This is a genomic window from Pseudomonas sp. Pseusp3, from assembly GCF_047304225.1.
GTDB lineage: Bacteria > Pseudomonadota > Gammaproteobacteria > Pseudomonadales > Pseudomonadaceae > Aquipseudomonas > Aquipseudomonas fluorescens_CD.
In genome coordinates, this window is record NZ_JBGLYV010000036.1 from 1 (window position 1) to 57,671 (window position 57,671).

Sequence of the window (57,671 nt, forward strand, 5' to 3'; positions counted from 1 at the left end):
AAAGTGGGTACGAGAGCAATGCTACTCTCGATAAGTCGATATAAAAGTTCATAAACGCAATGGTAATAATCAACGGAATTGATTGTTTGCTGCGGAGGCTCTAGGCCGGGCGTTTCCGGCGAGTTGATTTGCACCGATGTGGGTATTTTCGACTCACCTGTGACATGCAAAAGTGCGGGGTCGGTAACGCTGGTTGACCAGCTGGTCATTGTTTGACTTTGAGAAAACTGTCTGTCGATTAAACCTGGCGGGTTTTTATCAGTCGTAGACTTCATGGCGAGCCGCTTGCGGTTCCCCGTTTCACATGTGCGTCGCAGTCGGGGCGCCCGGTCGTATCAGGAGCCTTGTGCAATGACGCGCACTCAAAAGACGTTTGTCTGGACCCTTTCCACTTTCCTTACCTTGTTGGTGGTGCTGGTGCTGATCATCGTGTTCTTCGACTGGAACCGGATCAAAGCGCCACTCAACGCCAAAGTTTCCGAAGAACTGCACCGCGCTTTTGCCATCAACGGCAATCTGTCGGTGGCCTGGCAGACCGAACCCGATGAAAACGGCTGGCGCGCCTGGGTTCCGTGGCCCCACGTGGTGGCCGAGGACCTCAGCCTGGGCAATCCGGATTGGTCAAAGCAACCGCAGATGGTCACCCTCAAGCGGGTAGAACTGCGTATTTCTCCCCTGGCATTGCTGGCGCAGCGGGTGGTGATCCCGCGTATCGATCTCACCGAGCCGAATGCCCACCTGCAACGCCTGGCTGACGGGCGCGCCAACTGGACCTTCAAATTCGACCCGAAAGACCCGAACGCCGAGCCCTTCAGCTGGGGGGTGGATATCGGCGCGATCGGCTTCGACAAGGGCCACGTCATCCTCGACGACCAGAGCCTGATGACTCAACTCGACGTGCTGATCGATCCATTGGGCAAACCGGTTCCGTTCAGCGATATCGTCGGCGACAAAGCGGCGAAAGCCGCGCAGGAAAAGGGCTCGTCACCCCAGGATTATGCGTTCGCCCTCAAGGTCAACGGCCAGTACCACGGCCAGAAACTCGCGGGCCAGGGCAAGATTGGCGGGCTGTTGGCGTTGCAGGACGCAGCACGGCCGTTTCCGCTTCAGGCACAGTTGAAGATCGGCGATTCCAGCGTTGAACTGGCCGGTACCCTGACCGATCCGATGAATCTCGGCGCCCTGGACCTGCGCCTGAAACTGGCCGGCACCAGCCTGGGCAACCTCTATCCGCTGACCGGCGTAACCCTGCCGGACACGCCACCCTATGCCACCGACGGCCACCTGATTGCCAGGTTGCACGAGGCCGGTGGCGCGGTGTTCCGCTATGAAGAATTCAACGGCAAGGTCGGTGAGAGCGACATCCACGGCAACCTGACTTACGTGGCCAGCCAGCCACGACCAAAACTCAGCGGCTCGTTGTTGTCCAATCAATTGTTGTTCGCCGATCTGGCGCCGCTGATTGGTGCCGACTCCAACGCCAAACAGAAGGCCCGTGGCGGTGACAGCAAACAACCGGCGGACAAGGTTCTGCCGGTCGAAGAGTTCAAGACCGATCGCTGGCGCGATATGGACGCCGATGTCGAGTTCACCGGCAAGCGCATCGTGCACAGCGAAAAACTGCCATTCAACGACCTGTACACCCATCTGGTGCTCACCGATGGCGTGCTCAGTCTCGAGCCGCTGCGTTTCGGCGTAGCTGGCGGCAAGCTGGATGCGCAGATTCGCCTGAACGGCCATGCCGAGCCGTTGGAGGGCCAGGCAAAACTCACCGCGCGGGGCTTCAAGCTCAAGCAGTTGTTCCCCGGCTTTGAACCAATGAAAACCAGTTTTGGCGAACTCAACGGCGACGCTGATATCAGTGGTCGCGGCAATTCGGTGGCCAAGCTGTTGGGCAGCGCCAATGGCAATCTGAAAATGCTGATCAATGATGGCGCAATCAGTCGCGAACTGATGGAGCTGGCGGGCCTGAACGTCGGCAACTATGTGGTTGGCAAGATCTTTGGCGACAAGGAAGTGAAGATCAACTGCGCGGCCGCTGACTTCGGTATCCAGTCCGGCCTGGCGAGTACCCGCTTGTTTGTGTTCGACACCGAGAACGCGATCATCTACATCGACGGCACCGCCAACATGGCGACTGAACAACTGGACCTGACCATCACCCCGGAATCCAAGGGCTGGCGCCTGCTTTCACTGCGCTCGCCACTGTATGTGCGCGGCAAGTTCATCAAGCCCGATGCCGGGGTCAAGGCCGTGCCGTTGATGCTGCGCGGAGCCGGGATGGTCGCGCTGGGCGTGATCGCCGCGCCGGCGGCAGGGTTGCTGGCGCTGGTGGCACCGAGTGGGGGCGAGCCGAATCAATGCGCGCCGTTGCTGGAGCAGATGAAGGCGGGCAAGGTGCCCAAGACCGTCAAAAACTGATTCGTGCAAACAGTGTTCAAGCGCCGCAAGCCTTCGATTCGGGGGCGCTTGAACGTCGTGCACTGTCCAGGCTTTCAATCCAGGTCGGCGGGTACAGGAATTTGCAGTAGCCTTGTTTCAATGTTGCGCCCCAATTTCTTGAGGACATCGGCTCTTACCAGGTTGTAGTGGCGCTCATCCAGTAAGCTGCACAACAGCCAGCTGTTGGTCTGACGGTCGTTGTCAGCGCTCAAGACAGGCTGCTCGAGAATATCGATGGAAATCTCGTGAAGCGTTTCGAACGCCACTTGCAGGGTTACCACGGTTTTGTCGTTGCGAATAATCGTCAGCAGAACAGCCGTTGAAACCGGTGTGTCCGTGGTGGTGCTCACAATAGCGTTTTTTTGCAGCTTTTCGACGATTGCCCTGATTGCCGGTGAATCACCCGGGAGGTTGACCAATTGGGCCAAGGCAATGGCGAGCGCTTGTCGTTCGTCTTGTGGAAGGGCACTCCCGGCACTTTGTTCCACAACACTCGACAGGTTTATGTTTTCAAATTCGAGTTGCTGAGTCGCTCGGTTATTAACAATCCAGCCAAATTTTATAACTGTATCTGTATAGGTGGACCACGAAGTTGCGCGGGGGCTGTTTTTTTGTTCCGCCACCAATTCACCGAACAGACTGGATGTTAAAATATCGTTTTTGAAACTGTCAGTGTGCGGGCCGCAAAAAATTATAATGTTGCCATTGACAAGCCAGGTATCAGAGACTGTTTTTTTCATGTTTTTTCCATCGCGACGTGTACGCGGGAAGTTGTTTAAATCGGCAAGTATTTGCCGATTTAAACGTATCAGCGACTGTTAGAAGTCAGGCAGGTCAGCAATGAATTTCTTGCCATTTTCGCTGAATTTTTCGTACAGGCTTTCACGCAAGCCGGAAAAGACCTTAGTGTCCAGGTAAGTGCGTACGGCGCCCGATTTTATCGTGGTGGACTGCTTGGTCGATTTCCAGAACAGAATGCCATGGGTGCTTTCCCTGGCATCCATGGCGATGCAGTTGAGGAGCATGTTCGCTTGCCCGCTGTTATCAACCCAGACCGGCGCGATGTCGAATTTTGTCTGAGCGCCGAGCTTTTTGTAGCTATCAAAAATCTTAATGGCACCGGGATTGTTCTGCACCGCCTCAACTGCCTTTTTGGCAACCCCGGCGAGAATTTGAGCAGCACTGGCGCCAATCAATCCTGCTGCTACTTCCAAGGCAACCTGATCCATCGTCAGGGCGGCTCTCTTGATAGTGACCTCCTGGATGTTCCTGTTTTGAGTCACCCAACCCAGCTTGCTCAGGCCGTCAACATAGTAACGATACCACTCGAAAAGTTGCGCGTCTTCGGGGAAATTTTTGGTGGCGGCATTTTGCATGACTAATTTGCACAAGTTGACATCGTCGATGATTACCTGCGAAACGCCGGGCAGGAATGCATCGATAGTATTAGGCATGACGCTGGCAGTTGGTTTGTCGATATCGTGCTCAGGCTTTTCAGGGGACTCAGGCAGTTCAAGTAGCGAGCGCTGTGTGGTGACTGGAAAGGTTGGCAGGGAATCAATAAATTCAAGTCGTTGTTCAAGTAGCATGAAAGTAATCCTTTACTTGTTTTTTAAACAGCCGGTTGGCTGTGGTTGTTAGAGTAAGTTAGTTTTTTTTAAAGTCTAGTTGGGGTTTGTAACTTCAGGTTTTATTGTGCTTTAAATGTTTTAATGCGGTGGTGTCGGGTTAAATGGTCTTGTGACTTGCGAAAGTATGTAGTGTTTTCGTTTCCTGATCAGCGCACCGCATGCCCGGACAACAATGCCTCCTCACGCAACCACGCAAAAAACGCCCGAACCGGTGGATGACGTTCGCGTCCCGGGACGCACAGTGCGCTATAGCCAGCACCATCGACCTGGATTTCTCCCCGGTACGGCAGCAACAGACCACCGGCCACGCTTTCCGACACCAGGATATTGCTTGCCAACACCAGACCTTGCCCGGCAATCGCCGCTTGCAGGGCGTAATGCTCTTCGTCGTATTCGCGCACGGCGGGCCGGCCGCTCGACCAGGTTTCGCCGGAGCGAGCGCACCAGGCCTCCCAGCCGTGGGCATACAGCTTCGAGTTGTGCCAGCGCACGCTGATCAGCGTCGGGGCACGACTCGACGCCAGGGCCACTTGTTCGGGGGAACCGTAGACACCGAAGGACTCATCGAACAGGCACTGGCCGTACAGGTTGGGGTAGTCGTCGAGGCTGTAGCGCAGCACCAGATCGACACTGGCGTCCTGATGCAGATCGATGACCTCGCAGTGGGTATCGAGACGTACGTTGATGTTCGGATGCCGGGCGTAGAAGCGTCCCAGCCGTGGCACCAGCCACAGCGCGGCGAAGGCAGCGGTGGTGGAGACCGTCAGGTTGGCGCTGCTGCGTTGCGGGCGCAGGGTGTCGACACTTTGCGCCACTTCGAGGAAAGCCCCGTGCAGGCTCTGGAACAACCGTTCACCGCACTCGGTCAGGCGCACCTGGCGTGGCAGGCGCTCGAACAGCGGTACGCCGAGCCAGCTCTCCAGGGAGCGGATCTGATGGGACACCGCCGTCGGGGTGACCGACAGTTCTTCGGCGGCAGCCTTGAAGCTCAACAGGCGTGAGGCGGATTCGAAGGCACGCAGGGCGGTCAAAGGTAGCGAGGCGAACACTGAAAGCTCCACGGATGAAATGGATTCATCCTGAATGATTTTTGCTCATTTGAAGAGGCGCAGCTGACAGCTTCAAGCTGCAAGCCACAAGCCGTTTGAGTTTAGTCCTTGAGGAGGTTCAGATGAGTAAAATTCTTGCCGTTCATGCCAGTCCACGTGGTGAACGCTCTCACTCGCGCCGTTTGGCCGAAGTGTTTCTGACGGCCTGGCAGGCCCGTCATCCACAGTCACAGTTGACCCGGCGCGAAGTCGGTCGGGCGCTGATACCGCCGGTCAACGAAGCATTCGTGGCCGCCGCGTTTTACCCCGAGCCTGATGCCCGGCCATTATCGATGCAGGCCGACCTGGCGTTCAGCGACGAGCTGGTCGGCGAACTGCTGGGCCACGATGTGTTGCTGATTTCCACGCCCATGCACAACTTCAGCGTGCCCAGTGGCCTCAAGGCCTGGATTGATCAGATCGTGCGCGTCGGGGTGACCTTCGATCACACCCTGGACAATGGCGTGGCCCAGTACCAACCGTCGGTGCAGGGCAAAAAAGCCCTGATCGTCACCAGCCGTGGCGGCTTTGGTTTTGGTCCGGGAGGCGAGCTGGAAGCCATGAACCATGCCGACACGCTATTGCGCACGGTGCTCGGATTCATCGGCATCACGGACGTCACCGTGGTGGCCGTCGAGGGTGAAGAGTCCGCCGAACGCACCTTTGAGATCTCCGCCGCCGAGGCTGAGCGGCGCTTGTTGGCGCTGGCCGGGGAGTTCTAGATGGCCTGGCTGTTTCTGCTGATCGCCGCCGGGTTCGAAGTCACCTTCGCCATGGGCATGAAGTACGCCGAGGGCTTCACTCGGCTCTGGCCTTCGCTGATCACTGTGGTGGCCGCTGTGGGCGGGATCTACTTCCTGACCCTGGCCATGCGCGAATTGCCGGTGAGCATTGCATACCCGATCTGGACCGCCATCGGTTCGCTGGGCACGGTGTTTCTCGGTTTCGCGCTGCTGGGTGAAAGCCTGACCGCAATCAAACTGGTCTCGGTCGGGCTGATCGTGGCGGGCGTGGCGGGGTTGAAGTAGGGTGGATGACATAGACTTGTCGTCGAGTTGTCATCTTCGCTGGTGATGCTTGGCGGATGTCTTGCTTCCGCCTTGCGTCACCCTCCGACCACAAGGATGTCCACCCATGTCGCAAGGTTCTGCCCCGCGCTATCCGCTGGTGTTGGTACCCGGAATGCTCGGGTTTATCCGCCTGGTGCTTTATCCATACTGGTACGGGATCGTCGAGGCATTGCGCCGTGGTGGTGCGGTGGTGTTCGCCGTGCAGGTCTCGCCGCTTAATTCGAACGAAGTGCGCGGCGAGCAACTGCTGGTACGCATCGAGGAAATCCTGCGGGAAACCGGGGCCGGCAAGGTCAACCTGATCGGCCATAGCCAGGGTTCGCTGACCGCCCGTTATGCGGCGGCAAAGCGTCCGGACCTGATCGCTTCGGTGACCTCGGTTGCGGGGCCGAATCACGGTTCGGAACTCGCCGATTACCTGCACGAGCATTATCCCCATGACAGCATGCGTGGCCGGTTGCTGTGCTTTTTGCTGCGGATTATCAGTGCGCTGATGGGGTGGCTGGATACCGGTTACCGCGGGCCGAAGCTACCGGTGGATATCCATGCGTCCCACCACTCCCTCACCACCGCTGGCGTCGCGCTGTTCAATCAGCGTTATCCACAGGGGCTGCCCGACATCTGGGGCGGTCACGGGCCGGAAGAGGTCAACGGCGTGCGTTATTACTCTTGGTCCGGCACATTGCAACCGGGCATTACCGATCGCGGGCGCAACCTGCTGGATGGCACCAACCGCAGTTGCCGGTTATTCGCCAAAACCTTCGTCTGCGAAGCCGGGCATTGCGACGGCATGGTCGGGCGCTACAGCTCGCACCTGGGGACGGTGATTGGCGATGAGTATCCGCTGGATCACTTCGATATCGTCAACCAGTCACTGGGGCTGGTGGGCAAGGGGGCCGAGCCGATCAGGTTGTTTGTCGAGCATGCGGCGCGGCTGGCGGCGGAAGGCGTCTAGACCGCGTTATCGTTCTTCGTCGGAACGCCGCCCGGACCAAGCCCGCTCCCACAGGGGAATGCATTCCAAATGTGGGAGCGGCGGTGCGACGATTCGACTTGCTCGCGAAGGCGGCGGCTCAGGCAACACTGACCTTGCGACCCAACACCGTCGTCCAACGCTCGGAAACAATCACCCCGCCCAAGGTCAACACTCCGCCCACCAGGTGATACATCGCCAGTTGTTCATGCAGTACCACTGCCGCAATCAATGCGGTAATCAACGGCAGCAAGTTGAAAAACTGCGTGGTCCGGCTCGGACCCAAACGCACCACGGCCTGCATCCACGCCAGCGGCGCGACCATCGAAGCCAGCAGGCAGGCGTACAACACCAGCGGAATATTCTGCAGGGTCGCGCCGACTTTCGGTGAGGCGAGGAACAGCGGAAACAGCACCACCACGGCCACCAGTACCTGCAAATACAGGAGCACCAGCGGCGGCAGTTTCAGCTGCCATTTTTTCAACAGGGTGCTGTAGACCGCGTAGGCCAGGGTGGCGATCAGCATCATCGCGTCGCCCAGGTTGACCCCGTGCTCCAGCAATATGCCAAGGCTGCCGGATGACACCACCACCAGGACACCGGTGAATGACAGCACCGCACCAGCCAGGGCCCCCATGGTCAGGCGCTGGCCGAGGCTGATGATTGCCATGGCGAGCGACATCAGCGGCATCAGCGACAGGATGATGCCCATGTTGGTGGCCGTAGTCAGGCTCGCGGCGAAGTACGCCAGGCTTTGATAGACCGCCATGCCGAGAACACCGAGGACAAGGATCTTGCCCAGGTTCGGTCGGATCAGCGGCCAATGGGCGAGCACCGGTTTGAGCATGAAGGGCGTGAACAGCAACCCGGCCAGCAGCCAGCGGTAGAAACCGATCTCGGCGGGGAAGATCGCCCCGGCCGACATTTTGGTGATCACGGTGTTGCCGGCCCAGATAAAAATGGCCAGCAGGGGATAAGCGTATTGCATCGGGAAAAACCAGAACGTTAATGAGGGGCAATTATCCGCTTGTCTGGATGCAAGCCTATACTTCGAACCAGACAACCCGCCCCTGATGACGGACAGCATGAGCAGTAAACACATCGACCTGCTGGACTTCAGCGAACTGCCGTCGGCGGTGTACTTCCGCTACGCCGATTTCGACGCCCACGAATACGCAGCACCCCATCGACATCCCTGGGGGACGCTGGAATATGCAGCCCATGGCGTGCTGCACATGGACGTCGAGGGCAGCCGCTTCATGTCGCCACCGCAATACGCGGTGTGGGTACCGCCGCAGATCGAGCACAGTTTCTATAGTCACCAACCGGTCAACTACCGCGCCGTGTGCCTGGCGCCCAAGGTGTGCACCGATCTGCCGTCGCGAGCCTGCACCCTGGCCATCAGCGACATCCTCAAGGCGATCCTCAAGGACTTCGCGGCTCGGGACGTGAAAATTCCCGAGCAGGCTGCCGATCAGCGTCTGGCCCAGGTATTGGTGGACCAGCTACGACAGGCGCCGGTGCACGAGTGCTATTTGCCGTACGCCAGCAGCCCCGGACTGTTGGGGATCCTGGAAGCGTTGCAGGCCGAGCCGGGGGATAACCGGCCGCTGTCGGAATGGGCCGCGCGCATCCATGTCAGCGAGCGCACGCTGGCACGGCAGTTCATGCGGGAACTGGGCATGAGTTTCGGCGAGTGGCGCCAGCGCCTGCGCTTTCTGGCGGCAATCGAAGCGCTGGAAAGCCCGCGAAGCATTCAAGAAATCGCCTTCGACATGGGCTACAGCACTGGCTCTGCGTTTATCGCAATGTTCCAGCGCCAGGCCGGGTGCACGCCGGAGCAGTATCGACGCAGCCATCTGGAGAACAGGAAGGTGTAACAGGGGTTGTCTACACTCCAGTACGAGGCCACGCCCCTCGGTGTGGCAACAAGGAGAAAACTCCATGAAGATGTTGCGTGTCCCTTTGTTGATGATCGGTTTGCTGCTCTGTTCCCAAGGCTTCGCCGCCACAGCCCAACAGGAAAAGATGACCACCTGCAACGCCGACGCCACGGCCAAAAGCCTCAAGGGCGACGAGCGCAAAGCCTTCATGAGCACCTGCCTGAAGGCCGCTCCGGCGGCAAACGATGCCGGTAAAGCCTTGACGCCGCAGCAAGAGAAAATGAAAACCTGCAATGCCGACGCCGCCACCAAGGCCCTCAAGGGGGATGAGCGCAAGGCGTTCATGAGTGATTGCCTGAAGAAAAAATAATTCACAGGGATCAACTCAGTCGAGTGTGGGAGCGGCGTTGTATGGGCTGACTGGGGAGTTTCACAATTTGCCCAGCCCCCGACCAAGGTCGCCCCACACAATCCCTAGTGCTCGCACCGGATCGCTGGCAGACTGCCAATCCTTTTTATGCCGTTCGTTTTTGAGGCTGTATGCCAACGTTTTCTCAGCGTCAAGTTTTGCTGGTCATCAGCTGGGTCATCATTTTTGGCGGGTTGCTGCTGGTCCTGCCGCTGCGGTTGCTGCCCAGCCTGCTCGCCGGGTTGCTGGTGTTCGAACTGGTCAACATGCTCACCCCGCAACTGCAACGACTGATTGAAGGCCGACGTGCACGTTGGCTGGCAGTGGCGTTGCTGGGGACTCTGATTGTCAGCGTACTGTCGCTGATCTTTGCCGGCGCCATCAGTTTTCTGCTGCACGAAGCGGAAAACCCAGGTGCTTCCCTCGACAAGTTCATGGGGGTGGTCGACCGTGCACGCGGGCAACTGCCGCCGTTCATCGACGCCTATCTGCCGGCCAGTGCCGCCGAGTTTCGCGTGGCAATCGGCGAATGGGTCAGCAAGCACCTCAGCGATTTGCAACTGGTGGGCAAGGACGCGGCGCACATGTTCGTGACCTTGCTGATCGGCATGGTGCTGGGGGCGATCATTGCCTTGCAGCGTGTGCCGGACCTGACCAAGCGCAAGCCGCTGGCTGCGGCGCTGTTCGATCGCCTGCACCTGCTGGTCCAGGCGTTTCGCAACATCGTGTTCGCCCAGATCAAGATTTCCCTGCTCAACACCTTCTTCACCGGGATTTTCCTGGCGGTGATCCTGCCGCTGTTCGGCATCAAGCTGCCGCTGACCAAAACCCTGATCGTGCTGACGTTCCTGCTCGGCCTGCTGCCGGTGATCGGCAACCTGATGTCGAACACCCTGATCACCATCGTCGGTCTATCGCTGTCGATCTGGGTCGCCGTGGCGGCGCTGGGTTACCTGATTTTTATCCACAAGCTCGAATACTTCCTCAACGCGCGCATCGTCGGCGGGCAGATCAGTGCCAAGTCGTGGGAGTTGCTGCTGGCGATGCTGGTGTTCGAGGCCGCGTTCGGCCTGCCGGGGGTGGTGGCGGGGCCGATTTACTACGCGTATCTGAAGAGTGAGTTGAAGCAGGTGGGGATGGTTTGATCCGCTGGATCTTTATTGCCTGATCTGGCGCCTTCGCGAGCAAGCCCGCTCCCACATTTGAGCGTATTCCATCTAGAGGAACTCGGTTGAATGTGGGAGCGGGCTTGCTCGCGAAGGGCGCACCGCAGATTTCGGATCAGTCCATCGAGCCGTAGCGTTTTGCAGCCTCGATCGCCAGACCGCTGCCGATACTGCCAAAGATGTTCCCTTCCACATGCCGCGCCTTCGGCAGCATCGCCGAGACGCTGTTGCGCAGCGCCGGGATACCACTCGAACCGCCGGTGAAGAATACCGTATCGACCTGGTCGACCCGCACGTCGGCGTTTGCCAGCAGTTGGGTGACGCTGTTACGCACCCGCTCCAGCAGGCTGTCGATGGCCGACTCGAACAGTGCACGGCTCAAGTCCACACTCAGGCCCGCTTCAATGCGGTCCAGCGGCACGTGGCGGCTGTCGGCGTGGGTCAGCTGGATCTTGGTTTCTTCCACTTCCATCGCCAGCCAGTGCCCGGCGCGCTGCTCGATCAGTTTGAACAGGCGATCGATGCCGCCCGTGTCCTCGATGTCGTAGCGCATGCTGCCCAAGGCCAGCTGGGATTTCTGTGAGTACACCGAGTTGATCGTGTGCCAGGTCGCCAGGTTCATGTGGTGGCTGGTGGGCATGTAGGCGCCGCTCTTCATCCGGCTGCCATAGCCGAACAGGGGCATCAGGCCGGCCAGCGAAAGTTGCTTGTCGAAATCGGTTCCGCCGATGTGCACGCCGCCGGTGGCGAGGATGTCATCCTGGCGGTTATCCACAGCGCGACGCTCCGGCGACAGACGCACCAGGGAGAAGTCGGACGTACCACCGCCGATGTCGACGATCAGCACCAGCTCTTCTTTCTCGATGGTCGACTCGTAGTCGAATGCCGCAGCAATCGGTTCGAACTGGAACGAGACTTCCTTGAAGCCGATCTTGCGCGCCACATCGACCAGGGTGTCTTCGGCTTCCTTGTCGGCCATCGGGTCGTCATCGACAAAAAACACCGGCCGACCCAGCACCACTTCTTCGAACTCCCGACCGGCGGCTGCTTCGGCACGGTTCTTGAGCTGGCCGATGAACAGCCCGAGCAGGTCCTTGAACGGCATCGCCGTGCCCAGGACGCTGGTGTCGTGCTTGATCAGCTTGGAACCCAGCAGGCTCTTGAGCGAGCGCATCAGGCGGCCTTCGTAGCCTTCCAGGTACTCGTGCAGCGCCAGCCGGCCGTACACCGGGCGGCGTTCTTCGATATTGAAGAAGACCACTGACGGCAGGGTGATCTTGTCGTCCTCCAGCGCGATCAGCGTTTCCATGCCGGGGCGCAGCCAGCCGACGGTGGAGTTGGACGTGCCAAAGTCGATACCCACGGCACGGGCTGGAGATGCGTTGTTCATGTCTTTCAGGTTCCGGTTAAAAAACGGCCGCGCAGTGTATGTCAGAGCGCGCCAGATTCGAAGGCCGGTTATCTGCTAATTCTTCGCAAACAATGCCTTGAAAGATGGGGCATTCCCCCCAAACTACCCTGCATCAACCGGACAGCCGCGGGAGTGCTCGCAACAAGCCCCGCCTGCTGCCGATAAACTTCTGCTGCGCCGCCCGGTCACAAACTTGAGATCGGTCAGACCAATGGCTGCAAACAAGCGCATGCTGTGGCCTGTGGCCTGTGGCGCGATTTGATAACGGATGGTGATTCCCGCGATGGACTTCAAAGACTATTACAAGATTCTCGGTGTGGAGCCGACCGCAGACGATAAGGCGATCAAGGCCGCCTATCGCAAGCTGGCGCGCAAATACCACCCTGACGTCAGCAAGGAAAAGGATGCCGAGTCCAAGTTCAAGGACGCTTCGGAAGCCTATGAAGCGCTGAAAAGCGCCGACAAACGCGCCGAATACGATGATTTGCGCCGCTATGGCCAGCATGGCCAGCCGTTCCAGGGACCACCGGGATGGCAGAGCCGTGGTGGTTTCGGTGGCGGCGGCCAGGACACGGGCGATTTCTCGGACTTTTTCAGTTCGATATTCGGCAACCGTGGGCCAGGCTTTGGTGGTGGACAGTCACGTCGCAGCACCGGACGTCGAGGGCAGGACGTGGAAATGGAACTTGGGGTTTTTCTCGAAGAAACACTGTCGACCGAGTCGAAGAAGGTCACCTTTCAGGTGCCGCAGTACAACGCGGCCGGCCAGCATGTAAGCAACACCAGCAAAAGCCTGAACGTGAAGATCCCCGCCGGCGTGAGCGACGGCGAGCGCATTCGCCTCAAGGGGCAGGGCGCGCCGGGTGTGGGTGGCGGGACCAATGGCGACCTGTACCTGACGATCCGTTTTGCTCCGCACCCGAAATTCGACGTCGAAGGCGAGAACCTGATCATCACCTTGCCACTGGCACCGTGGGAGCTGGCGCTGGGCACCGAAGTCGCCGTGCCGACCCTGACCGGCAAGATCAACCTCAAGGTGCCGGCCGGCAGCCAGAACGGCCAGCGCATGCGCGCCAAGGGCCATGGCCTGATGAACAAGGCCGGTGAGCGCGGGTTCCTGTTCGTGCAACTGAAAGCGGTGATGCCGAAGAAATCCGACGATGACATCAAGGCCCTGTGGCAGGAGCTGGCGAAAAAAGCCGCGTTCGACCCGCGAGAGCATTTTTGATCCCTTGGAACCAAGGAGACACTGACAATGAGCAGTCCCCTGAACGTTCAACTGGACATGGCAGAATTCTGTGAGGCGACCGAGCTGTCGGCCGTCTACGTGATCGAAATCGTCGAACACGGCATCCTCGAACCTCAGGGTGCTCAGCCCAAGGACTGGCGTTTCAATGACTACGAGCTGACCCTGGCCAAGCGCGCCGCCAAGCTGCGGCGCGACCTTGACCTGGAATGGGAAGGCGTCGCCCTGGCGCTGGATCTGCTCGAAGAGGTCCAGCAACTGCGGGCCGAGAACCGCATGCTCAAGCAACGATTGGGGCGGTTGTTGGTCGAGTAGGTGTTCTGTTGTATTTGCCTGGTCTGTCAGACCGCTTTCGCGAGCAAGCCCGCTCCCACCGGATGTTCACCGTCCATGTGGGAGCGGGCTTGCTCCGGGCGGCGTTCCGACGAAGAACGATAACGCGGTCGCCAGGTATTAAACGTTCCTGGGCAATACCACGGTAAACAGTGTTCCGGCCGCCTCGCTGGAACTCACCTCGATGGTGCCCTGATGGGCATTAACCACTTCCTTGACGATAAACAGGCCGAGCCCAAGGCTGGTAGAAGGCTGGCCCAGTTCTTCGTCGGCGCTGCGCACCATCGGATCGAAGATCGTGCCGATGGCATCTTCGGGAATGGGGGGGCCGTAGTTGTGAACGGTCAGGCGAACTGTTTCCGGCTCGCCTGTCAGGGTCACGGTCACGTCGTGTTTGTTCGAGCCATGTTGCAGCGCGTTGCCGATCAGGTTTTGCAGTAGTTGCTGGAGTCGCCCGGCATCCCAGATGCCGCGGGTATCACCCACGGTTTTCAGGGACGGATCGCATGCGGGATTGCCGGCGCAGGCCTCGGCGATGGCTGCGTGTACTGCATCGGCCAGGTCCATGGGCGCCGGATCGATCGGCAGGCTCTTGCCCAGGCGACTGCGCACCAGTTCCAGCAAATCGCTGACCATCACCGCCATGTGCCGGGTGCCGCGCTGGATGTGGGTCGCACAGGTCAGGGCATCGCCCTCGAGAGTGGTTTTGCGCAGGAGCATTTCGATGGACATGCTCACCGCTTGCAGAGGCGCGCGCAGATCATGACCGAGGATCGCCAGAAAGATGTCCCGCGAACGGTTGACCTGTTCGGCATAGGCCGCGGTGGATTCGGCCAGGGCTTCGTCGATGGCTTCGTTGAACCGGATCATGTCCTGGAAACTGGCCATGTCGGGAGACTCAAGACTGTTGATCCACAGGCGGATCACGCAAGCGCGCAGGTGACGGAATTCGCTGGTCATCTGCACCAGGTCGAAGCCCACGGTGTGCCGCAGTTCGCCGTGGCTGGCGCCGGCCTGGTCCAGGCTTGGGGTTTTTTCCGGGCCTTCGCCGCAGGCCTTGGCCGCCTGTTCAGTGGGGGACTGGGGCTTGCTCATGTCCCGCGCCGCTGCCAGCAGGATCGATTTCGCGTGGTCGCGCAGGGCGACGCAGTCCATGAATTCGGCGGCCGGGGTGATGGTTTTGGCGAACTGCTCCCACTCATCGACGATGCAATCAACGCGCTGCACGATGAATTCGGAAAGGCGCATGTCAGGTCCCCTGAGCATTGGCTGGAAAACAGCCAGAAGCATATTAGCGCCTTTCACGAAAAAAAGAGCGCGCGCCCGGTGCCATGAACGGGAGCCTCCAGGGTGGTACTTATATATTGAAACAGCCCTGATTTTCGAACTGTGCGGTGCTTCAAAGGGGATCGGCTCAACAGTTATTTGGTCTTTTATTCAAGGTCACATTGAATAAGCTGTTGGCTCTTATCCGGTCATCAAGGAAATTTAAAATGGCTGAATTGCATGGAAGCAATACGCTGGAAACTTTTGGAAGTCTACGCACGGAAAACAGGGGCGTTCATTACAGTCGTGTATTGGATGTTGTACCGAGCGCTGTTAAAGATGCATCGATATCGAGGTTGAGAACCATAGAAGGTTTGCAGCCGCAGATACCCGAGTGGTACAGCGCCGCGCGACACATTGACCGCCAGTACCTGAAGCAGTTGATTAACGAGCGATGGCGCTTGCAAGGCGTTCTGGACAAGACCCTGGGTAACTTGCAGCACGACATCAATACATTTGCCGAACCCTTGATCAAAACCGCACTGCGGACGAACTTCAATACCGATGTGAACATCAATGAGTTCACTGTGCAGCTTGATGTGCCGATCACTATTATTCTTGGAATTGATACAGGTGGCAGTCGCGTGCGGCGCTCCACACTGCTCGAAGCTGCATTGCATAATTTCGAGGAATCGGAAACCACCGAAGGCGCATGGCGAAACACGGCTGGTATCTATCGCAAGGACCAATACGGCGGCCTTGCGCTCGACCCGACGATCACGTTGCCAAGGTTCACGTCGCTATGCCGGAGCCTGGACATCGGCGGGCAGTATCAGCAACACCTCAAGTCCATTCTCTTGCCCGAAAGCGCCGCGGCGCGGCAGACCTTGCAGCAAGGTGCAGTCGCCAGTGAGAAAGCGGCCTTTGAAGTGGCGGCACTGATCGCAAGATTGAAGGGCGATATCAGCGATCACGCGTATGGCAAGCTCCGTCAGGTGGCTGAAGGTCGTCCGGGAGTCACCCTGTATCAACGCCCGTTACTGCCTCACCGCTTGTCGCTGATGGGGTTCAGGATGACCGGCATCGTGCTGTTCAGTGCGGTCAGCGAGCCGTCGCAGATCAAACGGACCATCGATGCGTTGACCCCCGCCGAGCTGAAATTCTGGCTGGAATGGTCGCACCGAGTCCCTGTGTTACCCAACCAGGCGTACGAGCAATACAAGCTGTTGCAAGCATTCTTTGCCAATGGTCCCCAGGGCGTGACCGAAGAGTTGGCTCGCAATGAAGATATCTACCATCAGAGCCGATTGTCCGGCCCGTTGATTGCCTATATTCCGGATGATCCAGACCATCCCTTGAAGGAGTATTCGTCGCTGACCGAATTTATGAAGACGCTGATCGGTCAACTGCTGAGTACGGATTACCAGGCCTTTTTCAGCCGGTTCGTGGCACAAAAGGACAAGGGACGTTTTTTCGCCCGCGCCAATGAACGCTTCAAGACTTTCACCTGGCATCAACGCGAACCGCTGGATATGGGGCCATGGTGGCGTGAAACCGCAGTCGAGAACCCGAATGCCGAACCTGTCACCAATGCGATCGATGGTGATCTGTGGGTAACGCTGTTTATCGAACGTCGCAACAAGGCCATCGCCGACGCCAGGGTCATTGCGGTGCCCACCGGTGATGAAGATGCGACAGCCCGCTTCAAGCGCTTGACCAGTTACCTGGAACTTGGCTGGAACATCTTCAATTTCACCGCAATGCTGGTGCCGGGTCTGGGCGAGGCCATGCTCGGCGTCATGGTCGCGCAAATGCTTGCCGAGGTAACGGAGGGCATCGAGGACTGGAGCAAGGGAGATAAGGAGGAGGCCGGCAGATACTTCAATGACGTGTTGATCAATTTTGCGCAGTTGGCAGCCATGGGCGCGGGGCATGTACTGCCCGGTGGTGCTCCGACTGCAATCAAGCCTTCGTCATTTGTCGAGGGTCTCAAACCCGTGGAGATCGGCGACAAGGGGCGTTTATGGAGCCCTGACCTCGGTCCCTATGAACGATCGATCGCATTGCCCGATGGGGCGAGGGCCAGTGACACAGGGCTGTACCGTCATCAGGATCAGGACCTGCTGCGGCTCGACGACAAGTACTACGAAGTCAAGCAGGACCCGGACACTGGTCGGTATCGGCTGCAACACCCGACTCGCGCCGATGCGTATAAGCCGCGGGTGGAGCACAACGGTGCCGGCAGTTGGAAAACCGAACTCGATCAACCACTCGAATGGGACAAGGAGCAAGTACTCAGGCGTCTGGGCGCTTCGGTGGATGGACTCTCCGATGAAACCCTTGAGCAGGTTATGACCGCCAGCGGCGTGCACGAAAATGTGCTGCGCCGACTTCACGTCGAACACGAGACCCCTCCGGCGCTGTTGGCCGATACCCTCAAGCGCTTCAAGGCCCTTGCCGATGCGCAAGCTTGCGCAGAGCAGATTCTGGCCAACCGGATCGGTGAGGAATGGGCCGATTACGCCGTGCGATCCATGACCGAAATGGACGGCTGGCCCAGTGACAAGGCCATTGAGGTCTTCCAGGGGCCGGGTCTGACAGGGGCCGCGATCAAGGAAGGCTATGCCGGGGCGTCAGCGGCCAATACGTTGCAGATGACCTGGTCGGACTTGTTGGCGGGGGCGCTGCCCGAGCGTGTGGTGGGGTTCCTGGACGAGCGGGAGCTTCGCGAACTGCTCGACGAGTGGTTATCCGGTGACGCACAGAAGCGTGCCCAGGCATTGCGTGAGCAATGGGCGGCACAAGTACGCCAGCGCAAGCGGCAGTTGTTCGACCTTCTGTACCGTCGTCGGACCCGTTCGGACGATCCTTTGGTGAACCTGCTCAAGGGCGATTTTGCAGATATCTCGGTCAGCCAGGCGCAAGAGCTGCTGGGTGAGGCGCACCCTTGCGACATGCAACACCTGACCGAAAAGAAACGTGTGCCATTGCGGCTGGCTCAACAGGCCCGGGAGGCCGCCGAACAATTGCGGATGACACGGGCCTATGAAGGCCTTTACCTCGACGGGTTGCACAGCGCTGACACTGCGCGTCTGGAGTTGCATTCCCTGGCGGCTCTGCCGGGCTGGCCGGGGGATGTGCGTGTGGAGGTTCGTGAGTATTCATTCGGGGGAGCCTTGATTGACAGTATTGGCCCTGTCGACGCACCGATCCGCAAAGTGCTGATCCTGGGGGAGGATGGTAAATACGAAGCACGGGACGACAGAGATCAACACCTGCACGGCGCAGACAATGTGTATGCCGCGGTGCTGCATGCGTTGCCGGATTCGCAACGAACAGCCCTGGACTTCGAAATCCATGAGGCAGCAAGGCTTGAAAGGCTGGTGCGAGCGCGACCGTTGGCGCGCCAGAAGCTTGAGCGGATTCTTCTGGAAAACCCCATTCGCAAACCGGCGTACGACCCGGCAGTCATGCGTCTTCGCGGTGGCATGCCAGGGTATGCGCGACTTTCGCCTGAACGGGAACTGCTGCAGCGTCGGACGACATCGCTCTATCCAGGCTTGAGCAACGACCAGGTCGGGATACTGCTGGAGCAATTCGAGCAGAACGGCGGATCTGCGAGCCAACGACTGACAGCACTTGAAACCGAATTCAACCGCTTCAACGCAACCATGCAGCGCTGGATGAACTCGCCAACCGAGTCTTTTCGTTTCAGCCCGGCAGGCGTGGCAGAGTGGAACTCGCGCAATCAGGTCTATCAGGCGCTCAGGCAATGCTGGCAGAGAACCGGGCCCGGAGGGGTTGAGGTGCCGGGCATTATTGCGCCTCAAGCGCTGGTGCTGGATGGCATGCCCTTGGGGCAGCACCTGGCGACACTTCCGAGGCTGGAGGCCAATTTCGATCACGTCACCGGCCTGGGTTTGCGCAACGCCGGCATCGGTCCGGGCGAGGAGCATTTCCTGCAGGCATTTCGCCAGGTGCGTCACCTGAATCTGCAAGGCAATCGTTTGACCCGGCTATCGCAGGGGATCGGTGATATGCGCCATCTCACCCACCTCGTCCTCAACGACAACATGATTGAACTGGATGCGCTGGCGGTAGCGCGGCTGAGACACATGACTCAACTCAGATGGCTGGACTTGCAAGGTAATCCATTGAGACTCGCCCCCGACATCAGCCAGATGCCTCATCTGCAAGTAGTAAGACTGAACGGAACAGGGTTGAGCAGTTGGCCGGTCGGGCTGTTTTCCCAGCCACGTCCGCGCAGTATTTTCATGGATCTGCGCAGCAATCCGATCAATCAGATTCCGCAAGTCGCACCGGGTTCGTTCCGCGCCGAATTGCTGGCGCGCACATTCATCAGCCGTGAACCTCAATGGCTCTCCGAGGAAAATCTGGAGACCCTCAAGCTGTATATCGAGTCGGTTGGCATGGACCCTGAGCGGCCGTATCCGCCGATGGGCACGGTGGACAGTTCCGAATGGGGGGAAGGAATTTCAGAGGCGCAGTGGCGGGCCAATCAACAGATATGGAATGCGGTTGAAGATGAGTTTCATTCGGAGTCCTTTTTCAACGAAATCAACCGGCTCACCCAATCCGCCGACTTCAGGGCTGGCGGTCTATATCGCAAGGAGCTGACGGCTAAAGTCTGGCGAATGCTGGAGGCGATGGCCGAAGACACTGAGCTGAGAACGAAGCTCTTCAGCGAGGCTGCGACACCCACGCAGTGTGTGGATGGCGGTACGCAGCTGTTCAACGCCATGGGGGTAGAGGTGCTCGTTAAAGAAGCCTACGACTTGATCCGCCCGGATCTGGTTGAGCCTCAACTGCTCGAACTGGCGCGGGGCAAATCCCGGCTCGGTGAGCTGGGAGCCATTGCTCGCCAGCGAGTGGCTGAACGGTTGGCGGCGGGCGAGCGTTTCACGCGCGTCGACGCTCAAGGGAACGTCAGCGGCACCATCGACGAGGTCGAAGTTCACCTGGCGTACATGACGGAACTTGCCGAGCGCCTGGATTTGCCGTGGCAGGCGCGTGGCATGCAGTTTCGCAATATTGCCGGGGTGACAAAGGAGATGATCGAGGCGGCATTCCAGCGAATCACCGCCCTGGAGGAAGGCGATCTGCTGCGTGCGCGGATCCTCGAGCAACCGCTCTGGAGAAACTGGCTGGAGAGTGAGTACGAGGAAATCCTGAACGGGTTCAAGCGTCGTGTCGACGTCGTTACGGACTTATACGATGCCTTGCAAAGACGGACTGAAGGAACAGGCCTTTCTGTTGCGCAGAAGGCTGAGCTGGAGGTGGAAATCAAGGCGCTGGCGGTAAAGGCCGGAAGACCGGAAAACGAATTCGCTCCTGGCCGTGTCATGACCGAGGAGCAATACACCCAAGCCTTGAGTGACATCGACACTCAAATGAAGGCACAGATGAGCACACTCACCCAGCAGGCGATGGACCGGGCGGGACTGCAACGGGTGGATATCCCGTTCACGATTGATCCCGACTATTCGGTTTAAGTGCACATGAAGCCTCGAGCCAAGGGAGTGAGCCTTGGCGTCGAGGCTTTTTTTGCACAGCGGACAGGCTCAGAACAGGAAATACCGCTGGGCCATTGGCAGGGTTTCAGCCGGTTCGCACCACAGCAACACGCCATCGGCCTTGACCTGATAGGTCTGCGGATCGACGTCGATGTTCGGCAGGTAGTCGTTGTGGATCAGGTCGGTTTTCTGCACGTCGCGGCAACCTTTGACCACGGCGATTTTCTTCTTCAAACCCAGGGCTTCGGGCAAGCCTGCATCCTGCGCCGCCTGGCTGATGAAGGTCAGGCTGGTGGCGTGCAGTGAACCACCGAAGCTTGCGAACATCGGGCGGTAGTGCACCGGTTGCGGCGTCGGGATCGATGCATTGGCGTCGCCCATCAGGCTGGCCGCGATGGCGCCGCCCTTGAGAATCAGCGTCGGTTTTACGCCAAAAAACGCCGGGCGCCAGAGCACCAGATCCGCCCATTTACCCACTTCGACCGAACCCACTTCATGGCTGATGCCATGGGTGATCGCCGGGTTGATGGTGTACTTGGCGATGTAGCGTTTGGCGCGGAAGTTATCGTTACCTTCACCATCACCGGGTAGCGGCCCGCGTTGTTTTTTCATCTTGTCGGCGGTCTGCCAGGTGCGGGTGATGACTTCACCGACCCGCCCCATGGCCTGGCTGTCCGAGCTGATCATCGAGAACGCACCGAGGTCGTGGAGGATGTCTTCGGCGGCAATCGTCTCGCGGCGGATGCGGCTTTCGGCGAAGGCCACGTCCTCGGCAATGCTCGGGTCGAGGTGATGGCAGACCATCAGCATGTCGAGGTGTTCATCAATGGTGTTGCGGGTGAACGGCCGGGTCGGGTTGGTGGAGCTCGGCAGCACATTGGCAAGACCGCAGGCCTTGATGATGTCTGGCGCGTGACCGCCACCGGCACCTTCGGTGTGATAGGTGTGAATGGTGCGGCCCTTGAAGGCGGCAATGGTGGTTTCGACGAAACCGGATTCGTTGAGGGTGTCGGTGTGGATCGCCACCTGTACGTCGAACCGGTCGGCCACGCTCAGGCAGTTGTCGATACTCGCTGGCGTGGTGCCCCAGTCCTCATGCAACTTGAGGCCGATGGCGCCGGCCTTGACCTGTTCGATCAACGGCTCCGGCAGACTGGCATTGCCCTTGCCGGTCAGGCCGATGTTCATCGGGAACGCATCGGCGGCCTGGAGCATGCGCGCCAGGTGCCACGGCCCGGAAGTGCAGGTGGTCGCATTGGTGCCGGTGGCCGGTCCGGTGCCGCCACCGATCATGGTGGTGACGCCGCTCATCAATGCCTCTTCGATCTGTTGCGGGCAGATGAAGTGGATGTGGGTGTCGATGCCGCCGGCTGTGAGGATCATACCTTCGCCAGCGATGACTTCGGTGCTGGCGCCAATGGCGATGTTGACGTTGGGCTGGATGTCCGGGTTGCCGGCCTTGCCGATCGCCGCGATGCGCCCGTCCTTGAGACCGACGTCTGCCTTGACGATGCCCCAGTGATCGATGATCAGCGCGTTGGTGATCAGGGTGTCGACCACCTCGGCGGCCAGCAACTGGCTCTGACCCTGGCCGTCACGGATGACTTTACCGCCACCGAATTTCACTTCTTCGCCGTAGGTGGTGAAGTCCTTTTCCACTTCGATCCACAACCCGGTATCGGCCAGGCGCACCTTGTCACCGACGGTGGGACCGAACATGTCGGCGTAGGCTTGACGGGAAATCTTCATTCGTTCGCCCTGGAATTCAATTGAGTTTGAGACTGTTCGCTTCGCTCACAGATTCGCGAGCAAGCCCGCTCCCACATTCGATCGCGTTCCCCTGTGGGAGCGGGCTTGCTCGCGAAGGCGTCAGTGGGGACATCGCATTACTTAGAGGTCACCCATGACCCGCCCGGCAAACCCGAACACCCGGCGATGCCCGGCCAGATCCACCAGCTCGACCTCGCGGCTCTGCCCCGGTTCGAAACGTACCGCCGTGCCGGCCGGGATGTTCAGGCGCATGCCGCGACTGGCGGCACGGTCGAAAGTCAGGGCGTCGTTGGCTTCGAAAAAGTGGTAATGCGAGCCCACCTGGATCGGTCGGTCGCCGCTGTTGGCCACCTTCAGGCTGAGGGTGCGCCGGCCAACGTTGAGCTCAATCTCGCCGGACTGGATCTGGTATTCACCGGGAATCATCAATGGGCTCCTTGGAGAATCTTGTAGTAGAGGGCGGTCGGCTTGTAGCGGCCGCTCGGGTCGCAGGCGTAATCGGGAATCTCGCCGGCGCGGGTATAGCCCAGCGACTGGTAGAAGTCTTCGGCGGGCGAACCGGCCTCGGTGTCGAGGTAGAGCAAGCCGCGCTTGTGCTGCAGGGCGGCCGCCTCCAGAGCGCTCATCAATTGCTGGCCCAGCCCTCGCCGCCGCGCATCTTCGCGCACCAGCAACTTCTGCACTTCGGCACGGTTCAGGCCGTTGGCTTTCTGGCACAGGCTCAGCTGTACGCTGGCCTGCACCTGCTCGTCCTTGACCACCACCCACAGCAACACACGGCCCTTGTTCAGGTTGTCCTGGACCTCATCGAACCAGGCATGGGCCTGAGTCGCATCGAGGTCAGCCATGAAGCCGACACTGGCGCCATGGCCGACAGCATCGAGCAGCAGGTCGATCAGGCCCTGGCGGTAATGCGCAAAGCTTTCAACGTTGACGCGTCGCAGTTGGGCGGCGTTCATCGGGCATTACTCCTGGTCGATGCCTGGCGGCTGCGCGCCGGGGTTGAGGGTCAGTTGCATGAACGTCAGGTCCAGCCAGCGGCCGAACTTGGTGCCGACCTGAGGCATTTGCCCGGTGGTGATAAAGCCGATGCGTTCATGCAAGCGAATGGAGGCCGCGTTGCCGCTTTCGATGGCGGCGACCATCACGTGCTTGCCGCAGCCTTTGGCACGTTCGATCAGCGCTTGCATCAATTGCGGGCCGAGGCCGTTACCGCGCTGGTCGCTGCGCACGTAGACCGAGTGCTCGACGGTATGGCGGAAACCGTCGAATGGCCGCCAGTCGCCGAACGAGGCATACCCGAGCACGGTGTTGTCGGCATCGACGATCACCAGAACCGGATAAGCCTGGGATTGCCGGGCGCTGAACCAGGCCTGGCGGTTGCCGAGGTCGACTGTCTGTTCATTCCAGATCGCCGTGGTGTTGAGCACCGCGTCGTTGTAGATGTCGCGGATCGCCGGCAGATCGGCATGCACGGCATCGCGGATGTGGTAAGTCATGGCGCGGCCTCAGGCGATGGGTTGGTGGACGGTGACCAGTTTGGTGCCGTCGGGGAAGGTGGCCTCGACCTGGATTTCCGGGATCATTTCCGGGATACCTTCCATCACTTGTTCGCGGGTCAATAGGGTGGTGCCGAAGTGCATCAGGTCGGCCACGGTCTGGCCGTCGCGGGCGCCTTCGAGCAGTGCGGCGGAAATGTAGGCCATGGCCTCCGGGTAATTGAGCTTCACACCGCGAGCCAAACGCCGTTCGGCCACCAGGCCAGCGGTGAAAATCAGCAGCTTGTCTTTTTCGCGTGGGGTCAGGTCCATCGTAGACATCCATCCGGGCAGATTAAAAAGAGTGGGATCTGCTCCCACAGAAAGCAATTCAGGTATTCCATATTCTGGGTGCTACAGCCTCGCGACCCAGCAGGGCGGGGCGTAACAACTTCCAAAGTTCAATCAGCCAGCCTCGTGCCAACAGCGCCTCACTGGCCAGGCACCGGGCAATCAGCAATCCCGGCAACTGGGTCAAATCCCCGCGCACGTCGTTGGTCAGCGAACGGCACTTCTCCAGCAGCTCGCTATCAATTTCACCCGTCACCAGCAACGTCGCAAACACCGGTTGCCCATCCAGCCCGATAGGCGAATCCAGCAGACCGTCCGCACCGACAATGCGCTGGCGTTCATGCCAGAGCAACTGACCGTCGCGGCGAATATCCAGATGTGCCTGGAAATGCCCAAGTTCGAAACGCTCGCCACTGGCCGGGCGCCCAAGGGCCACGACGTCCCAGTAGAACAGCCGTGCATCGCCCTCAAGGTCGATGGACGTGCTGAGTTCAGCCTGGGCAGCGCTGAAAATGATCGTCTCCTGGGGCAACCATTCCAGTGTCGCGCCGGCCGCCACCTTCAATTTCAGCTGCTGATAAGCGGGACCGGCGGCGCGATACCATTTGGCCGCGCCGGGGCTGGTGATTTGTGCCCAGGCATCGCCATCGACGAAGGCCGAGATGTCCAGCCGATCACCGCCGGCAATTCCGCCGGGGGGGTGGACGATGATGTGCTGACAGACTTCCGGTCCCTCGGCATACAGGTGTTTTTGCACCCGCAACGGACCTTTGTGCCGGCGCTGGACCGGGCGAGTGGTGTTGTCGAACCTGGCGTAGCCCAGTTCCAGTTCGGCGTGCCAACTGGGGGTGAACAAGGCACCGGAAGCGGGAAGAGTCATGGTCAGTGCTTATCGTGAGGTCATCAGGATGTTGCAAAGGCTGTGCCGCAAGATATTGCAGGCAAGAGGTGGCGGTTAAATGTATTGGCGCACCAATAGTGTGCGCGGTTGCAGGTTTGACGCGACAAATTGGTGCCTTGCCTCCCGAGGCGCTCCGCTTCGGGAGGTTCCGGCTCGGTGAGTACGGAGCGTGACGACTCAGATCGTAACGAGCCCGCGTACACCTTCTGCTTCCATGTTTTCTCCGCGCCCCTGTTGCACGATTTCGCCCCGGGACATCACCAGGTATTGATCGGCCAGTTCAGCGGCGAAATCGTAGAACTGCTCCACCAGCAAAATCGCCATGTCACCCCGGGCGGCGAGTTTTTTGATCACGGCACCGATCTCCTTGATCACCGACGGCTGGATGCCTTCGGTGGGCTCGTCGAGGATCAGCAGGCGAGGGCGACTGGCCAGCGCACGGCCAATGGCCAATTGCTGTTGCTGGCCACCGGACAGGTCGCCGCCGCGCCGTTGCTTCATTTGCAGCAACACCGGGAATAGCTCGTAGATAAACGCCGGAACTTCCCTGGCTTCGCTGCCGGGAAACCGCGACAGTCCCATCAGCAGGTTTTCTTCCACGGTGAGGCGGCCGAAGATCTCCCTGCCCTGCGGCACGTAGGCGATACCGGCATGCACCCGCTGGTGCGGCTTGAGCGTGGTGATCGGCTTGCCGTCCCAGTTCACTGCGCCTTCCCTGGCCGGTAGCAGGCCCATCAGGCATTTGAGCAGGGTGGTCTTGCCCACGCCGTTACGCCCGAGCAGGCAGGTGACTTCACCGACCTTCACGTCAAACGTCAGGCCGCGCAGGATGTGGCTCCCGCCGTAATACTGGTGCAGTTTGTCGACTTGCAGCATGTTCAAACTCTCCTCATTCCCTGTAGGAGCGAGCTTGCTCGCGAAGAACCGGAGGATGACGCGTTCATCCAGTCAGCCCGCGTCATCGTTAACCTCCATCGCGAGCGAGCTCGCTCCTGCAAAGAGCAATCAGCGTCCAAGATAGACTTCGATCACCCGCTCGTTGTCCTGCACCTGTTCCAGCGACCCTTCGGCCAGCACGCTACCCTGGTGTAACACCGTGACGTGGTCGGCGATCGAGCCGACGAAGCCCATGTCGTGTTCCACCACCATCAGCGAGTGCTTGCCGGCCAGGCTCTTGAACAGCTCGGCGGTGAATTCGGTTTCGGCGTCGGTCATGCCCGCGACCGGTTCATCGAGCAGCAGCAATTGCGGGTCCTGCATCAGCAACATACCGATCTCCAGGAACTGCTTCTGGCCGTGGGACAGCAGGCCGGCCGGGCGATTGACCGAGCTGGTCAGGCGAATGGTCTCCAGCACGTCGGCGATGCGGTCTTTCTGCTCGCCGCTCAAACGCGCCCGCAGGCTGGCCCACACCGACTTGTCGGTGTTCTGCGCCAGCTCAAGGTTTTCAAACACGCTCAAGGCTTCGAACACCGTCGGCTTCTGGAACTTGCGGCCGATACCGGCCTGGGCGATCTGTACTTCGCTCATCTGCGTCAGGTCCAGGGTTTCGCCGAACCAGGCCTTGCCGTGACTGGGCCGGGTCTTGCCGGTGATCACGTCCATCAGCGTGGTCTTGCCCGCGCCGTTGGGGCCGATGATGCAGCGCAGTTCACCAACGCCGATGTACAGGTTCAGATTGTTCAGCGCCTTGAAACCATCGAAGCTGACGCTGATGTCTTCCAGGGTCAGGATGGTGCCGTGGCGCGTATTCAGGCCTTTGCCGGCGCGCTCGCCGAGACCGATCGTATCGCGGCTGGTGCCGGCGTCCTTGTTGGGCTCCACGGGGAAAAAGGCTGGCTCAAGCATGAATTCAGCCGTCGCAGTGACTCTCATGATTCACCTCTCTTTTTCAGCAGACCGATCACACCCTTGGGCAGGTACAGGGTCACGACGATGAACAGTGCGCCAAGGAAGAACAGCCAGTATTCGGGGAACGCCACGGTGAACCAGCTCTTCATGCCGTTGACCACACCGGCGCCGAGCAACGGGCCGATCAACGTGCCGCGCCCACCCAGAGCCACCCACACCGCGGCTTCGATGGAGTTGGTCGGCGACATTTCACTCGGGTTGATGATCCCCACTTGCGGCACGTACAGCGCACCGGCCAGGCCACACAACACCGCGCTCAATACCCAGACGAACAACTTGAACCCGCGCGGATCGTAGCCGCAGAACATCAGGCGGTTCTCCGCATCGCGCAGCGCGGTCAACACCCGGCCGAATTTGCTCTGCGCCAGCCGCCAGCCGATGTACAGGCTCGCCACCAGCAACAGCACCGTGGCGAAAAACAGCACCGCGCGGGTGCCCGGCTCAGTGATGCCAAAGCCAAGAATCGTGCGGAAGTTGGTGAAGCCGTTGTTGCCGCCAAAGCCGGTTTCGTTGCGAAAGAACAACAACATGCCGGCGAAGGTCAGGGCCTGGGTCATGATCGAGAAGTACACGCCCTTGATCCGCGAACGGAAAGCAAAGAAACCGAACACCAACGCCAGCAGCCCCGGCGCCAGTACCACCAGGCACAAGGTCCAGAGGAAGCTGCTGGTGCCGGTCCAGAACCACGGCATTTCGGTCCACGACAGGAACGTCATGAACGCCGGCACACCATCGCCCGAGGCCTGGCGCATCAGGTACATTCCCATGGCATAGCCGCCGAGGGCGAAGAACAGGCCGTGGCCGAGGGACAGCAGGCCGGCGTAACCCCACACCAGATCGAGTGCCAGTGCGACGATGGCGTAGCAAAGTATCTTGCCCACCAGCGTCAGCGTGTAGGCCGAAACGTGCAGCGTGTTGTCCGGCGATAACAGCGACAGCAGCGGTAACGCCAGCAGCAGAATGAGGATCACCGCGCCGACGGCAATCGTGATTTTCGGGCCGGCCTTTTGTGTGGCCTTGAGCATCAGGGGCTGGTTCATCAGTCGATCACCCGTCCTTTGAGTGCGAAGAGGCCTTGCGGACGTTTCTGGATGAACAGAATGATCAGCGCGAGGATGAGGATCTTGCCGAGCACGGCACCGATCTGCGGTTCGAGAATCTTGTTGGCTACCCCTAAGCCGAATGCGGCCAGCACGCTACCGGCCAACTGACCGACACCGCCGAGCACCACCACGAGGAACGAGTCGATGATGTAGCTCTGGCCGAGGTCCGGGCCGACGTTGCCGATCTGGCTCAGGGCTACGCCGCCGAGGCCGGCGATACCCGAGCCGAGGCCGAAGGCGAGCATGTCCACGCGCCCGGTGGGCACGCCGCAACAGGCGGCCATGTTGCGGTTCTGGGTGACGGCACGCACGTTGAGACCCAGGCGTGTCTTGTTCAGCAGCAGCCATGTGAGCACCACCACGAACAGCGCAAAGGCAATGATGACGATGCGGTTGTACGGCAGCACGAGATTGGGCAGCACCTGAATCCCGCCCGACAGCCACGCGGGGTTGGCGACTTCGACGTTCTGCGCGCCGAACACCAGGCGAACCAGTTGAATCAGCATGAGGCTGATGCCCCAGGTGGCGAGCAGGGTTTCCAGCGGACGGCCGTAGAGGTGGCGAATCACCGTGCGCTCCAGCGCCATGCCGATGGCCGCGGTGACGAAAAACGCCACGGGCAGCGCGACCAGCGGATAGAACTCGATGGCCTGCGGGGCGAAGCGCTGGAACATCAGTTGCACCACGTAGGTCGAGTAGGCGCCGAGCATCAGCATCTCGCCGTGGGCCATGTTGATCACGCCGAGCAGGCCGAAGGTGATTGCCAGGCCGAGGGCGGCGAGCAGCAGTATCGAGCCCAGCGACATACCGCTGAATGCCTGGCCGAGCATCTCGCCGACCAGCAGTTTGCGTTTGACCTGGGCGAGGCTGGTCTCGGCAGCAGTGCGCACGTTGGCGTCAGTTTCGATCCCGGGATCGAGCAAGCCTTCGAGGCGGGTACGGGCCAGTGGATCACCGGTTTCGCCGAGCAGACGCACGGCGGCGAGGCGCACGGCCGGATCGCTGTCGACCAGTTGCAGATTGGCCAGTGCCAGGCTGAGGGCGGCATGAACGCTCTCGTCCTTCTCGCCCGTCAGTTGCCGGTCGAGGAATGCAAGCTGCGCAGGTTTGGCGCTTTTCTGCAATTGCTGTGCGGCGATCAGACGGATTTTGGCGTCGGCGGCGAGCAACTGATGACTGGCCATGGCTGTGTCGATGAGGCCCCGCAGACGGTTGTTCAGGCGCAGGGTTTTCGGCTGGCCATCGACTGTCAGCTCGCCTTGTTGCAGGGCGTTGATCAACTCGATACGGGCCGGATCAGGCTGCGCAGCCCAGGTTTCCAGCAGCCTGGCTTGCTGCACGGGATTGGCGGCTACGAAGTCTTCGGCGTCGCTGGCGTGAGCGGCCATCGGTAACAGCAGGGCGATGGCGAGGAACAATCGGTAGATGGCAGTGGGCATAAAGAGTCGCCTTGCTCGGACTAAATGTGGGAGCGGGCTTGCTCGCGAAAGCGGTGAGTCAGTCACATAAATGTTGGATGTGCCGCCGTCTTCGCGAGCAAGCCCGCTCCCACAGGGAGTTGTGTTGGGCCTGAACAATCGTCAGGCCCAATGGCTCAGTTGCTCTTCACCGCATACTCCGGCTTCTTGTCGTTGCCCGGGATGAACGGGCTCCACGGCTGGGCGCGGATCGGTCCTTCGGTCTGCCACACCACGTTGAACTGACCGTCAGACTGGATCTCGCCGATCATCACCGGCTTGTGCAGGTGGTGATTGGTCTTGTCCATGGTCAGGGTGTACCCGGATGGCGCGGCAAAGGTCTGGCCGGCCAGGGCTTCGCGGACTTTGTCGACGTCGGTGGACTTGGCTTTTTCCGCCGCTTGCGCCCACATGTGGATGCCGACATAAGTGGCTTCCATCGGGTCGTTGGTCACGGCCTTGTCGGCGCCCGGCAGGTTGTGTTTCTTCGCGTAGGTCTTCCAGTCATCGACGAACTTCTTGTTCACCGGGTTCTCGACCGATTCGAAGTAGTTCCACGCCGCGAGGTTGCCCACCAGTGGCTTGGTGTCGATGCCGCGCAGTTCCTCTTCGCCGACCGAGAACGCCACGACCGGAACGTCGGTGGCCTTCAGACCCTGGTTGGCCAGTTCTTTGTAGAACGGCACGTTGGAGTCGCCGTTGACGGTGGAGATAACGGCCGTCTTGCCACCTGCCGAGAACTTCTTGATGTTGGCGACGATGGTCTGGTAGTCGCTATGACCGAACGGGGTGTAGACCTCTTCGATGTCCTTGTCGGCCACACCTTTGGAGTGCAGGAACGAACGCAGGATCTTGTTGGTGGTGCGCGGGTAGACGTAGTCGGTGCCGAGCAGGAAGTAGCGCTTGGCGCTGCCGCCTTCTTCGCTCATCAGGTATTCCACCGCCGGGATTGCCTGCTGGTTCGGTGCGGCGCCGGTGTAGAACACGTTTGGCGACATCTCTTCGCCTTCGTATTGCACCGGGTAGAACAACAGGCCGTTGAGTTCTTCGAACACCGGCAGCACCGATTTGCGCGACACCGAGGTCCAACAGCCAAATACCACGGCGACCTTGTCCTGGGTCAGCAACTGACGCCCCTTCTCGGCGAACAGTGGCCAGTTAGACGCCGGGTCGACCACCACAGGCTCGAGCATCTTGCCGTTCACGCCGCCCTTGGCATTAATCTCGTCGATGGTCATCAACGCCATGTCTTTCAACGACGTTTCGGAAATCGCCATGGTCCCGGACAACGAATGCAGAATACCGACCTTGATGGTCTCGGCGGCCTGGACAGTCCAGGTCATGCCCATCGCGGCAATGGATGCCGTGAGTGTGAAAGCCTTGATCAAACTGCGACGCTTCATTGTGCGATCTCCATGAACATTGAGTTTTTATGGTTGGCAGATGCGGACGACTGAAGGGTGTTTTGCAAGGGCTGTGCCTAAGGGGGAAAACAGTCTATTCAGAGCGGTCGCCGACGGACGAGTCCTGCGCGCCGCACCATGCTCGGGCGCGCAATGCCGGGCAGGGCACGGCTGTGCGCCCAAGTGGTGCCTGGCGATATACATATGTACCGCTCCGGGATTTTTGCACTGGATAACCTGAGTGCTCACTTAAGTCTGTATTCAGGTTGGAGCACTTTCATGGATGAGAACAAAGCCCCGAACAATGCCGCGCCTCTGATGAGCCGCGAATTTCTCTCGGCCGATGACGCGGCGCGGTATGCACACGAACAGGTTGGCCAACGACGTGACCGCAAGTTTGTCGCGATGATTTTCAAGCGCGGTGCACAGAGATTTGTCGTCACCGAGCCGGTCGAAGCCGGGGACCACTTGCTGGAAACCCAGCTGTTCGCGGTGGACGGACGAGGCCGGCCGGTCTATCCGGCCAATCATCAGTTAGACAGTTGGTTCTACTCGCACCAAGCGCTGTCGACCCTCGATGCGGCGCAGATACAGCGCCTGAAGTGGTCGCGCATGGACGCGACCGTGAGCTTGCAGATGTTCAGCATCCACGAGTTGTTCCATATCGTCACGTCAGATGTTCCGGCCTATTTGTCCGGGGCTGAAGACAGCCTGTTGTGGTTCGAGGAAGACAGTGCAGGCTGGCAGAGTCTGTTGCAGCGTCTTGGCACTCCGGCTAACCCGGGGCCTCTGGCGCAAGGCCTTGAGCAGGGCAGTGTCCTGCCGGTCGAGTTCGTCCGGGAGGTGGCGCAGGCAGGCACATTGCGGATAGTCGTCGACAACACGCCATGGGGATACCGGGGCAAGGTAACCGGTCAGTGGAGTCCGTTACCGACGCTTGGCGAACGGCCGGTGCCACAACAGGTGGCCTACGGCGCGATTTTTTCCTCGGCGGATGAAGCCGCGCAGGACCGTTTCTCCCGAATGAGGGGCCAGACCAACCAGGAGCAGACCTGGTTCGGCTTTATCCTCAAGCAGCAGGGCAAGGAGGAGTACGTCGCGACGGAGCTGGTGGCGGTCAATGGTGTTCGTGACAAGCTGTTTTCACGTCGCAGTCTCTTTCCCCTTACCCCCGATTTCATGGAGCTGGTCGCGCCGGAATCCTTCAAGCGCCACTCCTATTTTTATTCGCGCCAGCGGGTCACCCATACCCGCCCCAATCGTGAATGGCTGGCCAGGCACTTCATCGTGCCCAGAGATCTGTTCATTGTCGTGTATGACTCCCGACGACCACCCATCGTCGAAAGGCCCGGTACGATCCCAACTTATATCGGCACGCAGGACGGTGCACTGCTCAAGTACACCCTGCGCCCGAACAGCAAGCTATTCGATAACGACACACCGAACATGGGGCTGGAGGATGTTCAGTCCAACCTGGCCAACGGAAAACTGACCTCCAGCGATTTTGTGAAGGTGGTGGCCAACAGTGGCGCATTGAGCGTCTTGCATACCAATGCTGTGTGGGACAGGGAAGGCCCGGTCGACATCAACTGGCGTCCCGCCCTGAATCTGGAGCGATGCCAGTTGAGCGCGGCCTTCGCGACGGCCGATGATGCGGTGTTGTCCGCGCGCTCCCGAATTCCGGCTGACACCGACAGGGTCTATGGCGGTCTGGTATTGAAGCGTCCGGACGGCTTGTTTGTCGCCACTCAACCAGTGATTGCGCTCCATGAGGATTTCGCTGTGGAGTGGATCTTCCCGGACGAAAGCATCGGCGCGGGGCTTTTTCCTGCCGGTTGTTACATCGTCGGCCGTTACCGTTCGCGCCAGAGCCGGACTGTGCCGGTGATCCTTGAAGAAAAGCAGAGGCAACTGTACCTCAACATGCTCTCGGTCAAGGTTGTATACACCGCGTTCAACCGAGGCGGGCGGTTTCTGGACGAATACCTGTTCGGGCCGGATGGTTCGGTGATCCGTTACCGTTGCGGGACCTGGAGGCAGTTGCATGCCGATCTGGCCCGCGCGCTGAACGGTTATGGCAACCTGCCCCACGACCTGGACGCGGAGTGGATCAGGAAGCGTATCCATGAAGGGGATTTGAGCCCGGTCGAATGGATCGACTCGCTGGCAAGGAATGGCTATTTGCAGGTAGTGGTCGGCAGCCCGACCTGGGGTGTGCCACGTACAGTCGATCAGCTCGCTGTCGCCCTTGTTGAGCCCGACACACTTTCGCCTGCCACAGCGAGCAGCGAGCCGCGTTACAGCCCGATGTTTGCTCAAGAGTCCGCCGCAGCCCGGTTTGCCCATGAGCAGGCGGGCGAACGTGCGGTCCCCGGTTTCGGGTTCATTTTGCACAACGAGCGCCTTGGCGCCTATCACAGCACTTTACCGGTGGCGGTGCAGGACTCGGCACTGGCATATGACCGTGTCTTTCCCGAAGGGCAATTGCCATCGGGTTACATCGTTTCAAGCGTTTATCTATGTGCCGCGCGCAATGAGAACGACACAGGTGATGACGAGTTCGGGAGCTTTTTCTTCTCGCCCATGGCAGTGCATCAGGTATTGGCAAGGGCCAGGATCAGCAATGGTTACAAACCTGTTTATTTTTCCTGTGCCGATGGTGCACTTTTGCAATTTGAAACAGCCTACTACACGCCAGGGGTACCACCCGAACTGGACAGTCAGTCGGAGAGACTCCTAGGCACTTTTGGCTCGTTCGAACAGGCGCGCGCCGACCTGCGTAATATCAGCCTGCGCACCTTCACTCTGGGTGACTACATCCAGCGCATGGTCAAGTTCGGGAGACTGGAGGTTCTGGTATCCAGTGATTGCTGGGTGAAGGGTTATGTGGCGCGATACTGGCAACCGCGTCATCCGGGCATGTCCGAGCAGGAGCTCTGGAGCTGGAAGCCTGAACTGCCCATGGGGCCGATATTCCATCATCCCGACGATGCTGCCAGCTACATTCAGCGGCGCGCGGGAAGCGCCTACACGCAGACGACCACCTACGAGAGCGCCATCGTGGCCAAACCCGATACCTATTCCTATTGCGGACTGGAGCCATTGCCGCAAACGGATGAGAGCCTTGCCGGCCTCGGTCGGATCTTCCGCACGCTCACGGATCCTGATACCACCCGCAGAAATGAAGTCCCCCGCTTTGCGCCAGGCTACAAACTGATGGCGAGCCATCAGCTCTACCTGTCGGGCGTCTCTGCGTTGGCAGCAGATGAAGAGCAGGTCTACAGCAGCTTCACTTCGCCGACGCTGATGCGCCTTCATACTCATGCCTTGAAGGCTAAAGGCTTCAACATCAGTGCGTACTACTACTCGACGCCCCATGGTGCGCTGATCAAGTACGTACCCGAAAATACGCAGGTTGAAAAGGAGCTGTTGCTGACCCGCCAGGTCGATTTGGTCGACGGTCGGTGGGAAACGAAATTGTCGATGGCGGATTTCATTTCGAAACTGGCTGAAATCGGCGAGTTGCGGGTATTGCAGGCGGCCGCTTTCTGGAACCGTACGGGGCGGTTGGGTCAAAACTGGAAGGTCGTTCGCCGCCAGTTGCCACTGGCGCCGGTCAGGTTTCAGCGCGACGAGTTGTAACTGCGCAAGGTTCGTGCGCTACGTCAGCAGCGACGCATCAGGCCGATAAAGAACAGCCCGCCAATCGCTGCGGTAGCGATGCCAATAGGCAAGTCTTCCGGGGCGATCAGCGTGCGGGCAGCGACATCGACCCACATCAGGAACACGCTGCCGAGCAACAGACAAACCGGCAGCAACCGACGATGTTCGGCACCCGCCAGTCGACGCGCAATGTGCGGCACCATCAGCCCGACAAAGCCGATGGAGCCGCTGATCGACACCAGTACACCGGTCATCAGCGAAGCGATCACGAACATTCGCAGGCGCACTGCACGGGCATTCAGGCCCAGGGTGACGGCGGTCTGTTCTCCGGCCATCAATGCGTTCAGCGGTCGTGCCATGCCGAGCAACAGAACCAGCCCGAGCAACACACTCAGTGCCGGCACCGTGAGCAGCTCCCAGCGCGCCAGCCCGAGCCCGCCGAGCATCCAGAACATCACCGCGGAACTGGCGCGATGGTCGCCCATGAACAGCAACAGATTGGCGATCGCCATCATCACGAACGAGACCGCCACGCCGCACAGCAGCAACCGGTCACTGTCCAGGCGCCCGTGGCGACTGGCGATCATCAGCACCACCAGCATGCTCAGTAACGCACCGATGAATGCGGCAATCGGCAACGTCAGCAGGCCGACGATTTCGCCGACATGCAACACCACAATCACCGCGCCGAGGGTGGCGCCGGAGGTAACACCGAGCAGGTGTGGATCCGCCAACGGGTTGCGTGTCACCGCTTGCAGTACCGCGCCGATCAGTGCCAGCCCGGCGCCCACCAGCGCACCCAGTAACATGCGCGGCACGCGGATCAGCCAGACAATGTGTTCCTGGCCGGCGCTCCAGTCCTGCACGCCGATGCCGAACAGTTTGTGCAGCAGGATCCGCCACACCACGTCCACCGGCACCCGAGCCGGGCCGAAGCCCAGCGACACCACGCACGACACCAGCAGCACGGCGCCCAGGGCGATCAGCAGTAGCGCAAAACGACGATTGATCATTCGCCGTGGAAACCTTTGGCGAGGGTTGCCACTGCCAGCACATTGTCGATACCCGGTGTGGCCTGCACGTAAGGGATGACGATGAAGCGCTGGTCCCTGATCGCATCCACCGATTGCAGCGCCTTGTTGTTCAGCAGGAACCGGATCTTCTGTTCGGCGGTGATTTCGCTGTAGTCGACGATCACGATCACCTGCGGATTGCGCTCGACCACGGTCTCCCAATTGACTCGGGTCCAGCTCGCGTCGACGTCATCGAGGATGTTGCGCCCGCCAGCGGCGTCGATCAGCGCTTGCGGCATGCCGAGGCGACCGGACGTCATGGCGCGGTCTTCGCCGCTGTCGTAGAGGAAAACCCGGGGTTTTTCCACCGGCAAGTCATTGCCGATCTCTGCGACCTGATTCTGCATGTCGGCGATGAGCGCGTTGGCGCGATCCTGCACGTCGAAGATTTTGCCGAGGTTGCGCAGGTCGTTGTAAGTGTCTTCCAGGGTCGCGGCAGGGCGCTTCATCACGAAGGCGCAGGACTCGGTCAGCTCATACACATTGATGCCCAACGGTTGCAGGGTTTGCGGGGTGAGATCGCCGCCGACGCGCATGCCGTAGTCCCAACCGGCGAAGAGGAAATCGACGTTGGCATCGAGCAGGGTTTCCACCGACGGGTATTTGGCCGCCAACTCCGGCAGGCCGTCGAGAATGCTCTGCATCTCGGGCGTCACGGCCTTCCAGCCGCTGATGCCGCTATAACCGGCCATCCGTGGCTTGAGGTCGAGGGCGAGCATCATCTGGGTCATGTTGATGTCGTGGCTGAGTGCGTGTTGCGGTGCCTGCTTGAAGGTCAATTCGCGGTTGCAGCTTTTGATCATCAGCGGGTAGTGGGTGGCTTCGGCCAATGCCTGGACGCTGCCCAGCAGCATCGCGAGAGAGAGGCAGGAGCGCAGCAGGGAACGCAAATTCATGGTTGGGTTATCCAGGTGATTCGTGGGTAGCCGTGCAGCGGATGTTCATCGATCAGCGCTTCGACGCCGAACACATTGCGCAGCAGCGCAGCCGTCAGGACTTCTTTCGGCGTGCCGCTGGCGACGATACGACCATGGTTGATCACGTACAGCCGATCACAAAAAGCCGCAGCCAGGTTGAGGTCGTGAATGCTCGCCAGGGTGCCGATGTTCAAGCGCTTGACCAACTTCAAAAGCTCAAGCTGATATCGCGGGTCGAGGTGGTTGGTCGGCTCGTCGAGGATCAACAACTGAGGTTGCTGGACCAGGGCGCGGGCGAGGATGACTCGCTGTTTTTCACCACCGGAGAGAGTGGCGAACCCGTGGTCTTCGAAGCCCCCGAGACCGACTGACGCCAGGGCCTGGTTGATGAGGTTCGAGTCTTCAAGCGTGTCGCCATCAAACAAGCCTTTGTGCGGCGTGCGGCCCATGGCGACCACCTCAAAGACGGTCTGGCCGAAGGCATCAGGGAACTCCTGCAACACCACGGCGATGCGTTGCGCGCACCAGCGCGAGGGTTGCTGCCAGACATTCTGGTGATCGAGCCTGACCTCGCCGTGCTCCGGTTTACTGAAGCGCCAGGCACAACGCAAGAGGCTGGTCTTGCCGCTGCCGTTAGGGCCGATCAGTCCGACGAACTCACCGGCGGCCACGTGTACAGAAGCATCACGCAGCTGGAACTGGTGATGGCAATGGCCGTGGCCCAGGGGTGTCCAGGAAATGTTTGCGAGGTTCAGCGAGGACATGCAGTGACTCTTGAGGAGTTGCTAATGGCCCCTTCGCGGGCAAGCCCGCTCCCACAGGAATTGCGCTAATCCTGTGGGAGCGGGCTTGCCCGCGAAGGGGCCCGAAAGGACACCCTGAATGCGAGAGGGAGACGCGCGGGGGAGTTTACAGCCCATTGAGCCCCGCGCATCTCGCCTGTTTCATGATGAAGATGACGCGCTTTCAGTCTGCCGGGTAAAACGCGACAGCAGCAGGCGATCCAGCAACCACACCGCTACCAGTGAAGCACCCACCAACGGAAAGGCCACCGCCAGAACGAACATGATCACCATCGCGGTTTTCCATTTCGGCAGGTCGTGACGTAGCGGCGGCACGCCGAGTTTTCCTTGCGGGCGGCGCTTCCACCAGATCACCACACCGCTGACGGCACTGAGCAAAATCATCAGGCAGATCAGCAGCACGATGATCTGGTTGAACACGCCGAACATCTTGCCTTCATGCAGCATCACGCCGATTTCCGTGGCGCGGGCGACGGTGCCGTACTGCTCGTAGCGCACGTCGGCCAGGACCTTGCCACTGTATTGATCGACATGCAGGGTGGCGTCGTTGCGCGGGTCATCGGCGAACACCGAAATGGTGAACACGCCGGTTGCGGATTTCGGCAAGGTGATGCTGTAGCCCGGCTCGACCTTGCTCTGCGTGGCGATGTCTTGTACGTCTTGCAGGCTGATGGTCGGCGCTGCCGGGCCAGCATGCGCTCCGTCGTGGGCCATGTGCTCGGCGTGGTCACCGGACATCGGCATTGGCGTGTTTTCCATGGCCCACGGCACGGTCTGACGCGTGGCGCTGTTGAGGCTGCGTGCCTCGATGTCGGACTTCGGCACGTCATCCCACATCGCGGCAGGGAACACGTTCCACACGCCTGCAAATTTTTCGCCCCAGAACCCGGTCCAGGTCATGCCGCTGAGCAACATCACCAGCAACAGCGAGGCGCCCCAGAACCCGGTGACGGCGTGCAAGTCACGCCACAGCGCCCGGCCGCGGCTGCTCAGGCGTGGCCACAGAATGCCGGCCGCCTGGCCCCGTGGCCACCACAGGAACACCCCGGAAACCACCAGCACCACGCCCCAGCCGGCGGCCAGTTCCACCAGCCGGTCACCGGCGGTACCGATCATCAATTCGCCGTGAATCGCCCGCGCGATGGCTTGCAGGTTCTTCTTGGCGTCTTGCTCACCGAGGATGTCGCCGTGGTACGGGTCGACGAAAACGTTCAGTTCCTTGCCGCTGTCGAGTACGACAAACTGAGCGCTGCGTTCGGCGTTCATCGGTGGCAGGTATTGCTTGATCGTGACTTGTGGATAGGCGCCTTTCACCCGGTTGAGCAGGTCGTCAGCCGCCAGGGTGTGATGGCCGGCAGGGACGTTGAGCCAGCTGCTGTACATCAGCGAATCGAGTTGCGGTTTGAACAGGTAAATGGTGCCGGTCAGGGCCAGCATCACCATGAAAGGCGCCACGAACAATCCGGCATAGAAATGCCAGCGCCAGGCCAGGTTGTAGAAATTCACTTTGGGCTGTTTCATCTCGTGTGCTCCGCTTGGCTGGATCTTTTAGTTGTGTGTTGGCGGTTGCTGCGCAACCGATCGCGAGCAAGCTCGCTCCTACAGCGATGCTCTTAAAAGCTCATGTCCACCTTGGTCCAGAGCGTGCGCCCCGGCTCCTTGATGGCTTGCGGGTCATTGGCGGGGAAGCCGAAACCGGCGTTGCCGGCCAGGTTCAAGTGCTCGGCGTAAGCCTTGCCGAACAGGTTGTCGACGCCGCTGCTGACCTTCCAGTTGCTGTTGATCCGATAGGCACCGTTGAGGGAAAACACGCCGAAACCCGGCGTCTTGTCGAAGTCCTTGCCGACCACGTTGCCTTTGTTCAGGTCGATGCGGTTTTGCGCGGCAACCACTCTCCACAGTGCCCCGGCGCTCCAGTTGTCTTCGCTGTAGGTCAGGCCGAAACGGGTATCCAGCGGAGGCGTCTGCGGTAACGCCGTGCCATCGCTGCTGTTCTTGCCCCAGGCGTAGGCCAGGGTCGCGTCGGCTTTCCAGTTGTCGGTGAAGTTGTAAGCAGCGCCCAGTTCACCGCCCATGATTCGCGCGTCGATGTTCTCGGCTTGCGAGGTTGTACCCATCATTGTCGGGGTGTAGTTGAACAGGATGTAGTCGCGCACCTGCCCGACGTAAGCCGAAGCCCAGGCCTCAAGTACTTCCGTCTTGTATTGCAGGCCGAAATCGAGCTGGGTGGTTTTTTCCGGTTTGATCGAATCGAAGGCATTCACCGAGCCGGCGGGGCCGGACTTGGGTGAAAACAGCTCCCAGTAATCCGGGAACCGCTGGGTGTGACCGAGGCCGGCATACACGGTGGTCGGGTTGTCGGCCAGGTCGTGCTCATAGCGGATGAAACCGCTCGGCAGGGTATCGGCGCGGGTGTCGTCGGCGGTCGGATTCGGGCGGGTCATCATTCCCGAGCCGATGGTCTGCCGATAGTCCTTGGCCGAGGCACGGTCCAGGCGTGCGCCGCTGATCAGGCGATCACGGTCGGCGGCGTACCAGGTCAGTTCGCCGAAAACGCCGTAGTTATGGAAATCGGTATCCTTGGTGTACGGCAGGTCCTTGTAGGTGTCGATGCCCATGGCGCTGCGCTGGCGATGCTCGTTGGTCTGCGCGTCGATGCCGCTGATCAGCTGCACATCGGCCCAGCGCCAGGTGGCCTTGATCCGCGCACCGAGAGTGCGACGGTCGACGTTGGAGGCCATGGGACCGGCCATCATCCCGGTGCCGGACGGCGTGCGCAGGGTGTAGTTGTCCATCACGTGGTCGGCGTAGTTGTAGTAGACCTGTGCTTCGACCTTATCCAGTACGTCGCCGATGTTGGACTGCTCGAAACGCAGGCCAAGGCTTTCGCGCAGGAACTGCGAACCGTCCATGCCGCGCCCGGCGTACCGGGCTTCACCATCGCCACGGCCGGCGGTCAGCTCCAGCAAGGTGTCGGCGTTTGGCGTCCAGCCCAGCGCCACATCACCGTTCCATTTTTCATAGCGCGACGGCACGGTGTCGTTGTTGCCGTCCTGGTAGTCGTCGGAGTGTGCGGTGTTGCCGATGACCCGCACATAACCCGACTGGCCGCCGGCTGCAGCGTCCAGCAGTTTGTCGAAGCGGCCGTAGGAGCCGGCCAGCACGCTGGCATTGACCCGTGTGCCGAGCTCGCCGAAGTGCTCCGGTTCGCGGTCGAACAGGATGGTACCGGCTGAAGAGCCCGGCCCCCACAGCACGGTTTGCGGGCCTTTGATTACGGTGAGCTTGTCGTAGGTTTGCGGCGAGATGTAGGAGGTTGGGGCGTCCATCCGGCCCGGGCAGGCACCGAGCATCATGCTGCCGTTGGTGAGAATGTTCAGCCGCGAACCGAACATGCCACGCAGCACCGGGTCGCCGTTGGTGCCGCCATTGCGCACCAGGGCGAAGCCCGGGATGGTTTTCAGGTAATCGGCGCCATCGCTGGCCGGCACCGGTTGGCGCGGGTCCTTGGGGTTGGTGACGATGGTCAATGGCGAGCTGGGTGCAACGGCGGTAATCACCGTCGGGCTCAGTTCTTCACTGTGACCGGCATGGTCATCGGCCAGCGCAGAAGGCGCCAGCAAGGCACCGCACAGGATGGCGGTGGCGTGCCCGAAACGAACAGCGGATTCGTTCAGGGCAAAGGAGGCTTGGGCAGGGCTCAAGCACGGGACAGCAGAAAACCTGGACATGACAATTTCCATCGAACAGTCGTAAACGACACGGCCGGCAGCCTGCGCAATCCCTGTGGGAGCGGGCTTGCTCGCGAAGAGGGAGTGACAGTCAACATTGATGCCGTCTGGCACACCGCGTTCGCGAGCAAGCCCGCTCCCACAGGTTGCTTTGGCTGTCTTGCGGACCGTGTGAAATCAGAAGTGAGTGTTTACGCGATGGCGGGCGGGGCGCGGGTGCGGGCGCCGGGAAAGTAGGTTTGCCGGGCATGGCCCTGGCGCGCAGAGGGGGTGGTGAAGGTGTTGACGGGTGGAATGACGAAGTTGGCGAAGGACACGCCACCGGTCAGCGCCGGGCAATTGAACAGCAGGCTGCAATAGCCGCACTTTTCCCACAGCACATGGTGCCCCGGGGCAGGCGGGCAGTGCTCGGCGGTGGCTTGCGTGCCATGGTCGGCATGCTCCATCGCCGACATGTCCATCGGCATGTCCATGCTCATGCCCGCAGGCATGCTCATCGACATGGCGCGCGAATCCATCGGCATCGACTGAGAAATCAGCGGACCGATAAAGATCATCAGCATGGCGAACAGGCTGATCCAGCTGCCGCGTGTCAGGCTCATTGCCTGATTTCGCGACCTGGGTGACCTGGCGCTAAGCGAGCGCATGGGCGTTTTCAGCTCAGGCGATTACGGCGTGTGCACGTGCGCTTGCAGGCTGTCCGGCGCCTGCTTCTGCACCGCGACTTCGACCGTCACGTCACCGGACTTCTCGAAGTGCAGCGTCATCGGGAAGCGATTGCCGTCAACCAGCAGGCTACGATCCTTGAGACCCAGCAACATCACGTGATAGGCCATCGGTGCGAAAGTGACCTCGCCACCGGCGGGCACTTCCACGCTCGGTACGTGCTGCATTTTCATCACGTCGCCTTGCATCAGGTGTTCATGCAATTGCGCTTCGCCCGCAATGGGGGTGTCGACGCTGAGCAGGCGGTCGGCGGTCTTGCCTTCGTTGTTGATCACGAAATACGCCGCAACGGTGGGCGCATTGGGTGGCAACTCCTGGGACCACGGATGCGCGATTTCCAGTTCGCCGACCTTGTATTCGTGGGCATTGGCAAAGCAGGCAGGCAGCAGCAACGCGGCCAGAACGATGAGTTTGTTCAACATGGCAGTTCTCCAGAATGATTTGAAACGCAGGTCAATTGCGAAAAAAATCAAACCAGAGGGGAGGCGCGGGGGTTGAGACTCGGCCATTGCTGGCGCGGTGACGGACTTTCAAGAGAGGTCGCAGGCAGGCTTCGGTTGGACTCGAAGTGCGCGAAATACAGTTGTGGCGTATGCCCCGGCAGCGCCACCAATGGCGCAGAACCCGAGCAGCACCAGCAATGCTGCATGTTGGAATGATCGTCGCTTTGCGGGGCTTTCTGTTCCAGGTCTCCGATGGAAATCGCCACCATCCTGGTGCCGCTGGAGCTGCAGAAACTGCCCCACAACAACTGTTCGGCCGGTGATTTCACCGATTGCGCCATCGCTCCGGACATCGGCATGGCGAGCATGTTGAACAGCACTGCGAAGCAGGCTATCCAGGCAATTGCGAGCCGTTGTCGGGACATGGGACAAATCCGTTTGGGTGGGCGATCAGGCGCGGGCTATTTAGCCTGATCAGGGCCGATAAGTAAAAAGACGGCGTGCGGTGTGGTGTCGCAGCGCCGTCCTTTCGTAGCTTTTATGATAGTCGTGAATTTCAAAGTGCCGGTAGCGTTTGAGCTTTGTTCAGAATCCGCCGGACTATAGGGTTGGAACCACTGAATGGATAATCGATGTGCTCCGGAGACGTTGCAGGAATAGTTCCGGCGGACGGGGGATCAGGAACAGTCGAAGAGCGACAGGGCCGTCAGGATGTCTGTCACCGCTCCAAACTCCCGATCAACCCTTGGCAACTCCGGCCGCTTCAAAACAATCACCGGCACCCCCCGCTCACGCGCGACTTCCAGTTTCGGCTCGGTCGCCGTGCTGCCGCTGTTCTTGCTGATCAGCACGTCGATGTTTCGCCGCTCGAACAACTCACGTTCATCGTCGATCAGGAATGGCCCGCGGGCGCCGATCACTTCGCAGCGCTCGTTGCCCGGATACAGGTCCAGGGCGCGCAGGGTCCAGAACTGCCGTGCAGGAATCTCATCGAGGTGTTGCAGGGGCTCGCGACCGAGGGTGAACAGCGGTCGACGGAAGGGCTTCAGGGCTTCGATCAGTTCGGCCCAATCGCTGACTTCCCGCCAGTCATCACCCGCCTGGGCTTGCCAGGCGGGACGCCGTAGCGCCCAGCAGGGGATGCCGCTCAAGCGTGCGGCGGTCGCGGCGTTCTGGCTGATTTGGGCGGCGTAGGGGTGAGTGGCATCGAGCAGCAGATCGATACCTCCATCGCGAATGAATTGCGCCAGCCCCTCGGCACCGCCGTAGCCGCCGACGCGAACCTGGCATTGCAGATCCGTCGGTATCCGACCGATGCCGGCCAGGCTGTAGATATGCTGCGGTCCCAGCGTGCGGGCAATGGCCATGGCTTCGGTCACGCCGCCGAGCAACAGGATGCGCTTCATTCAAAGGCTCCCGCATGGCCAACAATCCCGCCCTGGCGATCGATGGCAAAGACTTCCACCTGAACCTGCGCCGGCACCACGCTGCGGGCAAAATCCAGGGCGTGCTGACAGACTGCATCACCCAGGGCGACCCCGGCTGCGGCAGCCATGGCCAGTGCCTGCTGGCTGGTGTTGGCCTCGCGGATGCTCTGCTGCAAGGCCGCATCGGCGCCGACCTGCGCCGCCCATGACGCCAGTTGCGGCAGGTCAATGCTCGAATGGCGACTGTGCAGGTCCATATGCCCGGCCGCCAGTTTGCTGATCTTGCCGAAACCACCGCACAGGCTGAGTTTATCCACAGGCACTTTGCGCAGATGCTTGAGCACGGCGCCGACGAAGTCGCCCATTTCGATCAGGGCGATTTCCGGCAGGTTGTAGACCCGGCGCATGGTGTCTTCGCTGGCGTTGCCGGTGCAGGCGGCGATGTGCAGGTAACCGTTGGTTTTCGCCACGTCGATGCCCTGGTGGATCGAGGCGATGTAGGCCGCGCAGGAAAACGGCCGGACGATGCCGCTGGTACCGAGTATCGACAGGCCACCAAGAATGCCCAGGCGCGGGTTCATGGTTTTCAGTGCCAGTGCCTCGCCGTTCTCGACATTGATCGTAACGTCGAAACCACCGCTGTAGCCGAGTTCGTCGGCCAGTCGGGCCAAGTGTTCACTGATCATTTTGCGTGGCACCGGATTGATCGCGGGCTCGCCGACACCCAGCACCAGCCCGGGCCGGGTCACGGTGCCGACGCCACGCCCGGCCTTGAAGCGAGTCCCCGGTTCGGCGCTCAGGCGCACCTGGGAGTAGAGCAGGGCTCCGTGGGTCACGTCCGGATCGTCACCGGCATCCTTGAGGGTTCCCGCTTCGGCGCCGTCCTCGGTGAGGCGGCAAAACTCCAGGCGCATCTGCACCTGTTTGCCCTTGGGCAACACGATTTCCACGGCGTCGGTCGATGTGCCGTCCAGCAACAGACGTGCAGCGGCGAGACTGGTAGCCGTGGCGCAACTGCCGGTGGTCAGGCCGCTGCGCAGGGGGGCGGGTTGTTCGGCGGTTTCATCACGCATCGAAGGGTTTCGTCACGTCCAGCAAGGTAATCGGCAAGGCCTGGCGCCAGGTGTCGAAGTCGCCCAGCGGTTGTGCCTGGGCGATATGAATGCGGGTCAGTTCCCCGCCGTGTTGCTCGCGCCAGGCCATCAGGGTCATTTCACTTTGCAGGGTGACCGCGTTGGCAATCAACCGGCCCCCGGGTTTGAGTCCGGCCCAGCAGACATCAAGCACGCCTTCGCGGGTGACACTGCCGCCGATGAAAATCGCATCCGGCCGCTCCAGCCCGGCCAAGGCCTGGGGCGCGCTGCCACGAACCAGCTGCAGGCCGGGTACGCCGAGGGCATCGCGGTTGTGTTCGATCAACGTTTGGCGGCCCGCATCTGCCTCGATGGCCAGTGCACGACAGCTGGGGTGAGCGCGCATCCATTCGATGCCGATCGAGCCGCAGCCGGCGCCGACGTCCCACAACAGTTCGCCGGGAGTTGGAGCCAGGCGCGCGAGGGTGATGGCGCGCACATCGCGTTTGGTCAGTTGGCCGTCGTGCCGGAACGCCGAGTCCGGCAGGCCGGCCAGTCGCGACAGCCGCAACGTGTTGGGCTCGGCGACACACTCGATGGCGATCAGGTTCAGGTCGGCGATCGGCGAATCGTTCCAGTCGCTGGCGATACCGTCGATGCGCCGCTCGGCTTCACCGCCCAGATGTTCCAGCACGGTGAGACGGCTGGGGCCGAAGCCGCGTTCGCGCAACAGTGCTGCGATGGCGGTGGGGCTGCGGCCGTCATTGCTCAATACCAGCAAGCGCACACCGCTGGACAGGTGGGCGCTGAGTGCGGCGACAGGCCGGGCCACCACTGAAAGAGTGATGACTTCCTGCAAGGGCCAGCCCATTCGTGCTGCGGCGAGCGAGCAGGAAGAGGGCGCCGGCAGAATAAGCATTTCATCGCTGGATAAATGTCGAGAGAGGCTGGCTCCCACCCCAAAAAACATCGGATCACCGCTGGCCAGGACGCAAACGGGCTCTCCCTGTTTCGTCAAAACCGGTTCAAGGGCGAAAGGACTGGGCCACAATTGCCGTACACCGCGGATGCAGGCGGGCAACAAATCCAGCTGCCGTTGACCGCCAATGATCCGCGTGGCGTTCAGCAGAGCGTGTCGGGCATTTTTGCCTAGCCCCTTGAAACCGTCCTCTCCGATGCCTACCACTGTCAGCCAGGGGGTCATGCTGTTCCTCTTCTATCAATCGAAGCCAAATCATCGCGCTGTCGGTCTGTGTCGGTCTGTGTCGACCTGTGCGGTTGTGCATCATAGCTCGGTGTGGATTGAATTCGCCTGTTGTCAGCGGGAGAAAGCGTCATTGACGGTGATAGGGCACTATTACGGATGTATTGTTGGTAGCTTTTGCAGGTCGAATCTCTTCATCCTGATTTCGCTCCGTTTGCGGTCTATGAGCGCTCTTTTGCTTTCGAGTACGTTTTTGTCAAGTTTCAGAATGGCTCGGTGCTGAATGATCTTTGTCGTCTGTTCTTCCGTGTGAAAAAATAGAAAGTTGCTCCTTTTTGTAGATGTCACCAATTCGAGATTAAAAACGGCGACTTCAAGAAAGCCCTTTGAGTCATAGCGTGCAGGTATTACCTGAAACCGCTCTCCCAAGAGACTTTGTTGGTCCAGTGAATACAGCGCGGGCTCGTCGGTTTTCAGCGCGTCGAGGGTGTCGATCATGGCGTTTCCTTGTCGGGTGTCCGGCATGGCTTGAGCGCTCTGGACCAGAAACTCCGCAATGCTGCTCGAGAGGGTGTGTTGAGTGCGGCTAAAGATGGCATCCTGAAAGACGGACCAGCCAAGAAAATTCAACGTTGTGACGTATTCATGCAGCCACTTTGTCGAGTTGGCAAAGCGACTGCTGACCATGTCTGCGGACCGGGTGGCTATCTGAGTGCAATGAGTGAAGTCGTCGTAATCTTGCAGAGAAAGTTGCTCGATGCATGAAATGAGATTGTGGGCGGTCAATGCTCCAGCCGGTGTTTTCGTGTTCATGTACTACTCCTTGTATATATCTATATTCCGTTGTTGTTTGTTTTGCATGTTGGGCAAACGTACAAGAGTGGCTGTGTGGTTTGAATAAGATTGATAGGTGAAATTGATTCTTGCTGTTTGCAAGCGAAGCAACTTTATGTCTGGGTCGAGAGTATTTCGTCGTCAAGCCGCTTGGGCTTTTCATCAGGCCGGACAAAGCAGGCATAATGCTGTCCTTCGTCTTGTACCGGTCGTCCTGTGAAGTCACGTCAGATACCCAACCGTTTGCGCCCTTCCGCCTGTCCCGGGTTGTTGCGTGTCGTCCAGGCATTGGATGGTGGCATTTGCCGGATCAAGCTCGACGGCGGCGCCATCCGTGCGCACCAGGCAATCGCTGTGGCTGATGCCGCCGAGCGATATGCCAGCGGTGCGATCGAGGCAACCAACCGGGCCAACCTGCAGATCCGCGGGATTGGCAACCAGCAAACGGCGTTGATCGACTGTCTGCTGGCTACCGATCTGGGACCACGCACGGCAGCTGGCGACGATGTGCGCAACCTGATGCTCAGCCCCGGCGCCGGGATCGACCGGCACATGCTATTCGACACACGCCCGTTGGCAGGGCAGGTCCTCGCCACGCTGCAGAGCCACGAACCGTTTCACGACCTCAGCGCCAAGTTCGCCGTGCAACTCGATGGAGGTGAAGACCTGGCGATGCTCGAGCATCCCCATGACCTGTGGCTCTCGGCGTTTGAGCAAGACGGCGAGCGACGGCTGGCGTTCGGTCTGGCGGGATGCCCGACGGACAGCCCCGCCGGTTCGGTTGCACTCGACGACGGGCATGCGCTGGTGGTCGCGGTCCTTGAGTTGTTCCTTGAACTGGCGCGCCCCGAGCAGACGCGGATGCGCCATTTGCTGGCCGGGTATTCGGTCGAGGCCTTACTGCTTCGGCTGGCTGAGCGAGTACCGCTGCAAGCCGTTGTCCGCTGGCAGCGGGATTCGGGTGCCAGTGATTTGCATATCGGCGCCCATCCCCAGGCCGAGCCCGGTGTTGTCTATGTAGGGGCTGTCCCGCCGCTGGGGCGGCTCGATCCGGCGATGCTGCGAGGCGTGGCACGACTGGCACGCGAGTTCGGTGATTCCAGTCTGCGCTTCACGCCCTGGCAAAGCCTGCTGCTGCCCAATGTCCGTGCGGAAAACGCCGCCGAGGTCATTCGGCAATTGCAATGTCTGGGTTTGCAGTGCGAAGCCGATCAGCCCTTATCCCGGTTGATTGCCTGCACCGGTTCGAACGGCTGCGGTAAAGGCCTGGCCGAGACCAAGGGCGATGCCCTGCAACTGGCTACATTGCTGCAGCGTCACGGACAATCGCCGAGCGTGCATTTGAGCGGATGCGCGCGTTCCTGTGCCGCCGCGCATACGGCGCCCGTCACTTTGCTGGCCGTCGCCCCCGGTCACTACGATCTCTATTTTCGCGATGCAGCGCAGCCGGGTTTCGGCGCACTGCACGCATACAACCTTACTATTGAAGCGGTCGCGGCTCTGCTCGACGCCCGCTCACGGAGCCCCCTTGATGCTTGATTACATCCGCGACGGTCAGGAGATCTATCGCAACTCCTTCGCGATCATTCGCGCCGAGGCCAACCTCGACCGAATCCCGGCCGATCTGGAGAAACTCGCGGTCCGTGTGATTCACGCCTGCGGCATGGTCGAGGCCATCGACGGTTTGCAGTTTTCCGAAGGTGCAGGCAAGGCCGGGCGTGATGCACTGGCAGCCGGCGCGCCGATCCTGTGCGATGCGCGGATGGTCTCCGAGGGCGTTACCCGTGCACGGCTGCCAGCGAACAATCCGGTGATCTGCACCTTGCGCGATGAGAGCGTTCCGCAGCTGGCCCGTGAATTGGGCAACACCCGCTCAGCTGCTGCCCTGGAACTGTGGCGTCCGCACCTCGAAGGCAGCGTGGTGGTCATCGGCAACGCCCCGACGGCACTGTTTTACTTGCTGGAAATGCTCGACGCCGGTGCGCCGAAACCGGCGCTGATCCTCGGTTTTCCAGTGGGCTTCGTCGGCGCCGCCGAATCCAAGGCAGCGCTGGCGGCCGACAGCCGTGGCGTGCCTTTTGTCATCATGCAGGGTCGCCTGGGCGGTAGCGCCATGGCCGCCGCCGCCGTCAATGCCCTCGCCACGGAGATCGAATGATGCAACAATCTGGACGTTTGATCGGCCTCGGCGTCGGTCCCGGTGATCCGGAACTGATTACCGTCAAGGCTCTGCGCTTGCTGCGCGAGTCGCCTGTAGTGGCGTACTTCGTCGCCAAGGGCAAGAAGGGCAATGCCTTCGGCATCATCGAAGCGCACCTGCAAGACGCACAGAACCTGTTGCCACTGGTGTACCCGGTGACCACCGAAGCCTTGCCGGCGCCGTTGTCCTACGAGCAAGTGATCAGTGACTTCTACGATGACGCTGCCGCAGAACTGGCCACGCATCTCGACGCAGGCCGCGACGTGGCGGTGATCTGCGAGGGTGATCCGTTCTTCTACGGCTCCTACATGTACTTGCACGACCGGCTCGCCCAGCGTTATCAGGCGGAAGTCGTGCCCGGTGTGTGCTCGATGCTCGGCGGTGCCTCGGTGCTCGGTGCGCCACTGGTGTATCGCAATCAGAGTCTGTCGGTGTTGTCCGGTGTGCTGCCGCAAGACGAACTCAAGCGCCGCCTGGCCGATGCCGATGCAGCGGTGATCATGAAGCTGGGGCGCAACTTTCCCAAGGTCCGCCAGGTGCTGGAAGAACTCGGCCTGGCCGAGCGTGCGCTGTACGTCGAACGTGCGACCATGGCCAACCAGAAGATCGTGCCGCTGGATCAGGTCGAGCCGATGTCCTCGCCGTATTTTTCGTTGATCATCGTTCCCGGTGAAAGGTGGCAAGGCTGATGACCCGTCCAGTTCCGGCGATTGTCATTCTCGGCAATGGCAGCCTCGCTACCGCGCGCAGCATTCAGCAGGTGTACCCCGAAGCCACGATCCACGGCCTGGCCGAACGGGTCGACGGTGCGGATCGGGTCTATCACGAATTTGGCGCGACCCTGCGTGAGCTCTACCAACAGGGCACACCGATCATTGCTCTGTGTGCGGCCGGGATCGTGATTCGCACGCTGGCACCCCTGTTGCTGGAAAAGGGCGCCGAGCCTCCGGTATTGGCGGTGGCCGAAGACGGCAGCGCCGTGGTTCCACTGCTGGGTGGTCTCGGTGGCGTGAATGTGATGGCGCGGGAGATTGCCGCCGGACTTGAAGTCGCTGCGGCGATCACCACCAGCGGCGAGTTGCGTTTCGGCACGTGCCTGCTCAACCCGCCCAGCGGTTATGCCCTTGGCGATCTGGAGCTGGGCAAGCGTTTCGTTTCCGATTTGTTAGCCGGCGAAACGGTGCGCATTGAGGGTGAAGCCCCGTGGCTGGCGCAGGCGCAGTTGCCCGAAGATGCTCAGGCTCGACTGGCGGTGCATGTCAGTCATGCTGAACGGGCTCCTGCGGTCAACGAATTGTTGATCTACCCGCGCAATGTAGTGGTCGCTACGGATGCCGGCCTGGAGAACGTTGCGCAGGCGGTGCGCGACGCATTGCATCAGGCGAAAATCGCCGTGCAGTCGCTCGCCTGCCTGTTGGCTGCCGACACCGAAATGGCCAGCCCGGGGTTGCGCGAGGCGGCGCTTGAATTGGGCGTGCCGTTGCGCTTTGCCCAGGCTGAGATGGTGCTTGGCGAGCGTTTGAGTGCCGCCATAGGCCAACCCGTTTCCATGCTTGGTAGCGACAATGTTGCCATTGCGGTGGCAGAGCAGCCGCTGGACCCGTTGCAAATTGGCCGTTCGCGTGGACGACTGGCGGTGATCGGGCTCGGGCCGGGCGCTGCCGACCTGATGGTACCAGCGGTGAAGGCGGAACTGGCCCGCGCAACCGATGTGCTGGGTTACGAAACCTACGTGCGCATGGCCGGGCCGTTTCGCGCCGATCAGGTGCTGCATTGCACCGACAACCGCGAAGAGATGCAGCGCGCCCGCCATGCTTTCGAACTGGCAGCCCAAGGGCGATCGGTGGTGGTGGTTTCCTCAGGGGATCCGGGGGTTTTCGCCATGGCTGCGGCGGTGCTGGAGGCGCTGCACGAGTCCAGTGACATCCATTGGCACAACGTCGATCTCGAGATTTTGCCGGGGGTTTCCGCCTCACTGGCGACGGCCGCCCAGGCTGGTGCACCACTGGGGCATGACTTCTGTGTGCTGTCGCTATCGGACAACCTGAAACCCTGGTCGATCATTGAAAAACGTCTGGATCTGGCAGCGCAAGCTGATCTGGCAATGGCGTTCTACAATCCGATCTCGCGCTCCCGACCTTGGCAATTGGGGCGTGCGCTGGAGATCGTCGGCCAACATCGCGCACCTGGAACGCCAGTCGTGTTAGGGCGTGATGTCGGACGCCCGGGGCAGGCATTACGCGTGACGACGCTCTCTCAATTGACTCCAGACCAGGTCGACATGCGGACCATGGTGTTGATTGGTTCATCTACGACTCGTGTGTTTCATCGTTCGCAAGGAATGTCGTGGGTTTATACGCCGCGTAGTTATGGCGATAAATTAAGCGAAATTAACTAAGTAATATGACGGTTTGGTGCAGCGTTGTTCGAGCTTGATCGCTCGACAATTGCTGCGTGTTTGTAAGGGTTGGTGGGCGTTTACATATGTCGACATTTAATCGGGTTTGATGGTGGTGTTTGGGTGGTTTAGATTCGTTTTGTCTCTGTTGGAGACTTAAGCGAACTTAAAAGGAACTGTCCGATATGGAAGTTGTAGAAGATTTTATAACTCACAGACAATGCACTGATATTGGGAAGGCGCGTCTTGCCAGGTCAAAGGCATTGTTGAACAGTGTAGCTCGTGCCAGAGCATTAATGTCGACCACTGCCTCAAGTTCACCCAAGGCGTTGGACGATTCGAGTCCTACCAAGGCTTTGGATGCTTTGGTTTTGGGTAATGCACTTATTGGTTATGGCGATAATATTTCGCTTGAGAATATGACAATTATCGAAAACCTCATAAAGTTTTCGAAGCTGGAGGCCGATCGCGAGACTAAAGATAGTCATAGCCCTGCCGCCTGGCACCGGGCTTTTCTCCAGTGTATGGAGGATATGGGCTGTTCTGTCCCCATCAACGCGAGTATCGAATACAAGAGGAGGGCTGGCAGCGGGACAATGAAAAATGTCGTCACCACTATTGTCCAGGCGGGCGTTGAAGCGGCAAAAGCGGCCATTCCAGGTGCAACCGTGCTAAGTGCCATCGCAGACAGCACATTGTCAGCATTGGAAAAAGAGCCTGAAACCATCAAGGTTTTCAACTATGAAGTTACCAGGGCCAAGGGTGTGAAACTGGCCTTGCTGCCTTGCGAGCAAACCAGGAACGGATTGGTCATAGTTTCGTTTTCATCTGTTAATCATGTTGGAGACCAAGTGGGTGGTGGGGTTTTGTTTTTGGATTTGAAAATTGCAGGTCTCGATATTTACCAGGGCTCCAACTTTCTTGCCTTTAATCCTTCTGCTTACGCTGAAGTAAAAAATGATGTCGAATTTATCCTGGCGCAGAATCGCAAAGAAGTGTTGGCTAAAAGATTTCCGCGACGCAGGCAGTGAACTCAATTAAGCCAGGGTCAGAGGCTGATTGTCTCTGGCCTGTTTGAAACATATAAGGATGTAGAGGGGGAAGGGTTACCCGGTTTGCATCATTGGGTGTTGCAGGGATTGCGATGCAGGCATCGTGCAGTGGTGAGGCACACGGATGTTTCGAGTCCACTAGCCCCACGACTTGCCAGAAACGGAGCGCTTTGTGTTCAAGGTACCAGGTACCCCTTCACCCCGGTAAAAATGATTTGCGCCGCCAGTGCGCAGACGAACAGCCCCATCAGCCGGCTGACAATCTGCAAGCCCTGATCGCCGAGTATGCGTTCGATGCGGCTCGACAGATAAAGCACCACCCCCACGGTGAAGCTGGCCAAGGCAATACTGACAATGGCGGTGAGCTTGTCGTCCCAGTGCGGCTGGCTCACGCCCATCACCAGCAAGGCACCGATGGTGCCGGGGCCGACGGTCAGCGGAATGGTCAGCGGGACGATGGTCACATCCTGCTGCACGTTGTCGGTCTGCACCGCCGATTTACCTTGTGCCATCCCGAGTGCCGAGATGAACAGGACGCTGCCTGCGCCAATGCGGAATGCATCCACGGTAATACCGAAAACGCTGAAAATCACTCGGCCGAACAAGTACAACAGCACGCTGGAGACCAGTGTGGCGACCGCCACTTTCCAGGCCAGCCGACGCTGCTCCTTGCGCGAATAACCACGGGTCAGGCTGATGAAGCAGGACAATACGAAGAATGGGCTGTAGAGCACCAGCATCTTCAAGTAAACGCTGAACAACACATGGAGCATGGTGCCGGGCTCACTGGCGAGGGAAGTCGAGGGGGAGTCTATCAGGGGTTGCGCAGTCTGTCGGCTCAGGACGTTTGGGTCGTTGCGCGATTCTGCTGGTCACGCTGGGCGACCCAATGCTCGATCAATTCTCGCAGCTGCGACAGTTCGACCGGTTTGGCCATGTGTCCGTCCATGCCGGCCTGGCGCGCACGCTCTTTGTGTTCGGCCAGGATATGGGCGGTCAATGCCACCACGGGGGTACGGACCCGCTGGTTGCCGACTTCCCAGGCACGCAATTGCTGGGTGGCCGAGAAGCCGTCGAGGACGGGCATTTCGCAGTCCATCAGGACCAGGTCGTAGCGCTGGGCTTTCATCGCCTGCAAGGCTTCTTCACCGTTGCAGGCGGTGTCCGGTTGCAGATTGAGCTTGCTCAGCATGCCGCGGATCACCTTGGTCGAGATGCTGTTGTCTTCGGCCACCAGAATGCGGAAGTCGCTGGGGACCTTGATCGGCAGGGCTGGGCCGCTTGGCAGTGGTTGCGAGACGACCAGGCCTTTGTTGCGTTGGGTCAGCTCGTCGGCCAGGGTGGTCTTGAGGGTGTAGCCGGCCACCGGTTTGGCGAGGATGCGCTTGATCCCGGAGTTGCGCGCAATGATCTTGCTCGGCGCATTGCTGATGCCGGTGAGCATGATCAGCAGGATGTCATGGTTCAGGCTCGGGTCTTCCTTGATCTTGGCCGCCAGTTGCATGCCGGTCATGCCGGGCATGTTCTGGTCCAGCAGGACCACATCGAAGTAATCGCGCAAATGAGCCTTGGTGCGCAGCAGTGCCAGCGCTTCCTTGCCGGAAGGTGCGGCGCTGACATTCAGGCCCCAGGCGCTGCATTGCTGCACCAGCACCTTGCGACAGGTATCGTTGTCGTCCACCACCAATACCCGTGCACCTTGCAGCGGGCCGTCGAGGTCTGAGGTCGGGTGTTCGAGGCGATCCGGGTCCAGCGGCAAGGTCAGCCACAGGGTGCTGCCCTGGTTGCTGCCACTCTTGATTCCGAATTCCCCTTGCATCAAGCGAATCAACTGCCGGGCGATCACCAGGCCCAGGTTGCCACCCAGGTGGGTGGCCGAAAGGAAATGCCGGCTGTGCAGTTCGGCGTGCATCAGGGCGTCGCGTTCTTCGGCGTCCATGGGCTCGCCGCTGTCCTGCACGGCAATACGCAGGCGCGGTTTGGCGCTGCGCTCGTCGAGCGCCACGACGATCAGGATTTCGCCTTCGTCGGTTTTCTTCAGGGCGTTTTCCAGCAGGCTCAACAGGGTCTGGCGCAGGCGCGTCGGGTCACCGCTGATCACCCGCGGCACTTGTGGCTGGATGAAGCTGATCAACTCGACGTTTTGCTGCTCGGCCTTGGCGCGAAAGATGCTCAGGCAGTCTTCGATCAGTGCGTTGAGGTCGAACTGCACATCGTCCAGCTCGATCTGCCCGGACTCGAGTTTGGATATGTCGAGAATTTCGTTGATCAGTGTCAGCAGCTCGTTGCCGGCGCTGTGGATCGTCTGCACATAGTCGCGTTGCTTGACCGAAAGCGGTGTGCCCAGCAGCAGCTCGGTCATGCCGAGGACGCCGTTCATCGGGGTGCGGATCTCATGGCTGATCTTCGCCAGGAACTCGGCCTTGGCGTTGATCTCGGCGTTGCTGGCCGCCAGGTCGCGACTGATGCTGAAACGGTCTTCGGTGATGCGGCGCTGGCGCTCGCTCAACGCGATGCTCATCAGCAGGCCGCTGATACAGATGAACACCAGCAAAGTGGTGATCAGGCCATGGGGTTCGATCAGGGTCAGCCCCAACAGGGCGGGCAGGATGACCAGTGTCCCGAGATTGAACACCACCATGGCCGCCACGAAGAGGCGAGCCGGGCGATAACCTTTTTGCCAGTGGTAGGCGCTGATGAACAGCATACTCAGGCCTGCCAGGGCTACCAGGCCGTAGGTAATGAAGTTCAGCGGCAAGGTATTGACGAACAACAGCATCAGGCCGCAGGCGGTGATGAGCAGGACCTCGCCGAGCAGCAACCGATTCAGCGGGTGCGGCCCGAGCGGGGAGAAAAAGCGATGGGCAAGCATCAGGCCGCACGGCGCAGTCAGTAGCAGTGCCAGGTAAGCCCCCGGCGTTTGCAGTGCATGCCAGTCCGGTAGCCAGGGGCTGACAAGGTTCAGCAACAGCAGCAGGCTGAGCATCAACAGCCCTTCGCACGCCGCCAGCCAGAGGGCACTGCGCGAGCGGGTGTAGGCGTAGCGGATGAGATTGTGCAGGATCAACATGGCCATGCAACCGAACAGCAGGCCATAGATCAGCGTCTGGTTCTGGTTGGCAGCCGCGGTGATCGCCGATTGCAGGGTGATATAGGGCCGTAACTGGTGGTCAGAGGCCAGTCGCACGTATACATCGAGGGGGTTGTCGCTTTGCGGCAGGGCGAGCATGAAGTCGCTGCTGGGCAATGGCCGCTCGGATTGGTGCTGTTCGTTGCCCGTGCTGGATTGATCGATCAGCTTGTCGCCGTCCAGTACGTACATGTTGAACTGACGCAGGTCAGGCGCAAACATCCGCAGCAATTGTTCGTGTTTGCCCGGTGCCAGCCTGAATCGCAACCATAACGCACCATCGGGTTCGGCCGCGGTTATGCGGTCGGGTTCGATAGGGCTGAATTGATTGGTGTAGCGTGCGGAACGGATGTCGCTCAGTTGCAGGTCGCCCTGTTCGTCGAGCAATACCGCCCAGCCACTGCCTTGCGTGGCCTGGGCCGGTAGCATGCAGAGCAAGGTCAGCAAAGTGACGGTTAAGCTTATGGCAATCCTGAGCCAGCGCACGGCGAAATCCCTTCGTTAGGTTGATGCCAGAATATAACGATGCGCGGCGCCGGAATAGCCAGGCAATAAACCGTGTTCATTGCCTGGCGCGGTGTTTACCTTATTCCTGATTTTCGCCACGCTCGCGGGCAATGGCGCGGTAGCCAATGTCCTTGCGATAGAAACAGCCTTCCCAGTCAATCGCTGCCGCCAGCCTGTAGGCCTGCTGCTGTGCGGCGTCGACGCTGGCACCCATGGCTGTGGCGCACAATACACGACCACCGGCCGTCACTACCTGACCATCCTTGAGCGCAGTGCCGGCGTGGAAAACCTTGCCTTCCAGTGCGGAGGCTGCTTCCAGCCCCTTGATGGCTGCGCCTTTGGCGTAGTCACCAGGATAGCCGCTAGCGGCCAGGACGATGCCGACGCTCGGGCGTGGATCCCATTGCGCTTCAACTTTATCCAGCGCCTTGGCCAGGGCGGCTTCGACCAGCAGCACCAGGCTCGACTGCAGACGCAGCATCACCGGTTGGGTCTCAGGGTCACCGAAACGGCAGTTGAATTCGATGACTTTTGGGTTACCAGCCTTGTCGATCATCAGACCGGCGTACAGGAAGCCAGTGTAGACGTTGCCTTCCTCGGCCATGCCGCGCACGGTCGGCCAGATCACCAGGTCCATGACGCGCTTGTGCACGTCGGCGGTGACCACTGGCGCCGGGGAGTAAGCACCCATGCCGCCGGTGTTTGGACCGGTGTCGCCGTCGCCGACGCGTTTGTGGTCCTGGCTGGTGGCCATCGGCAGCACGTTCTTGCCGTCGACCATGACGATGAAGCTGGCTTCTTCGCCGTCCAGGAACTCTTCGATGACCACGCGCGAACCCGCATCGCCAAAGGCATTGCCCGCCAGCATGTCGCGCACGGCGTCTTCGGCTTCGGCCAGGGTCATGGCGACGATCACGCCTTTACCGGCGGCCAGGCCGTCGGCCTTGATCACGATCGGAGCGCCTTTTTCACGCAGGTAAGCGAGGGCCGGCTCGATTTCGGTGAAGTTCTGGTAGTCGGCAGTCGGGATCTTGTGGCGAGCCAGGAAATCCTTGGTGAAAGCTTTCGAACCTTCCAGCTGCGCAGCACCAGCCGTCGGGCCGAAGCAGTCGAGGCCGCGGCTGCGGAACAGATCCACAACACCGGCAACCAGCGGCACTTCAGGGCCGACGATGGTCAGGGAAACGTTTTTCTCGGCAAAGTCTGCCAGTTGCTCAAGTGCCAGTACGTCGATGGCGACGTTCTCGCACTTGGCTTCGATGGCGGTACCGGCGTTGCCCGGAGCCACGAACACCTTCTGTACGCGCGGATCCTGAGCCACTTTCCAGGCCAGGGCGTGTTCACGGCCACCGCTGCCAATGATCAAAACATTCATTTCAAAAACCTCGGATGACGCAAATCTGGGAACTGTAGGAGCGAGCTTGCTCGCGATGGTGGTTAACGATAACGCTGGGTGTCTGAATCAACGCGGCGTCTTATCGTTCATCGCGAGCAAGCTCGCTCCTACAGGGGAAGCCGTTCTATTAGTGACGGAAGTGGCGCATGCCGGTGAATACCATTGCAATGCCAGCTTCGTCAGCGGCTGCAATCACTTCATTGTCACGCATCGAGCCGCCTGGCTGGATCACCGCAGTGATACCGGCCTTGGCCGCATTGTCGATGCC

General features: G+C 60.1%; 50 protein-coding genes (1 of these 50 running past the window's edge). 16 read left to right on the top strand and 34 right to left on the bottom strand.

The annotated features are described in order from the left end of the window. On the bottom strand, positions 1-275 hold a 275-nt coding region (locus tag ACCD00_RS14390), incomplete at its 3' end, for a hypothetical protein (RefSeq protein ID WP_413425439.1). 76 nt (positions 276-351) lie between these two features. Here ACCD00_RS14390 and ACCD00_RS14395 point away from each other — a divergent pair. Continuing rightward, the gene (locus ACCD00_RS14395; RefSeq protein WP_413425441.1) at positions 352-2,421 is read left to right on the top strand and encodes an AsmA family protein; all 2,070 of its coding nucleotides are present in this window, start codon (positions 352-354) and stop codon (positions 2,419-2,421) included. 74 nt (positions 2,422-2,495) lie between these two features. On the opposite strand, the gene ACCD00_RS14400 is transcribed toward ACCD00_RS14395, so the two are convergent. The 3 genes from ACCD00_RS14400 to ACCD00_RS14410 form a co-directional block, all read right to left on the bottom strand. After that, positions 2,496-3,182 carry a hypothetical protein gene (locus tag ACCD00_RS14400; RefSeq protein ID WP_413425443.1) on the bottom strand — a complete coding sequence of 229 codons (687 nt, stop codon included), beginning with the start codon at positions 3,180-3,182 and terminating at the stop codon, positions 2,496-2,498. Between the two features lie 78 nt (positions 3,183-3,260). Beyond that, a complete protein-coding gene (locus ACCD00_RS14405) occupies positions 3,261-4,031 on the bottom strand; it encodes a hypothetical protein (RefSeq protein ID WP_413425445.1) in 771 nt (256 codons plus the stop codon). Between the two features lie 188 nt (positions 4,032-4,219). Next, the gene (locus tag ACCD00_RS14410) at positions 4,220-5,134 is read right to left on the bottom strand and encodes a LysR substrate-binding domain-containing protein (RefSeq protein ID WP_413425447.1); all 915 of its coding nucleotides are present in this window, start codon (positions 5,132-5,134) and stop codon (positions 4,220-4,222) included. 110 nt (positions 5,135-5,244) lie between these two features. Here ACCD00_RS14410 and ACCD00_RS14415 point away from each other — a divergent pair, with 110 nt between their 5' ends. The 3 genes from ACCD00_RS14415 to ACCD00_RS14425 all read left to right on the top strand — a co-directional run bounded on the left by ACCD00_RS14415 (position 5,245) and on the right by ACCD00_RS14425 (position 7,186). Next, positions 5,245-5,883, top strand: coding sequence for an FMN-dependent NADH-azoreductase (locus tag ACCD00_RS14415; RefSeq protein ID WP_413425449.1), 639 nt, complete (start codon positions 5,245-5,247; stop codon positions 5,881-5,883). Next, positions 5,884-6,189, top strand: a complete 306-nt coding sequence (locus ACCD00_RS14420; protein WP_413425451.1) for a DMT family transporter — start codon at positions 5,884-5,886, stop codon at positions 6,187-6,189. A 106-nt stretch (positions 6,190-6,295) separates the two neighbouring features. Further along, positions 6,296-7,186: an esterase/lipase family protein gene (locus ACCD00_RS14425; RefSeq protein WP_413425453.1), complete on the top strand. Its 891-nt coding sequence runs from the start codon at positions 6,296-6,298 to the stop codon at positions 7,184-7,186. A 118-nt stretch (positions 7,187-7,304) separates the two neighbouring features. Here the strand turns inward: ACCD00_RS14425 and ACCD00_RS14430 are convergent, their stop codons facing one another. Beyond that, complete coding sequence (locus ACCD00_RS14430) at positions 7,305-8,192, bottom strand: DMT family transporter (RefSeq protein ID WP_413425455.1); 888 nt, start codon at positions 8,190-8,192, stop codon at positions 7,305-7,307. A 97-nt stretch (positions 8,193-8,289) separates the two neighbouring features. Here ACCD00_RS14430 and ACCD00_RS14435 point away from each other — a divergent pair, with 97 nt between their 5' ends. The 3 genes from ACCD00_RS14435 (at position 8,290) to ACCD00_RS14445 (ending at position 10,641) form a co-directional block, all read left to right on the top strand. Next, on the top strand, positions 8,290-9,084 hold the full coding sequence (locus ACCD00_RS14435; protein WP_413425457.1) for an AraC family transcriptional regulator: 795 nt from the start codon (positions 8,290-8,292) through the stop codon (positions 9,082-9,084). 64 nt (positions 9,085-9,148) lie between these two features. Next, positions 9,149-9,457 carry a PsiF family protein gene (locus ACCD00_RS14440; protein ID WP_111284342.1) on the top strand — a complete coding sequence of 103 codons (309 nt, stop codon included), beginning with the start codon at positions 9,149-9,151 and terminating at the stop codon, positions 9,455-9,457. Between the two features lie 170 nt (positions 9,458-9,627). After that, positions 9,628-10,641 carry an AI-2E family transporter gene (locus tag ACCD00_RS14445; protein ID WP_008016836.1) on the top strand — a complete coding sequence of 338 codons (1,014 nt, stop codon included), beginning with the start codon at positions 9,628-9,630 and terminating at the stop codon, positions 10,639-10,641. A gap of 136 nt (positions 10,642-10,777) precedes the next feature. On the opposite strand, the gene ACCD00_RS14450 is transcribed toward ACCD00_RS14445, so the two are convergent. After that, positions 10,778-12,052 (bottom strand): Hsp70 family protein, encoded by a 1,275-nt coding sequence (locus tag ACCD00_RS14450; protein ID WP_413425460.1) that lies wholly within the window; start codon positions 12,050-12,052, stop codon positions 10,778-10,780. Positions 12,053-12,356: 304 nt separating this feature from the next. On the opposite strand from ACCD00_RS14450, the gene ACCD00_RS14455 reads away from it, so the two are divergent. Together ACCD00_RS14455 and ACCD00_RS14460 are read left to right on the top strand one after the other, a co-directional pair. Beyond that, positions 12,357-13,301 (top strand): DnaJ C-terminal domain-containing protein, encoded by a 945-nt coding sequence (locus tag ACCD00_RS14455; RefSeq protein WP_413425462.1) that lies wholly within the window; start codon positions 12,357-12,359, stop codon positions 13,299-13,301. A 27-nt stretch (positions 13,302-13,328) separates the two neighbouring features. Continuing rightward, positions 13,329-13,634 (top strand): chaperone modulator CbpM, encoded by a 306-nt coding sequence (locus tag ACCD00_RS14460; RefSeq protein WP_413425464.1) that lies wholly within the window; start codon positions 13,329-13,331, stop codon positions 13,632-13,634. A gap of 138 nt (positions 13,635-13,772) precedes the next feature. Here ACCD00_RS14460 and ACCD00_RS14465 read toward each other — a convergent pair whose 3' ends face one another. After that, the gene (locus ACCD00_RS14465; RefSeq protein WP_413425466.1) at positions 13,773-14,900 is read right to left on the bottom strand and encodes a sensor histidine kinase; all 1,128 of its coding nucleotides are present in this window, start codon (positions 14,898-14,900) and stop codon (positions 13,773-13,775) included. 245 nt (positions 14,901-15,145) lie between these two features. Between ACCD00_RS14465 and ACCD00_RS14470 the strand changes: the two genes are divergently transcribed. Then, a complete protein-coding gene (locus ACCD00_RS14470) occupies positions 15,146-20,431 on the top strand; it encodes a dermonecrotic toxin domain-containing protein (protein ID WP_413425468.1) in 5,286 nt (1,761 codons plus the stop codon). 69 nt (positions 20,432-20,500) lie between these two features. Here the strand turns inward: ACCD00_RS14470 and ureC are convergent, their stop codons facing one another. From ureC to urtA, 11 genes are all read right to left on the bottom strand, one after another. Beyond that, a complete protein-coding gene (ureC, locus tag ACCD00_RS14475; RefSeq protein WP_413425470.1) occupies positions 20,501-22,201 on the bottom strand; it encodes an urease subunit alpha in 1,701 nt (566 codons plus the stop codon). Between the two features lie 141 nt (positions 22,202-22,342). After that, the gene (locus ACCD00_RS14480) at positions 22,343-22,648 is read right to left on the bottom strand and encodes an urease subunit beta (protein ID WP_413425472.1); all 306 of its coding nucleotides are present in this window, start codon (positions 22,646-22,648) and stop codon (positions 22,343-22,345) included. Beyond that, positions 22,648-23,181, bottom strand: a complete 534-nt coding sequence (locus ACCD00_RS14485) for an N-acetyltransferase family protein (RefSeq protein ID WP_413425474.1) — start codon at positions 23,179-23,181, stop codon at positions 22,648-22,650. The genes ACCD00_RS14480 and ACCD00_RS14485 overlap by 1 nt, the downstream gene beginning before the upstream one ends. Positions 23,182-23,187: 6 nt before the next feature. Then, complete coding sequence (locus tag ACCD00_RS14490) at positions 23,188-23,721, bottom strand: N-acetyltransferase family protein (RefSeq protein WP_413425476.1); 534 nt, start codon at positions 23,719-23,721, stop codon at positions 23,188-23,190. 9 nt (positions 23,722-23,730) lie between these two features. Beyond that, on the bottom strand, positions 23,731-24,033 hold the full coding sequence (locus tag ACCD00_RS14495) for an urease subunit gamma (RefSeq protein WP_007945249.1): 303 nt from the start codon (positions 24,031-24,033) through the stop codon (positions 23,731-23,733). A 58-nt stretch (positions 24,034-24,091) separates the two neighbouring features. Then, a complete protein-coding gene (locus ACCD00_RS14500; RefSeq protein WP_413425478.1) occupies positions 24,092-24,931 on the bottom strand; it encodes an urease accessory protein UreD in 840 nt (279 codons plus the stop codon). Between the two features lie 198 nt (positions 24,932-25,129). Next, positions 25,130-25,828 (bottom strand): urea ABC transporter ATP-binding subunit UrtE, encoded by a 699-nt coding sequence (gene urtE / locus ACCD00_RS14505; protein ID WP_413425480.1) that lies wholly within the window; start codon positions 25,826-25,828, stop codon positions 25,130-25,132. A 129-nt stretch (positions 25,829-25,957) separates the two neighbouring features. Beyond that, positions 25,958-26,827 (bottom strand): urea ABC transporter ATP-binding protein UrtD, encoded by an 870-nt coding sequence (urtD, locus tag ACCD00_RS14510; RefSeq protein ID WP_413425482.1) that lies wholly within the window; start codon positions 26,825-26,827, stop codon positions 25,958-25,960. Then, entirely contained in the window at positions 26,824-27,903 is a 1,080-nt protein-coding gene (gene urtC, locus ACCD00_RS14515) for an urea ABC transporter permease subunit UrtC (protein WP_413425484.1), read from the bottom strand. Before urtC ends, urtD begins: the two co-directional genes overlap by 4 nt. Further along, positions 27,903-29,405, bottom strand: coding sequence for an urea ABC transporter permease subunit UrtB (urtB, locus tag ACCD00_RS14520; protein WP_413425486.1), 1,503 nt, complete (start codon positions 29,403-29,405; stop codon positions 27,903-27,905). Before urtB ends, urtC begins: the two co-directional genes overlap by 1 nt. A 155-nt stretch (positions 29,406-29,560) precedes the next feature. Next, positions 29,561-30,826 carry an urea ABC transporter substrate-binding protein gene (gene urtA, locus ACCD00_RS14525; protein ID WP_413425488.1) on the bottom strand — a complete coding sequence of 422 codons (1,266 nt, stop codon included), beginning with the start codon at positions 30,824-30,826 and terminating at the stop codon, positions 29,561-29,563. A 279-nt stretch (positions 30,827-31,105) separates the two neighbouring features. Here urtA and ACCD00_RS14530 point away from each other — a divergent pair, with 279 nt between their 5' ends. Beyond that, on the top strand, positions 31,106-34,468 hold the full coding sequence (locus ACCD00_RS14530) for a hypothetical protein (protein ID WP_413425490.1): 3,363 nt from the start codon (positions 31,106-31,108) through the stop codon (positions 34,466-34,468). 23 nt (positions 34,469-34,491) lie between these two features. On the opposite strand, the gene ACCD00_RS14535 is transcribed toward ACCD00_RS14530, so the two are convergent. The 12 genes from ACCD00_RS14535 to ACCD00_RS14590 all read right to left on the bottom strand — a co-directional run bounded on the left by ACCD00_RS14535 (position 34,492) and on the right by ACCD00_RS14590 (position 46,699). Further along, positions 34,492-35,502, bottom strand: coding sequence for a FecCD family ABC transporter permease (locus ACCD00_RS14535; RefSeq protein ID WP_413425492.1), 1,011 nt, complete (start codon positions 35,500-35,502; stop codon positions 34,492-34,494). Further along, entirely contained in the window at positions 35,499-36,458 is a 960-nt protein-coding gene (locus ACCD00_RS14540; RefSeq protein ID WP_413425494.1) for an ABC transporter substrate-binding protein, read from the bottom strand. Before ACCD00_RS14540 ends, ACCD00_RS14535 begins: the two co-directional genes overlap by 4 nt. Continuing rightward, on the bottom strand, positions 36,455-37,243 hold the full coding sequence (locus tag ACCD00_RS14545; RefSeq protein ID WP_413425496.1) for an ABC transporter ATP-binding protein: 789 nt from the start codon (positions 37,241-37,243) through the stop codon (positions 36,455-36,457). The genes ACCD00_RS14540 and ACCD00_RS14545 overlap by 4 nt, the downstream gene beginning before the upstream one ends. Before the next feature lie 180 nt (positions 37,244-37,423). Beyond that, positions 37,424-38,803, bottom strand: coding sequence for a PepSY-associated TM helix domain-containing protein (locus tag ACCD00_RS14550; RefSeq protein WP_413425498.1), 1,380 nt, complete (start codon positions 38,801-38,803; stop codon positions 37,424-37,426). 92 nt (positions 38,804-38,895) lie between these two features. Continuing rightward, entirely contained in the window at positions 38,896-41,013 is a 2,118-nt protein-coding gene (locus tag ACCD00_RS14555) for a TonB-dependent copper receptor (RefSeq protein ID WP_413425500.1), read from the bottom strand. A 191-nt stretch (positions 41,014-41,204) separates the two neighbouring features. Further along, positions 41,205-41,660, bottom strand: coding sequence for a DUF2946 domain-containing protein (locus ACCD00_RS14560; protein WP_413425502.1), 456 nt, complete (start codon positions 41,658-41,660; stop codon positions 41,205-41,207). 21 nt (positions 41,661-41,681) lie between these two features. Beyond that, on the bottom strand, positions 41,682-42,161 hold the full coding sequence (locus ACCD00_RS14565; RefSeq protein WP_413425504.1) for a copper chaperone PCu(A)C: 480 nt from the start codon (positions 42,159-42,161) through the stop codon (positions 41,682-41,684). A 47-nt stretch (positions 42,162-42,208) separates the two neighbouring features. Then, complete coding sequence (locus ACCD00_RS14570) at positions 42,209-42,607, bottom strand: DUF2946 domain-containing protein (protein ID WP_102669214.1); 399 nt, start codon at positions 42,605-42,607, stop codon at positions 42,209-42,211. 252 nt (positions 42,608-42,859) lie between these two features. After that, a complete protein-coding gene (locus tag ACCD00_RS14575; protein WP_413425506.1) occupies positions 42,860-43,588 on the bottom strand; it encodes a cobalt-precorrin-6A reductase in 729 nt (242 codons plus the stop codon). Beyond that, positions 43,585-44,682 carry a cobalt-precorrin-5B (C(1))-methyltransferase gene (locus ACCD00_RS14580; protein WP_413425508.1) on the bottom strand — a complete coding sequence of 366 codons (1,098 nt, stop codon included), beginning with the start codon at positions 44,680-44,682 and terminating at the stop codon, positions 43,585-43,587. Before ACCD00_RS14580 ends, ACCD00_RS14575 begins: the two co-directional genes overlap by 4 nt. Beyond that, positions 44,675-45,886, bottom strand: coding sequence for a precorrin-6y C5,15-methyltransferase (decarboxylating) subunit CbiE (cbiE, locus tag ACCD00_RS14585; RefSeq protein WP_413425510.1), 1,212 nt, complete (start codon positions 45,884-45,886; stop codon positions 44,675-44,677). Before cbiE ends, ACCD00_RS14580 begins: the two co-directional genes overlap by 8 nt. A 153-nt stretch (positions 45,887-46,039) precedes the next feature. After that, positions 46,040-46,699 (bottom strand): hypothetical protein, encoded by a 660-nt coding sequence (locus tag ACCD00_RS14590; RefSeq protein ID WP_413425512.1) that lies wholly within the window; start codon positions 46,697-46,699, stop codon positions 46,040-46,042. Between the two features lie 252 nt (positions 46,700-46,951). On the opposite strand from ACCD00_RS14590, the gene cobG reads away from it, so the two are divergent. The 5 genes from cobG to ACCD00_RS14615 all read left to right on the top strand — a co-directional run bounded on the left by cobG (position 46,952) and on the right by ACCD00_RS14615 (position 52,349). Next, the gene (gene cobG / locus ACCD00_RS14595; RefSeq protein WP_413425527.1) at positions 46,952-48,259 is read left to right on the top strand and encodes a precorrin-3B synthase; all 1,308 of its coding nucleotides are present in this window, start codon (positions 46,952-46,954) and stop codon (positions 48,257-48,259) included. Next, complete coding sequence (locus tag ACCD00_RS14600; protein WP_015093293.1) at positions 48,252-48,878, top strand: precorrin-8X methylmutase; 627 nt, start codon at positions 48,252-48,254, stop codon at positions 48,876-48,878. Before cobG ends, ACCD00_RS14600 begins: the two co-directional genes overlap by 8 nt. Then, positions 48,878-49,609, top strand: a complete 732-nt coding sequence (locus tag ACCD00_RS14605; protein WP_413425529.1) for a precorrin-2 C(20)-methyltransferase — start codon at positions 48,878-48,880, stop codon at positions 49,607-49,609. Before ACCD00_RS14600 ends, ACCD00_RS14605 begins: the two co-directional genes overlap by 1 nt. Next, positions 49,609-51,318, top strand: coding sequence for a precorrin-3B C(17)-methyltransferase (gene cobJ, locus ACCD00_RS14610; RefSeq protein ID WP_413425514.1), 1,710 nt, complete (start codon positions 49,609-49,611; stop codon positions 51,316-51,318). Before ACCD00_RS14605 ends, cobJ begins: the two co-directional genes overlap by 1 nt. 185 nt (positions 51,319-51,503) lie before the next feature. Next, positions 51,504-52,349, top strand: coding sequence for a hypothetical protein (locus ACCD00_RS14615; RefSeq protein ID WP_413425516.1), 846 nt, complete (start codon positions 51,504-51,506; stop codon positions 52,347-52,349). Between the two features lie 197 nt (positions 52,350-52,546). Here ACCD00_RS14615 and ACCD00_RS14620 read toward each other — a convergent pair whose 3' ends face one another. The 4 genes from ACCD00_RS14620 to purH all read right to left on the bottom strand — a co-directional run. After that, a complete protein-coding gene (locus ACCD00_RS14620) occupies positions 52,547-53,143 on the bottom strand; it encodes a MarC family protein (protein WP_111284385.1) in 597 nt (198 codons plus the stop codon). A 65-nt stretch (positions 53,144-53,208) separates the two neighbouring features. Continuing rightward, a complete protein-coding gene (locus ACCD00_RS14625; RefSeq protein WP_413425519.1) occupies positions 53,209-55,986 on the bottom strand; it encodes a response regulator in 2,778 nt (925 codons plus the stop codon). Between the two features lie 100 nt (positions 55,987-56,086). After that, positions 56,087-57,382, bottom strand: a complete 1,296-nt coding sequence (gene purD / locus ACCD00_RS14630) for a phosphoribosylamine--glycine ligase (protein ID WP_413425521.1) — start codon at positions 57,380-57,382, stop codon at positions 56,087-56,089. A gap of 148 nt (positions 57,383-57,530) precedes the next feature. Beyond that, positions 57,531-57,671 carry the end of a bifunctional phosphoribosylaminoimidazolecarboxamide formyltransferase/IMP cyclohydrolase gene (purH, locus tag ACCD00_RS14635; protein ID WP_413425523.1) on the bottom strand. Its footprint extends 1,467 nt past the window's final position, so 141 of the gene's 1,608 nt are visible here — the last part of the coding sequence; the start codon falls outside the window, past its right edge; its stop codon occupies positions 57,531-57,533.

Bases quoted from the DNA above. Each gene is read 5' to 3' on its own strand.
- ACCD00_RS14395 (WP_413425441.1), top strand. From the start codon at position 352: ATGACGCGCACTCAAAAGACGTTTGTCTGGACCCTTTCCACTTTCCTT.
- ACCD00_RS14400 (WP_413425443.1), bottom strand. From the start codon at position 3,182: ATGAAAAAAACAGTCTCTGATACCTGGCTTGTCAATGGCAACATTATA.
- ACCD00_RS14405 (WP_413425445.1), bottom strand. From the start codon at position 4,031: ATGCTACTTGAACAACGACTTGAATTTATTGATTCCCTGCCAACCTTT.
- ACCD00_RS14415 (WP_413425449.1), top strand. From the start codon at position 5,245: ATGAGTAAAATTCTTGCCGTTCATGCCAGTCCACGTGGTGAACGCTCT.
- ACCD00_RS14420 (WP_413425451.1), top strand. From the start codon at position 5,884: ATGGCCTGGCTGTTTCTGCTGATCGCCGCCGGGTTCGAAGTCACCTTC.
- ACCD00_RS14425 (WP_413425453.1), top strand. From the start codon at position 6,296: ATGTCGCAAGGTTCTGCCCCGCGCTATCCGCTGGTGTTGGTACCCGGA.
- ACCD00_RS14430 (WP_413425455.1), bottom strand. From the start codon at position 8,192: ATGCAATACGCTTATCCCCTGCTGGCCATTTTTATCTGGGCCGGCAAC.
- ACCD00_RS14435 (WP_413425457.1), top strand. From the start codon at position 8,290: ATGAGCAGTAAACACATCGACCTGCTGGACTTCAGCGAACTGCCGTCG.
- ACCD00_RS14440 (WP_111284342.1), top strand. From the start codon at position 9,149: ATGAAGATGTTGCGTGTCCCTTTGTTGATGATCGGTTTGCTGCTCTGT.
- ACCD00_RS14445 (WP_008016836.1), top strand. From the start codon at position 9,628: ATGCCAACGTTTTCTCAGCGTCAAGTTTTGCTGGTCATCAGCTGGGTC.
- ACCD00_RS14450 (WP_413425460.1), bottom strand. From the start codon at position 12,052: ATGAACAACGCATCTCCAGCCCGTGCCGTGGGTATCGACTTTGGCACG.
- ACCD00_RS14455 (WP_413425462.1), top strand. From the start codon at position 12,357: ATGGACTTCAAAGACTATTACAAGATTCTCGGTGTGGAGCCGACCGCA.
- ACCD00_RS14460 (WP_413425464.1), top strand. From the start codon at position 13,329: ATGAGCAGTCCCCTGAACGTTCAACTGGACATGGCAGAATTCTGTGAG.
- ACCD00_RS14465 (WP_413425466.1), bottom strand. From the start codon at position 14,900: ATGCGCCTTTCCGAATTCATCGTGCAGCGCGTTGATTGCATCGTCGAT.
- ACCD00_RS14470 (WP_413425468.1), top strand. From the start codon at position 15,146: ATGGCTGAATTGCATGGAAGCAATACGCTGGAAACTTTTGGAAGTCTA.
- ureC (WP_413425470.1), bottom strand. From the start codon at position 22,201: ATGAAGATTTCCCGTCAAGCCTACGCCGACATGTTCGGTCCCACCGTC.
- ACCD00_RS14480 (WP_413425472.1), bottom strand. From the start codon at position 22,648: ATGATTCCCGGTGAATACCAGATCCAGTCCGGCGAGATTGAGCTCAAC.
- ACCD00_RS14485 (WP_413425474.1), bottom strand. From the start codon at position 23,181: ATGAACGCCGCCCAACTGCGACGCGTCAACGTTGAAAGCTTTGCGCAT.
- ACCD00_RS14490 (WP_413425476.1), bottom strand. From the start codon at position 23,721: ATGACTTACCACATCCGCGATGCCGTGCATGCCGATCTGCCGGCGATC.
- ACCD00_RS14495 (WP_007945249.1), bottom strand. From the start codon at position 24,033: ATGGACCTGACCCCACGCGAAAAAGACAAGCTGCTGATTTTCACCGCT.
- ACCD00_RS14500 (WP_413425478.1), bottom strand. From the start codon at position 24,931: ATGACTCTTCCCGCTTCCGGTGCCTTGTTCACCCCCAGTTGGCACGCC.
- urtE (WP_413425480.1), bottom strand. From the start codon at position 25,828: ATGCTGCAAGTCGACAAACTGCACCAGTATTACGGCGGGAGCCACATC.
- urtD (WP_413425482.1), bottom strand. From the start codon at position 26,827: ATGAGAGTCACTGCGACGGCTGAATTCATGCTTGAGCCAGCCTTTTTC.
- urtC (WP_413425484.1), bottom strand. From the start codon at position 27,903: ATGAACCAGCCCCTGATGCTCAAGGCCACACAAAAGGCCGGCCCGAAA.
- urtB (WP_413425486.1), bottom strand. From the start codon at position 29,405: ATGCCCACTGCCATCTACCGATTGTTCCTCGCCATCGCCCTGCTGTTA.
- urtA (WP_413425488.1), bottom strand. From the start codon at position 30,826: ATGAAGCGTCGCAGTTTGATCAAGGCTTTCACACTCACGGCATCCATT.
- ACCD00_RS14530 (WP_413425490.1), top strand. From the start codon at position 31,106: ATGGATGAGAACAAAGCCCCGAACAATGCCGCGCCTCTGATGAGCCGC.
- ACCD00_RS14535 (WP_413425492.1), bottom strand. From the start codon at position 35,502: ATGATCAATCGTCGTTTTGCGCTACTGCTGATCGCCCTGGGCGCCGTG.
- ACCD00_RS14540 (WP_413425494.1), bottom strand. From the start codon at position 36,458: ATGAATTTGCGTTCCCTGCTGCGCTCCTGCCTCTCTCTCGCGATGCTG.
- ACCD00_RS14545 (WP_413425496.1), bottom strand. From the start codon at position 37,243: ATGTCCTCGCTGAACCTCGCAAACATTTCCTGGACACCCCTGGGCCAC.
- ACCD00_RS14550 (WP_413425498.1), bottom strand. From the start codon at position 38,803: ATGAAACAGCCCAAAGTGAATTTCTACAACCTGGCCTGGCGCTGGCAT.
- ACCD00_RS14555 (WP_413425500.1), bottom strand. From the start codon at position 41,013: ATGTCCAGGTTTTCTGCTGTCCCGTGCTTGAGCCCTGCCCAAGCCTCC.
- ACCD00_RS14560 (WP_413425502.1), bottom strand. From the start codon at position 41,660: ATGCGCTCGCTTAGCGCCAGGTCACCCAGGTCGCGAAATCAGGCAATG.
- ACCD00_RS14565 (WP_413425504.1), bottom strand. From the start codon at position 42,161: ATGTTGAACAAACTCATCGTTCTGGCCGCGTTGCTGCTGCCTGCCTGC.
- ACCD00_RS14570 (WP_102669214.1), bottom strand. From the start codon at position 42,607: ATGTCCCGACAACGGCTCGCAATTGCCTGGATAGCCTGCTTCGCAGTG.
- ACCD00_RS14575 (WP_413425506.1), bottom strand. From the start codon at position 43,588: ATGAAGCGCATCCTGTTGCTCGGCGGCGTGACCGAAGCCATGGCCATT.
- ACCD00_RS14580 (WP_413425508.1), bottom strand. From the start codon at position 44,682: ATGCGTGATGAAACCGCCGAACAACCCGCCCCCCTGCGCAGCGGCCTG.
- cbiE (WP_413425510.1), bottom strand. From the start codon at position 45,886: ATGACCCCCTGGCTGACAGTGGTAGGCATCGGAGAGGACGGTTTCAAG.
- ACCD00_RS14590 (WP_413425512.1), bottom strand. From the start codon at position 46,699: ATGAACACGAAAACACCGGCTGGAGCATTGACCGCCCACAATCTCATT.
- ACCD00_RS14600 (WP_015093293.1), top strand. From the start codon at position 48,252: ATGCTTGATTACATCCGCGACGGTCAGGAGATCTATCGCAACTCCTTC.
- ACCD00_RS14605 (WP_413425529.1), top strand. From the start codon at position 48,878: ATGCAACAATCTGGACGTTTGATCGGCCTCGGCGTCGGTCCCGGTGAT.
- cobJ (WP_413425514.1), top strand. From the start codon at position 49,609: ATGACCCGTCCAGTTCCGGCGATTGTCATTCTCGGCAATGGCAGCCTC.
- ACCD00_RS14615 (WP_413425516.1), top strand. From the start codon at position 51,504: ATGGAAGTTGTAGAAGATTTTATAACTCACAGACAATGCACTGATATT.
- ACCD00_RS14620 (WP_111284385.1), bottom strand. From the start codon at position 53,143: ATGCTCCATGTGTTGTTCAGCGTTTACTTGAAGATGCTGGTGCTCTAC.
- purD (WP_413425521.1), bottom strand. From the start codon at position 57,382: ATGAATGTTTTGATCATTGGCAGCGGTGGCCGTGAACACGCCCTGGCC.